The 56,599-nt window shown below is 69.1% G+C and carries 57 protein-coding genes, 1 tRNA gene, 1 pseudogene and 1 riboswitch (1 of these 60 cut by a window edge); of the genes and pseudogenes, 56 read left to right on the top strand and 3 right to left on the bottom strand.

The genetic code is table 11. The features are described 5' to 3' along the window. The 51 genes and pseudogenes from AC2CHE_RS13650 to truA form a co-directional block, all read left to right on the top strand. Positions 1-159 carry the 3' portion of a MaoC family dehydratase gene (locus AC2CHE_RS13650; protein ID WP_484505267.1) on the top strand. Its footprint begins 234 nt before the window's first position, so the window shows 159 of its 393 coding nt (coding positions 235-393); its start codon lies off the left edge, out of view; it ends in the stop codon at positions 157-159. 134 nt (positions 160-293) lie between these two features. Then, a tRNA-Trp gene (locus tag AC2CHE_RS13645) sits at positions 294-366 on the top strand. A 210-nt stretch (positions 367-576) separates the two neighbouring features. Further along, entirely contained in the window at positions 577-966 is a 390-nt protein-coding gene (gene secE, locus AC2CHE_RS13640; RefSeq protein WP_484505266.1) for a preprotein translocase subunit SecE, read from the top strand. Between the two features lie 37 nt (positions 967-1,003). Beyond that, positions 1,004-1,726: a transcription termination/antitermination protein NusG gene (gene nusG, locus AC2CHE_RS13635; protein ID WP_484505265.1), complete on the top strand. Its 723-nt coding sequence runs from the start codon at positions 1,004-1,006 to the stop codon at positions 1,724-1,726. Between the two features lie 202 nt (positions 1,727-1,928). Beyond that, positions 1,929-2,360 (top strand): 50S ribosomal protein L11, encoded by a 432-nt coding sequence (gene rplK / locus AC2CHE_RS13630; RefSeq protein WP_093403591.1) that lies wholly within the window; start codon positions 1,929-1,931, stop codon positions 2,358-2,360. Between the two features lie 82 nt (positions 2,361-2,442). Then, positions 2,443-3,159, top strand: coding sequence for a 50S ribosomal protein L1 (rplA, locus tag AC2CHE_RS13625; RefSeq protein ID WP_484505264.1), 717 nt, complete (start codon positions 2,443-2,445; stop codon positions 3,157-3,159). Between the two features lie 74 nt (positions 3,160-3,233). Beyond that, a complete protein-coding gene (locus AC2CHE_RS13620) occupies positions 3,234-4,022 on the top strand; it encodes an ABC transporter ATP-binding protein (RefSeq protein ID WP_484505263.1) in 789 nt (262 codons plus the stop codon). After that, a complete protein-coding gene (locus AC2CHE_RS13615; RefSeq protein WP_484505262.1) occupies positions 4,019-4,708 on the top strand; it encodes a hypothetical protein in 690 nt (229 codons plus the stop codon). The genes AC2CHE_RS13620 and AC2CHE_RS13615 overlap by 4 nt, the downstream gene beginning before the upstream one ends. Positions 4,709-5,084: 376 nt before the next feature. Next, complete coding sequence (rplJ, locus tag AC2CHE_RS13610) at positions 5,085-5,630, top strand: 50S ribosomal protein L10 (protein ID WP_484505261.1); 546 nt, start codon at positions 5,085-5,087, stop codon at positions 5,628-5,630. Between the two features lie 56 nt (positions 5,631-5,686). Next, positions 5,687-6,076 carry a 50S ribosomal protein L7/L12 gene (rplL, locus tag AC2CHE_RS13605; RefSeq protein ID WP_091570033.1) on the top strand — a complete coding sequence of 130 codons (390 nt, stop codon included), beginning with the start codon at positions 5,687-5,689 and terminating at the stop codon, positions 6,074-6,076. A 570-nt stretch (positions 6,077-6,646) separates the two neighbouring features. Continuing rightward, positions 6,647-10,078, top strand: coding sequence for a DNA-directed RNA polymerase subunit beta (rpoB, locus tag AC2CHE_RS13600; RefSeq protein WP_484505260.1), 3,432 nt, complete (start codon positions 6,647-6,649; stop codon positions 10,076-10,078). Between the two features lie 128 nt (positions 10,079-10,206). After that, entirely contained in the window at positions 10,207-14,121 is a 3,915-nt protein-coding gene (locus tag AC2CHE_RS13595; RefSeq protein WP_484505285.1) for a DNA-directed RNA polymerase subunit beta', read from the top strand. 162 nt (positions 14,122-14,283) lie between these two features. After that, the gene (locus AC2CHE_RS13590; RefSeq protein WP_484505259.1) at positions 14,284-14,649 is read left to right on the top strand and encodes a hypothetical protein; all 366 of its coding nucleotides are present in this window, start codon (positions 14,284-14,286) and stop codon (positions 14,647-14,649) included. Positions 14,650-15,072: 423 nt separating this feature from the next. Further along, complete coding sequence (locus tag AC2CHE_RS13585; protein WP_484505258.1) at positions 15,073-15,444, top strand: hypothetical protein; 372 nt, start codon at positions 15,073-15,075, stop codon at positions 15,442-15,444. A gap of 576 nt (positions 15,445-16,020) precedes the next feature. Further along, a complete protein-coding gene (gene rpsL / locus AC2CHE_RS13580; RefSeq protein ID WP_013735958.1) occupies positions 16,021-16,395 on the top strand; it encodes a 30S ribosomal protein S12 in 375 nt (124 codons plus the stop codon). 1 nt (position 16,396) lies between these two features. Then, the gene (rpsG, locus tag AC2CHE_RS13575; RefSeq protein WP_093403604.1) at positions 16,397-16,867 is read left to right on the top strand and encodes a 30S ribosomal protein S7; all 471 of its coding nucleotides are present in this window, start codon (positions 16,397-16,399) and stop codon (positions 16,865-16,867) included. 74 nt (positions 16,868-16,941) lie between these two features. Then, the gene (fusA, locus tag AC2CHE_RS13570) at positions 16,942-19,038 is read left to right on the top strand and encodes an elongation factor G (RefSeq protein WP_484505257.1); all 2,097 of its coding nucleotides are present in this window, start codon (positions 16,942-16,944) and stop codon (positions 19,036-19,038) included. A 223-nt stretch (positions 19,039-19,261) separates the two neighbouring features. After that, a complete protein-coding gene (tuf, locus tag AC2CHE_RS13565; RefSeq protein WP_484505256.1) occupies positions 19,262-20,455 on the top strand; it encodes an elongation factor Tu in 1,194 nt (397 codons plus the stop codon). Positions 20,456-20,805: 350 nt separating this feature from the next. Further along, complete coding sequence (gene rpsJ / locus AC2CHE_RS13560; protein WP_007073037.1) at positions 20,806-21,114, top strand: 30S ribosomal protein S10; 309 nt, start codon at positions 20,806-20,808, stop codon at positions 21,112-21,114. Between the two features lie 11 nt (positions 21,115-21,125). Then, a complete protein-coding gene (rplC, locus tag AC2CHE_RS13555; protein WP_484505255.1) occupies positions 21,126-21,791 on the top strand; it encodes a 50S ribosomal protein L3 in 666 nt (221 codons plus the stop codon). After that, the gene (gene rplD, locus AC2CHE_RS13550) at positions 21,788-22,438 is read left to right on the top strand and encodes a 50S ribosomal protein L4 (protein ID WP_484505254.1); all 651 of its coding nucleotides are present in this window, start codon (positions 21,788-21,790) and stop codon (positions 22,436-22,438) included. Before rplC ends, rplD begins: the two co-directional genes overlap by 4 nt. Next, complete coding sequence (gene rplW / locus AC2CHE_RS13545) at positions 22,435-22,737, top strand: 50S ribosomal protein L23 (protein ID WP_093403611.1); 303 nt, start codon at positions 22,435-22,437, stop codon at positions 22,735-22,737. Before rplD ends, rplW begins: the two co-directional genes overlap by 4 nt. A 12-nt stretch (positions 22,738-22,749) precedes the next feature. Next, a complete protein-coding gene (rplB, locus tag AC2CHE_RS13540; protein WP_484505253.1) occupies positions 22,750-23,589 on the top strand; it encodes a 50S ribosomal protein L2 in 840 nt (279 codons plus the stop codon). Positions 23,590-23,601: 12 nt separating this feature from the next. Then, complete coding sequence (gene rpsS / locus AC2CHE_RS13535; protein WP_013735950.1) at positions 23,602-23,883, top strand: 30S ribosomal protein S19; 282 nt, start codon at positions 23,602-23,604, stop codon at positions 23,881-23,883. 40 nt (positions 23,884-23,923) lie between these two features. Further along, positions 23,924-24,379 carry a 50S ribosomal protein L22 gene (rplV, locus tag AC2CHE_RS13530; protein WP_093403614.1) on the top strand — a complete coding sequence of 152 codons (456 nt, stop codon included), beginning with the start codon at positions 23,924-23,926 and terminating at the stop codon, positions 24,377-24,379. Next, positions 24,379-25,245 carry a 30S ribosomal protein S3 gene (rpsC, locus tag AC2CHE_RS13525; protein WP_484505252.1) on the top strand — a complete coding sequence of 289 codons (867 nt, stop codon included), beginning with the start codon at positions 24,379-24,381 and terminating at the stop codon, positions 25,243-25,245. Before rplV ends, rpsC begins: the two co-directional genes overlap by 1 nt. A gap of 3 nt (positions 25,246-25,248) precedes the next feature. After that, positions 25,249-25,674 carry a 50S ribosomal protein L16 gene (gene rplP, locus AC2CHE_RS13520; RefSeq protein WP_007465292.1) on the top strand — a complete coding sequence of 142 codons (426 nt, stop codon included), beginning with the start codon at positions 25,249-25,251 and terminating at the stop codon, positions 25,672-25,674. Further along, a complete protein-coding gene (rpmC, locus tag AC2CHE_RS13515; protein WP_123240581.1) occupies positions 25,674-25,907 on the top strand; it encodes a 50S ribosomal protein L29 in 234 nt (77 codons plus the stop codon). Before rplP ends, rpmC begins: the two co-directional genes overlap by 1 nt. Positions 25,908-25,938: 31 nt before the next feature. Beyond that, the gene (gene rpsQ / locus AC2CHE_RS13510; protein WP_484505251.1) at positions 25,939-26,223 is read left to right on the top strand and encodes a 30S ribosomal protein S17; all 285 of its coding nucleotides are present in this window, start codon (positions 25,939-25,941) and stop codon (positions 26,221-26,223) included. 95 nt (positions 26,224-26,318) lie between these two features. Then, positions 26,319-26,687: a 50S ribosomal protein L14 gene (gene rplN / locus AC2CHE_RS13505; protein ID WP_007073026.1), complete on the top strand. Its 369-nt coding sequence runs from the start codon at positions 26,319-26,321 to the stop codon at positions 26,685-26,687. An 82-nt stretch (positions 26,688-26,769) separates the two neighbouring features. After that, positions 26,770-27,084 carry a 50S ribosomal protein L24 gene (gene rplX / locus AC2CHE_RS13500; protein WP_033662111.1) on the top strand — a complete coding sequence of 105 codons (315 nt, stop codon included), beginning with the start codon at positions 26,770-26,772 and terminating at the stop codon, positions 27,082-27,084. Further along, a complete protein-coding gene (gene rplE / locus AC2CHE_RS13495) occupies positions 27,084-27,653 on the top strand; it encodes a 50S ribosomal protein L5 (protein WP_484505250.1) in 570 nt (189 codons plus the stop codon). The genes rplX and rplE overlap by 1 nt, the downstream gene beginning before the upstream one ends. A 1-nt stretch (position 27,654) precedes the next feature. After that, positions 27,655-27,840: a type Z 30S ribosomal protein S14 gene (locus tag AC2CHE_RS13490; protein WP_007073023.1), complete on the top strand. Its 186-nt coding sequence runs from the start codon at positions 27,655-27,657 to the stop codon at positions 27,838-27,840. A gap of 97 nt (positions 27,841-27,937) precedes the next feature. Continuing rightward, positions 27,938-28,345 (top strand): 30S ribosomal protein S8, encoded by a 408-nt coding sequence (gene rpsH, locus AC2CHE_RS13485; protein ID WP_484505249.1) that lies wholly within the window; start codon positions 27,938-27,940, stop codon positions 28,343-28,345. A 16-nt stretch (positions 28,346-28,361) separates the two neighbouring features. Further along, entirely contained in the window at positions 28,362-28,904 is a 543-nt protein-coding gene (gene rplF, locus AC2CHE_RS13480) for a 50S ribosomal protein L6 (RefSeq protein ID WP_484505248.1), read from the top strand. Further along, a complete protein-coding gene (gene rplR / locus AC2CHE_RS13475; protein WP_093403621.1) occupies positions 28,901-29,290 on the top strand; it encodes a 50S ribosomal protein L18 in 390 nt (129 codons plus the stop codon). The genes rplF and rplR overlap by 4 nt, the downstream gene beginning before the upstream one ends. A 34-nt stretch (positions 29,291-29,324) precedes the next feature. Next, positions 29,325-29,939, top strand: coding sequence for a 30S ribosomal protein S5 (gene rpsE / locus AC2CHE_RS13470; RefSeq protein ID WP_093403623.1), 615 nt, complete (start codon positions 29,325-29,327; stop codon positions 29,937-29,939). Further along, a complete protein-coding gene (gene rpmD / locus AC2CHE_RS13465; RefSeq protein WP_018784560.1) occupies positions 29,939-30,121 on the top strand; it encodes a 50S ribosomal protein L30 in 183 nt (60 codons plus the stop codon). Before rpsE ends, rpmD begins: the two co-directional genes overlap by 1 nt. Beyond that, on the top strand, positions 30,121-30,564 hold the full coding sequence (gene rplO / locus AC2CHE_RS13460) for a 50S ribosomal protein L15 (protein ID WP_164447881.1): 444 nt from the start codon (positions 30,121-30,123) through the stop codon (positions 30,562-30,564). Before rpmD ends, rplO begins: the two co-directional genes overlap by 1 nt. Positions 30,565-30,797: 233 nt before the next feature. After that, positions 30,798-32,120 (top strand): preprotein translocase subunit SecY, encoded by a 1,323-nt coding sequence (gene secY, locus AC2CHE_RS13455; protein WP_484505247.1) that lies wholly within the window; start codon positions 30,798-30,800, stop codon positions 32,118-32,120. Then, positions 32,121-32,774 carry an adenylate kinase gene (locus AC2CHE_RS13450; protein ID WP_484505246.1) on the top strand — a complete coding sequence of 218 codons (654 nt, stop codon included), beginning with the start codon at positions 32,121-32,123 and terminating at the stop codon, positions 32,772-32,774. Between the two features lie 88 nt (positions 32,775-32,862). Beyond that, the gene (map, locus tag AC2CHE_RS13445) at positions 32,863-33,714 is read left to right on the top strand and encodes a type I methionyl aminopeptidase (protein WP_484505245.1); all 852 of its coding nucleotides are present in this window, start codon (positions 32,863-32,865) and stop codon (positions 33,712-33,714) included. Positions 33,715-33,818: 104 nt separating this feature from the next. Next, a pseudogene (locus tag AC2CHE_RS13440) lies at positions 33,819-34,290 on the top strand (DUF1707 SHOCT-like domain-containing protein); the annotation flags it as partial. A gap of 453 nt (positions 34,291-34,743) precedes the next feature. Further along, entirely contained in the window at positions 34,744-34,965 is a 222-nt protein-coding gene (gene infA / locus AC2CHE_RS13435) for a translation initiation factor IF-1 (protein ID WP_007073013.1), read from the top strand. Between the two features lie 91 nt (positions 34,966-35,056). After that, positions 35,057-35,170: a 50S ribosomal protein L36 gene (gene rpmJ, locus AC2CHE_RS13430; protein ID WP_012184307.1), complete on the top strand. Its 114-nt coding sequence runs from the start codon at positions 35,057-35,059 to the stop codon at positions 35,168-35,170. A 212-nt stretch (positions 35,171-35,382) separates the two neighbouring features. Continuing rightward, positions 35,383-35,763: a 30S ribosomal protein S13 gene (gene rpsM, locus AC2CHE_RS13425; RefSeq protein ID WP_484505244.1), complete on the top strand. Its 381-nt coding sequence runs from the start codon at positions 35,383-35,385 to the stop codon at positions 35,761-35,763. Positions 35,764-35,881: 118 nt separating this feature from the next. Beyond that, a complete protein-coding gene (rpsK, locus tag AC2CHE_RS13420) occupies positions 35,882-36,289 on the top strand; it encodes a 30S ribosomal protein S11 (RefSeq protein ID WP_013288613.1) in 408 nt (135 codons plus the stop codon). A 13-nt stretch (positions 36,290-36,302) separates the two neighbouring features. After that, entirely contained in the window at positions 36,303-36,929 is a 627-nt protein-coding gene (gene rpsD / locus AC2CHE_RS13415; RefSeq protein ID WP_484505243.1) for a 30S ribosomal protein S4, read from the top strand. Positions 36,930-37,025: 96 nt separating this feature from the next. Further along, positions 37,026-38,048, top strand: coding sequence for a DNA-directed RNA polymerase subunit alpha (locus AC2CHE_RS13410; protein ID WP_484505242.1), 1,023 nt, complete (start codon positions 37,026-37,028; stop codon positions 38,046-38,048). Between the two features lie 34 nt (positions 38,049-38,082). Further along, on the top strand, positions 38,083-38,643 hold the full coding sequence (gene rplQ / locus AC2CHE_RS13405; protein ID WP_484505241.1) for a 50S ribosomal protein L17: 561 nt from the start codon (positions 38,083-38,085) through the stop codon (positions 38,641-38,643). Between the two features lie 91 nt (positions 38,644-38,734). After that, a complete protein-coding gene (gene truA / locus AC2CHE_RS13400) occupies positions 38,735-39,565 on the top strand; it encodes a tRNA pseudouridine(38-40) synthase TruA (protein WP_484505240.1) in 831 nt (276 codons plus the stop codon). A gap of 34 nt (positions 39,566-39,599) precedes the next feature. Here truA and AC2CHE_RS13395 read toward each other — a convergent pair whose 3' ends face one another. After that, entirely contained in the window at positions 39,600-40,703 is a 1,104-nt protein-coding gene (locus tag AC2CHE_RS13395) for a hypothetical protein (protein WP_484505239.1), read from the bottom strand. Between the two features lie 124 nt (positions 40,704-40,827). Between AC2CHE_RS13395 and AC2CHE_RS13390 the strand changes: the two genes are divergently transcribed. From AC2CHE_RS13390 to AC2CHE_RS13380, 3 genes are all read left to right on the top strand, one after another. Further along, on the top strand, positions 40,828-41,436 hold the full coding sequence (locus AC2CHE_RS13390; RefSeq protein ID WP_484505238.1) for a class I SAM-dependent methyltransferase: 609 nt from the start codon (positions 40,828-40,830) through the stop codon (positions 41,434-41,436). Between the two features lie 47 nt (positions 41,437-41,483). Next, positions 41,484-43,163 (top strand): ABC-F family ATP-binding cassette domain-containing protein, encoded by a 1,680-nt coding sequence (locus AC2CHE_RS13385; protein WP_484505237.1) that lies wholly within the window; start codon positions 41,484-41,486, stop codon positions 43,161-43,163. Between the two features lie 68 nt (positions 43,164-43,231). Continuing rightward, positions 43,232-44,182 (top strand): aldo/keto reductase, encoded by a 951-nt coding sequence (locus AC2CHE_RS13380; protein ID WP_484505284.1) that lies wholly within the window; start codon positions 43,232-43,234, stop codon positions 44,180-44,182. Between the two features lie 125 nt (positions 44,183-44,307). Here AC2CHE_RS13380 and AC2CHE_RS13375 read toward each other — a convergent pair whose 3' ends face one another. Continuing rightward, positions 44,308-50,109, bottom strand: coding sequence for a ThuA domain-containing protein (locus AC2CHE_RS13375; protein WP_484505236.1), 5,802 nt, complete (start codon positions 50,107-50,109; stop codon positions 44,308-44,310). A 289-nt stretch (positions 50,110-50,398) separates the two neighbouring features. Further along, on the bottom strand, positions 50,399-55,075 hold the full coding sequence (locus AC2CHE_RS13370; protein WP_484505235.1) for a ThuA domain-containing protein: 4,677 nt from the start codon (positions 55,073-55,075) through the stop codon (positions 50,399-50,401). 328 nt (positions 55,076-55,403) lie between these two features. Further along, positions 55,404-55,513, top strand: a riboswitch (TPP riboswitch). On the opposite strand from AC2CHE_RS13370, the gene AC2CHE_RS13365 reads away from it, so the two are divergent. After that, positions 55,508-56,134, top strand: coding sequence for a thiamine phosphate synthase (locus tag AC2CHE_RS13365; RefSeq protein WP_484505234.1), 627 nt, complete (start codon positions 55,508-55,510; stop codon positions 56,132-56,134). Its footprint overlaps the riboswitch before it by 6 nt. Beyond that, on the top strand, positions 56,128-56,599 hold a 472-nt coding region (locus AC2CHE_RS13360; RefSeq protein WP_484505233.1), incomplete at its 3' end, for an FAD-dependent oxidoreductase. The genes AC2CHE_RS13365 and AC2CHE_RS13360, both read left to right, overlap by 7 nt.

Here is a 56,599-nt window from a genome sequence, read left to right as displayed (position 1 = left end):
GTGGTGGTCCCCGACGACGACTCCGGCACCGAGATCGTGGTGACCGCAGTGGTTCGTGAGGTGACCGACGCGGGTCTGACCAGGCTGGACGTCACCGCCACCTGTCTCGGTGAGAAGGTGCTCTCGCAGGCGCGGGCCACCGTGCGTACGGCGGGCTGACCGGCACCGCACGGCGCGTCGGGTAGACCGGTTGGGAAAGTCGGGTCGGTACCCGTACACTGGTCCGCCGTGGGGTAAGTGACCCCTGCCTGGTCGTGTGACGTTGTGACCGGGCGGGGCGAGCGTTGCCACACAGGGGTGTAGCTCAATTGGCAGAGCAGCGGTCTCCAAAACCGCAGGCTGCAGGTTCAAGTCCTGTCACCCCTGCGCCTCAGGCCTGACCGTTCCGTGGGTCCCGCCGCCGTCTGGTGGCGTCCGGCCCGTGGTGGTGGCATCGGCGGGGAGGTTCCGAGGCATCGGGCCTTCCGGTTGATCCGCCGGCCGCGGCCCGTCCCGGGACGGTTGGTCCGGCTGGCGTGACCAAGCGCCGCGCACGTGCACCGCGTGCGACACCGACATCCCGCGACGGAGGGCGAAGTGGCCGACAACAAGCGGCGCGGCGAGGACGCCGACGACGAGCGCCTGAACGACGAGGTCGTCAACGACAGCGCCGAGGACGACGCCACCGACGCGGACGAGCCGGTTTCGCGGGGTGGCACCGCCACCCGTTCGCGGGCCAGGGCGGATTCCGCCGACGGTCGCAGGACGCGTACCGACGCCGACAAGGTGGGCCTGTTTGGCCGCATCGCGCGTTTCATCCGCGAGGTCGTGGCCGAACTGCGTAAGGTCATCTGGCCGACCCGCAAGGAACTGCTGACCTACACGACGGTGGTGATCGCGTTCGTCACGGTGATGCTGACGATCGTGGCTGTCCTGGACTACGGCTTCGCCAAGGGCGTGTTGTGGGTCTTCGGCAACCCCAGCTGACCGGCTGAACGTGCGATAGTGACGGAAGTGAGCAAGCGTGCCTGAGTACGACGAGACCGCCGCGACCCCGGACGAGCAGTCCACGGTGGCGACGGCGGCTGGTGACGAGTCGGTCGAGGCCGCCAACGAGTCGGAGTTCGCCATGACCGAGCCCGCTCCCGAGGAGGACTTCGACCCGGTCGCGGAGCTGCGGCAGAAGCTGCGCTACGCACCGGGCGACTGGTACGTGGTGCACTCGTACGCCGGTTACGAGAACAAGGTCAAGACCAACCTCGAGACCCGGATCACGTCCCTCGATATGGAGGACTACATCTACCAGGTCGAGGTGCCGACCCGGGAAGAGGTCGAGGTCAAGAACGGCAAGCGTGCCCAGGTACAGGCCAAGGTTTTTCCCGGCTACATCCTCGTCCGGATGGAGCTGACCGCGGAGTCCTACTCCTGCGTACGCAACACCCCCGGGGTCACCGGTTTCGTCGGTGCCACGGACCGGGCCGACCGGCCGGCGCCGCTGAGCCTCGACGAGGTGCTCAAGTGGCTGGCACCTGCCGTCGAGACCGAGCAGAAGAAGGCCAAGCCGGAGATCAAGGTCCTCGACTTCGAGGTCGGTGACTCGGTGACGGTGACCGACGGTGCCTTCGCCTCCCTGCCGGCGACGATCAGCGAGATCAACGCCGACCAGCAGAAGCTCAAGGTGCTGGTGTCGATCTTCGGCCGGGAGACGCCGGTGGAGCTGAACTTCAACCAGGTCGCCAAGATCTGAGCTGGCGGCCTCCGGCGGCGGGCGACCGCCGCCGGTTGTCGTCGTTCGTCTGGTTCACTTGACCGGCCCACCTCTGTGGTCGCCGGGATCCAGGTCTGCGCTACCCTAGAACGTCGCCGCCGTCGCATGCGCGCTGACCGTGCGCGCCCCGACGGCGGTGTCGTGTGAACCTTTTTCCCAGTTCCAAGCCCCAGGAAGAGACATGCCTCCGAAGAAGAAGCTCGTCAAGACGTTCACGCTTCAGCTGCCGGCGGGCCAGGCGACTCCGGCGCCGCCGGTCGGTCCCGCGCTCGGTCAGCACGGCGTGAATATCATGGAGTTCTGCAAGTCGTACAACGCGCAGACCGAGTCGCAGCGGGGCGACATCGTTCCCGCCGAGATCAGCGTGTACGAGGACCGGTCCTTCACCTTCGTGCTGAAGACCCCGCCCGCCGCCCGGCTGCTGATCAAGGCTGCCGGTGTGCAGAAGGGCTCGGGTGTCCCGCACACGCAGAAGGTCGGTTCGGTAACCCGCGCCCAGCTGCGCGAGATCGCCGAGAAGAAGATGGCCGACCTCAACGCCAACGACCTCGACCAGGCTGAGAAGATCATCGCCGGCACCGCCCGGTCGATGGGTCTGAACGTCACCGACTGACGTCGGCCACCACCGACCCGTACGGATCGTGGGAGGGCGCGCGAGTACCGCGGCCCGCCAGAGACCACAGGAGCAGACAGAAATGCAGCGCAGCAAGAGCTACCGCAAGGCCGCCGAGGTCATTGACCGGTCCAAGCTCTACACCCCCGTCGAAGCCGTCAAGCTGGCCAAGGAGACCACCGCCGCCAAGTTCGACGCCACGGTCGAGGTCGCGATGCGCCTCGGCGTCGACCCCCGCAAGGCGGACCAGATGGTCCGCGGCACGGTCAACCTGCCGCACGGCACCGGTAAGACCGCCCGCGTGATCGTCTTCGCTGCCGGCGCGAAGGCCGAGGAGGCCGTCGCCGCCGGTGCCGACGAGGTGGGCACCGACGAGCTGGTCGCCCGGATCCAGGGCGGTTGGCTGGACTTCGACGCGGCGATCGCCACGCCCGACCAGATGGCCAAGATCGGCCGGATCGCGCGGATCCTGGGCCCGCGCGGTCTGATGCCGAACCCGAAGACCGGCACGGTGACCATGGACGTCACCAAGGCGGTGGCGGACATCAAGGGCGGGAAGATCACCTTCCGGGTGGACAAGCACTCGAACCTGCACCTGATCATCGGTAAGGCCTCGTTCTCCGAGGCCCAGCTGGTCGACAACTACGCGGCCGTCCTCGACGAGGTGCTGCGGGCCAAGCCGTCGGCCGCGAAGGGCAAGTACCTCAAGAAGGTCACCCTCACCACCACGATGGGACCGGGCGTACCGATCGACCCGAACGTGGTGAAGAACCTGCAGGAGGGCTCGGCCGACAGCTGAGCACGACGCACCGACGCGGCCCCCCCACCAGTGGCGGGGCCGCGCTCGTCTGTCCGGTGTGGCAGGCTCGCGGCATGTGGCTGGAGGACGTCGGGCTGCGGTACCACCGGCGCGGTCCGTGGGTGCTGCGACAGGTGACCGTGCGCGTGGCGGCGGGCGAGGCGGTGGTTCTACGGGGCCGCAACGGGGCCGGCAAGTCGACGCTGCTCCAGCTCGCCGCCGGAGTCCTGCGGCCGTCCCGGGGGCGGGTGCTCGACCGGCCGGCGGTCGTGGGCTGGGTACCGGAGCGCTTCCCGGCCGAGCAGCCGTTCACGGTCGACGGCTATCTCGCCGCGATGGCCCGGATCGCCGGCCTGTCCCCGGCCACGACGGAGCGGACGGTGCGACGCTGGGTCGACCGACTCGGCCTCGGCCCGTTCCGCACGGTCCGGCTGGCGCAGCTGTCGAAGGGCACCGCCCAGAAGGTCGGCCTGGCCCAGGCCGTGCTGCGTCCGCCCGGCCTGCTCGTCCTCGACGAGCCCTGGGAGGGCCTGGACGCCGCAGCGCGTGACCTGGTGCCACAGGTGGTCGACGAGGTGCTTGCCGACGGCGGGTCGGTGCTGGTCAGCGACCATCGCGGGGAGACTGTCCGGCTGCCCGGCGCGCGGGAGTGGTTGGTGGCCGACGGGGCAGTCGTCGAGCGGGCCCCGTCGGATGCGGCGGCGGTCGCGGTGGTCGAGCTGGAGGTTCCGGTCGGGCAGTTGCCGGCGACCGTCGCCCGTCTACGTACCGAGGGCCATCACGTGCTCCGGGTACGCGGCCAGGGCGCACCGCCCGACGCCACGCGGCCGGGGCCGGGCGCGTCGTCCGAGGTGGCCCGGTGACCGCGCTGGTGCGATTCCGGCTCGCCGGCTTCCTGCGCACCGGGCGGGCGCTGGCCCCGGTCCTGGCCGGCCTGCTCACCCTCGGCATCCTCTACGGCGGAGGTCGGGCCCAGCCCGCGGAGGCCTACGGTGTGTCGGCCGTGGTGCTCTTTCCGGTGCTGGCCTGGCAGACGAAGATCCTGCTGGACGTGGAGCCGGACGTGCAGCGCCGGCTGGCCCTGATCGCGGTCGGCTCGGCGCGGGAGCGGGCAGCCGGCCTGATCGCCGCGGTGGTGGCCGGCCTCGCCATGGTCGTGATCGCCCTGGTCATCCCCTGGTTGGTCGGCGGGGTGACCGGTCCGACCGCACCTGGTCACCGGTCGATCGCCGCAGGGGTGGCGCTCGGTCTGTGGGCGCATCTGCTCGCCCTGCCGGCGGCCGTGGCGCTGGGCGCGCTGGCCAGCCGGGTGATCACCCGCAGTGCCGGCTACGGTGTGGCGGTGCTCACTCTCGGTGCGGTCGGCGCACTGGTGCTCGGCTTGTCGGGGTCGGTCGCGCCGTGGCTGGCGCCTCCGCTGCTATCGACCGCCAGGGCGCTGGTCGGCCCGCTGCCCGGGTCGACCGCGCTGCTGCTGACGGGGTGGGCACTGGCCTGGGCGGCGGTGGCGCTGACCGGCTACGCCCGGCTCCGCGGCCGGCGCGCCTAGGGCCTGTGGGCGTGGCCGAGCGGGGCTCGACCGCTGGCCGGGTGACGCTCGCCGCTCCCACCCGCCCGCACCGTGGGGACGCACCGGGGACGATTTGGTGGTCACCGCGGGTGTCGCGTAGCCTTGTCGGTGAAGTTCCACCCAGAGACCGCTGGTCACCGTGCCTCGGCACGGTCGAAGGTCCCGCGAAGACGGGCGACCCGCGTAGGGCGGCAAGCGATACCGGCAGCATCCGTTGGTCCGCCGACCAGATGATTCCGCCGTCCTCGCCCCGTGCGCCCTGCGCCGGGGCTTTTCTGTTGCCGCGACACCTCCGCCCCGTCACAGGTGCTCGCCTGCGACGGTGACCAGCCTCGAGCAACGAGAGAGGAGGGACATGGCGGACAAGCCGATCCGGGCCGACAAGTCCACGGCCGTCGCAGAGCTGACCGAGAGCTTCCGGAGCGCGGGTGCCACCGTGCTGACCGAGTACCGCGGTCTGACGGTCTCCCAGCTCACCCAGCTGCGGCGCTCGCTCGGCAAGGAGACCAGCTACACGGTTGCCAAGAACACGCTGGCCAAGCGTGCCGCGGCGGACGCGGGCATCTCCGGCCTCGACGAGCTGTTCACCGGTCCTACCGCGCTGACTTTCGTTTCGGGGGACGTCGTCGAGGCGGCGAAGGGCCTTCGCGACTTCGCGAAGGCCAACCCGAAGCTCGTCATCAAGGGCGGCGTCTTCGAGGGCAAGGCCATTTCCGCGGCCGAGGTCACGAAGCTCGCCGACCTGGAGTCCCGCGAGGTGCTGCTGGCCAAGCTGGCCGGCGCGATGAAGGGCAACCTGAGCAAGGCCGCGGCCCTGTTCCAGGCCCCGCTGTCGAAGACCGCCCGTCTGGCGGCCGCCCTGCAGGACAAGCGCGAGAAGGAAGGCGCCGAGGCGGCCTGAGGCCGCGCCGGCACACCACGTTCTTCAGTTCGAATCATGAGGAAAGGACGCCAGACATGGCGAAGCTCAGCACCGACGAGCTGCTCGACGCGTTCAAGGAGATGACGCTGATCGAGCTCTCCGAGTTCGTGAAGCAGTTCGAAGAGACCTTCGAGGTCACCGCCGCCGCCCCGGCCGCGATGATGATGGCGGGTCCGGCCGCCGGTGGCGCTGCCGCCGAGGCCGAGCCGGAGAAGGACGAGTTCGACGTCATCCTCGACGCCGACGGTGGCAAGAAGATCCAGGTCATCAAGGTCGTGCGTGAGCTGACCGGCCTGGGCCTCAAGGAGGCCAAGGACCTGGTCGAGGCCGCTCCGAAGGCCGTTCTGGAGAAGGCCAACAAGGAGACCGCTGAGAAGGCCAAGGCCAAGCTGGAGGGCGAGGGCGCCAAGGTCACCCTCAAGTGACCTGAGTCCCACCTGGCCGTCCCGGCTCGCATCAACCGGGCACAGCACGTCGCGGCGGGCGGCGATCCGACAGTGGATCGCCGCCCGCCGTGTTCGTGTACCGGCCCGCAACCGGCATGAGCAGGGTGTCAAAGCCGCTCTGCGGCGGGTGGACCGGGCCGGCGGGCTCGCTCGTGAGTGGGAAAGAGCGCCCGATGCCGACACCGGCCCTTGACGCGGCCCTGGACTGCCAGGCACGCTGACATCAGCAAGACCTTCCGCGCTTGCGACGGCCACCGCGCGGGTAATGCAGCGGCAGCACCACTCGCCACGCAGACCCGGGGCGGCCCGGCAGGGACGTTGCGTTCCGAGCGGCCCGGTGCGACCCGTTCGAGGGGTCCCGAGGCACGTTCCGCAACAACCTGCGGGGTGGGCTGGACAGCGGTTAGCCTCTCGGCTACACTGCTAGTTTGCGCTGCCTTCCGACTTGACCCCTGCTCGGAAATGTCCGATTGTGGATATTTCTGGTGGGGTCATTGGAGTGCACGCGTACCAGCCGTTCTGCAGCACCGGTCCTCGGAAGGACGCATCTTGGCAGCTTCCCGCCCTGCGAAGACCAGTCGTACGTCGAGCGCATTCGCTCCCCGCCGAGTTTCCTTCGGTCGGATCACCGAACACCTCGAGGTCCCCAACCTCCTCGCCATTCAGAACGAGTCCTTCGACTGGCTCGTCGGCAACGAGGCTTGGCAGGGCCGGTCGGCGGACGACCCGCACGCACGCTCGGGTCTCGCGGAAATTCTCGACGAGATCAGTCCCATTGAGGACTTTTCCGGCACTATGTCGCTTTCCTTCTCGGTGCCACGCTTCGACGAGGTCAAGGCCTCGATCGAGGAGTGCAAGGAGAAGGATCTCACCTACTGCGCGCCACTGTTCGTGACCGCGGAGTTCACCAACAACACCACCGGCGAGATCAAGAGCCAGACGGTGTTCATGGGTGACTTCCCGATGATGACGCCGAAGGGCACCTTCATCATCAACGGCACCGAGCGGGTGGTGGTCAGCCAGCTCGTCCGCTCGCCGGGCGTGTACTTCGACAAGCAGCCGGACAAGACCTCCGACCGCGACCTCTCCAGCGTCAAGGTGATCCCGAGTCGGGGTGCCTGGCTGGAGTTCGACATCGACAAGCGCGACACGGTCGGCGTTCGCATCGACCGTAAGCGTCGGCAGGCCGTCACGGTGCTGCTCAAGGCCATCGGATGGTCGGCCGAGCAGATCCGTGAGAAGTTCGGCTGGTCCGAGCTGATGATGACCACGCTCGAGAAGGACCACATCGCCGGCCAGGACGAGGCGCTCCTCGACATCTACCGCAAGCTGCGCCCTGGCGAGCCGCCGACCCGTGAGAACGCCCAGACCTTGCTCGACAACCTCTTCTTCAACCCGAAGCGGTACGACGTAGCCAAGGTCGGTCGGTACAAGTTCAACAAGAAGCTCGAGCTGGACGTGCCGATCACCACCGGCACGTTGACCGAGGACGACATCGTCGCCACCGTGGAGTACCTCTGCCGGCTGCACGCCGGTGAGGAGGGCTACGAGGCCGACGACATCGACCACTTCGGCAACCGGCGGTTGCGTACCGTGGGCGAGCTGATCCAGAACCAGGTTCGGGTCGGCCTGTCCCGGATGGAGCGGGTCGTCCGTGAGCGGATGACCACCCAGGACGTCGAGGCGATCACGCCGCAGACCCTGATCAACATCCGTCCGGTCGTCGCCGCGATCCGCGAGTTCTTCGGCACCTCGCAGCTGTCCCAGTTCATGGACCAGACCAACCCGCTGGCGGGCCTGACCCACCGGCGACGGCTGAGCGCGCTCGGCCCCGGTGGTCTGTCCCGGGAGCGGGCCGGCTTCGAGGTCCGCGACGTGCACCCGTCCCACTACGGCCGGATGTGCCCGATCGAGACGCCGGAGGGCCCGAACATCGGCCTGATCGGCGCGCTGTCCACCTTCGCCCGGGTCAACCCGTTCGGCTTCATCGAGACGCCGTACCGGAAGGTCATCGACGGTCGGGTCACCGACCAGATCGACTACCTGACCGCGGACGAGGAGGACCGGTTCGTCAAGGCACAGGCCAACGCCCCGCTGCGGGCCGACGGCTCGTTCGCCGAGGACCGCGTCCTGGTTCGGCGTAAGGGCGGCGAGACCGAGGACGTCACGCCGGCCGCCGTGGACTACATGGACGTGTCGCCGCGGCAGATGACCTCGGTCGCCACCGCGATGATCCCGTTCCTGGAGCACGACGACGCGAACCGGGCCCTGATGGGCGCGAACATGCAGCGTCAGGCGGTGCCGCTGGTCAAGGCCGAGTCTCCACTGGTCGGCACCGGCATGGAGTACCGTGCCGCCGTCGACGCCGGTGACGTGGTCGTGGCCGAGGTCGGTGGCGTGGTCGAGGACCTCTGCGCCGACTACATCACCGTGCACCAGGACGACGGTCACCGCCGGACGTACCTGCTGCACAAGTTCCGTCGCTCCAACGCCGGCTCCTGCGTCAACCAGAAGCCGGTCGTCTTCGAGGGTGACCGGGTCGAAGCCGGCCAGGTCATCTCCGACGGTCCGTGCACCGACGAGGGCGAGATGGCGCTCGGGCGAAACCTGCTCGTGGCGTTCATGACCTGGGAGGGGCACAACTACGAGGACGCGATCATCCTGTCGCAGCGCCTCGTGCAGCAGGACGTCCTCACCTCGATCCACATCGAGGAGCACGAGGTCGACGCCCGGGACACCAAGCTCGGCCCGGAGGAGATCACTCGCGACATCCCGAACGTCAGCGAGGAGATGCTCGCCGACCTGGACGAGCGCGGGATCATCCGGATCGGCGCCGAGGTCGTCCCCGGCGACATCCTGGTCGGCAAGGTCACGCCCAAGGGCGAGACCGAGCTGACCCCGGAGGAGCGGCTGCTTCGCGCGATCTTCGGCGAGAAGGCGCGCGAGGTCCGGGACACCTCTCTGAAGGTGCCGCACGGCGAGACCGGCACGGTCATCGGCGTGCGTACCTTCTCCCGGGAGGACGGCGACGAGTTGCCGCCGGGCGTCAACGAGCTGGTCCGGGTCTACGTCGCGCAGAAGCGGAAGATCCAGGACGGTGACAAGCTCGCCGGCCGACACGGCAACAAGGGCGTCATCTCCAAGATCCTGCCGGTCGAGGACATGCCGTTCCTGGAGGACGGCACCCCGGTCGACATCGTGCTCAACCCGCTGGGTGTGCCGAGCCGGATGAACATCGGCCAGGTGCTGGAGACGCACCTCGGCTGGGTGGCCAAGACGGGCTGGCAGGTCGAGGGCGACGACGCCGAGTGGAAGCGGCAGCTCCGGGGCATCGGCGCCGACTCCTCCGAGCCGGACACCAACGTGGCCACCCCGGTCTTCGACGGTGCCCGCGAGGAGGAGATCTCCGGTCTGCTCGCCTCGACCCTGCCCAACCGGGATGGTCGGCAGCTGATCGGTTCCTCCGGAAAGGCGCAGCTGTTCGACGGCCGTTCGGGTGAACCGCTGCCCGACCCGATCGCGGTCGGCTACATCTACATCCTGAAGCTCAACCACCTGGTCGACGACAAGATCCACGCTCGTTCGACCGGTCCGTACTCGATGATCACGCAGCAGCCGCTGGGTGGTAAGGCGCAGTTCGGTGGCCAGCGCTTCGGCGAGATGGAGTGCTGGGCGATGCAGGCCTACGGTGCCGCGTACGCCCTGCAGGAGCTGCTGACGATCAAGTCCGACGATGTTCTCGGCCGGGTGAAGGTCTACGAGGCCATCGTCAAGGGCGAGAACATCCCGGAGCCGGGCATCCCGGAGTCGTTCAAGGTGCTGCTCAAGGAGCTGCAGTCGCTGTGCCTCAATGTCGAGGTGCTCTCCAGCGACGGCGTGGCCCTGGAGATGCGCGAGACCGACGACGAGGTGTTCCGGGCTGCGGAGGAACTGGGTATCGACCTGTCCCGGCGCGAGCCGAGCTCGGTCGAGGAAGTGTGACGTTGGGGTTTCGGGGCGGGGCGACCCACTCCGGGCGGTCAGGCTTGATCCCTTCATGGGTCACCCCGCCCCGAAACCAAAACCCGGTGAGCTGCTGACGCACCAAGCGACGTGTGAGGGATCTGAACGTGCTCGACGTCAACTTTTTCGACGAGTTGCGAATTGGGCTGGCGACCGCGGACGACATTCGTCAGTGGTCGCACGGCGAGGTCAAGAAGCCCGAGACGATCAACTACCGCACCCTCAAGCCGGAGAAGGACGGGCTCTTCTGCGAGAAGATCTTCGGTCCGCAGCGGGACTGGGAGTGCTACTGCGGTAAATACAAGCGGGTCCGGTTCAAGGGCATCATCTGTGAGCGCTGCGGCGTCGAGGTGACCCGCTCGAAGGTCCGCCGTGAGCGGATGGGCCACATCGAGCTGGCTGCCTCGGTGACCCACATCTGGTACTTCAAGGGCGTGCCGAGCCGGCTGGGCTACCTGCTGGACCTCGCCCCGAAGGACCTCGAGAAGATCATTTACTTCGCCTCGTACGTCGTGACGAGCGTTGACGCCGAAGCGCGTCACCGTGACCTCTCGACCATCGAGAACGAGATCCTGGCCGAGAAGCGGCAGTCGGAGAACAGCCGCGACTCGGAGATCGAGAAGCGGGCGGCCAAGCTCGAGGCCGACCTGGCCGAGCTGGAGGCCGAGGGCGCGAAGGCGGACGTCCGGCGCAAGGTCAAGGAGGGCGGAGAGCGCGAGATGCGCCAGATCCGCGACCGGGCCCAGCGCGAGATCGACCGTCTGGACGAGGTGCTGGACACCTTCCGCAAGCTGGAGCCGAAGCAGCTGGTCACCGACGAGCTGCTCTACCGTGAGCTGCGCGACCGGTTCGGTGAGTACTTCACCGGTGGCATGGGTGCCGAGGCGATCAAGGCCCTGGTGCAGAACATGGACCTCGAGGCCGAGGCCGAGAACCTGCGGGAGACCATCCGCACCGGTAAGGGCCAGCGGAAGATCCGGGCGCTCAAGCGGCTCAAGGTCGTCGCGGCGTTCCAGAACACCCGCAACTCGCCGCTCGGCATGGTGCTGGACTGCGTGCCGGTGATCCCGCCGGACCTGCGCCCGATGGTGCAGCTCGACGGTGGCCGTTTCGCCACCAGCGACCTGAACGACCTCTACCGTCGGGTCATCAACCGGAACAACCGGCTCAAGCGGCTGATCGACCTCGGCGCGCCCGAGATCATCGTCAACAACGAGAAGCGGATGCTGCAGGAGGCCGTCGACGCGCTGTTCGACAACGGCCGCCGTGGCCGGCCGGTCACCGGCCCGGGTAACCGTCCGCTCAAGTCGCTGTCCGACATGCTCAAGGGCAAGCAGGGCCGGTTCCGCCAGAACCTGCTGGGCAAGCGCGTCGACTACTCCGGCCGTTCGGTCATCGTGGTCGGCCCGAAGCTCAAGCTGCACCAGTGCGGCCTGCCCAAGCAGATGGCGCTGGAGCTGTTCAAGCCGTTCGTGATGAAGCGGCTGGTCGACCTCAACCACGCACAGAACATCAAGTCCGCCAAGCGGATGGTCGAGCGGCAGCGGCCGGTCGTGTGGGACGTGCTGGAAGAGGTCATCGGCGAGCACCCGGTGCTGCTCAACCGGGCACCGACCCTGCACCGACTCGGCATCCAGGCCTTCGAGCCGCAGCTGGTCGAGGGCAAGGCCATCCAGATCCACCCGCTGGTCTGCACCGCGTTCAACGCCGACTTCGACGGTGACCAGATGGCGGTGCACGTGCCGCTGTCCGCCGAGGCCCAGGCCGAGGCTCGGATCCTGATGCTGTCGTCGAACAACATCCTCAAGCCGGCCGACGGCAAGCCGGTCACCATGCCCACCCAGGACATGGTCATCGGGCTCTACCACCTGACCCACCTCACCGCCGGTGAGCGCGGGGAGGGCCGGGCGTTCAGCTCGGACGCCGAGGCGCGGATGGCGTACGACAACGGCGAGCTGCACCTGCAGGCGCCGGTGAAGATCCGGCTGCGGGACGTGGTCGAGGTCGACAACGGCGCTGGCGGGCAGCCGTGGACCGCGCCCGAGGGATGGGTTGCGGGCGAGCCGCTCACGGTCGAGACCACTCTCGGTCGGGTGCTGTTCAACGAGACCCTGCCGCAGGGCTACCGGTTCGTGAACTACGAGATCCGCAAGGGTCAGCTCTCCGCGATCGTCAACGACCTCGCCGAGCGGTTCCCGAAGGTGGCCCTGGCGGCAACCTTGGACGGGCTCAAGGAGGCCGGCTTCCACTGGGCCACCTGGTCCGGCGTGACGATCGGCATGGAGGACGTCATCGCTCCGCCGCGCAAGCGGGAGATCCTGGAGCGGTACGAGAAGGAAGCCGACCGGATCGACAAGCAGTACCAGCGTGGTCTGATGACCGCCGAGGAGCGTCGCGGCGAGCTCATCGAGATCTGGACCAAGGCGACCAACGAGGTCGCCAAGGAGATGGACACCGCGCTGCCGCAGGAGAACCCACTGTGGAAGATGATCAACTCGGGTGCTCGCGGTAACCTGCTCCAGCTCCGGCAGATCGCGGCGATCCGTGGTCTGGTGGCCAACCCGAAGGGCGAGATCATCCCGCGGCCGATCAAGGCCAGCTACCGGGAGGGTCTGTCCGTGCTGGAGTACTTCATCTCCACGCACGGTGCCCGTAAGGGTCTCGCGGACACCGCTCTGCGTACCGCCGACTCGGGTTACCTGACCCGGCGTCTGGTGGACGTTTCGCAGGACGTCATCATCCGCGAGGAGGACTGCGGCACCGACCGGGCCATCCCGATGCAAGTGGGTCAGACGATCGACGTCAGCAGTCCGGTGGCCGCCGAAGGCGGCACTCTGGTCGTGCACGAGCACGCGGAGACCAGCGTGCACGCCCGTACCTTGGCCGACGACATCAAGGGGCCGGACGGCACCGTCGTCGCCGAGCGGGGCGCGGACATCAACTCGATCCTGGTCGACCGGATCGTCGCCGCCGGGGTCGAGACCGTCCGGGTACGCAGCGTGCTCACCTGCGAGTCGAAGCTGGGTGTCTGCGGTGCGTGCTACGGCCGCTCGCTGCCGACCGGCAAGATCGTCGATGTCGGTGAGGCGGTCGGCATCATCGCCGCCCAGTCCATCGGTGAGCCGGGCACGCAGCTGACGATGCGTACCTTCCACACCGGTGGTGTCGCGGGTGAGGACATCACCCAGGGTCTGCCGCGGGTCCAGGAGATCTTCGAAGCCCGGATCCCGAAGGGCAAGGCGCCCATCGCCGACACCCCCGGCCGGATCCGGATCGAGGACGGCGAGCGGTCGCGCAAGATCGTGGTGATCCCGGACGACGGCAGCGACGAGATCGTCTACGACAAGATCTCGAAGCGGGTCCGGCTGCGGGCCCACGACGGCGACCACGTCGAGGTCGGCGAGAAGCTCACCGAGGGCACCATCGACCCGCACGAGCTGCTGCGCATCCTCGGCCCTCGGGCGGTCCAGGTCCACCTGACCCAGGAGGTCCAGGAGGTCTACCGCTCTCAGGGTGTGCTCATCCACGACAAGCACATCGAGATCATCATCCGCCAGATGCTCAAGCGGGTGACGGTCATCGACTCCGGCTCGACCGAGTTCCTGCCGGGTGTGTTGGTCGACCGGGCGCTGTTCGAGTCGGAGAACCGCCGGCTCGTCGGCGAGGGTGGCGAGCCCGCCGCCGGTCGTCCGGTGCTGATGGGTATCACCAAGGCCTCGCTGGCCACCGACTCCTGGCTCTCGGCGGCCTCCTTCCAGGAGACCACCCGGGTGCTGACCGACGCGGCGATCCACGCCCGCAGCGACTCGCTGATCGGTCTCAAGGAGAACGTGATCATCGGTAAGCTCATCCCGGCCGGTACCGGCATCAGCAAGTACCGCAACGTCCGGGTCGAGCCGACCGAGGAGGCGAAGGCCAAGGTCTACTCGATGACCGGCTACCCGGAGACCGACTACGGTTTCGGGCCGGCCAGTGGCCAGGCGGTCCCGCTGGACGACTTCGACTTCGGGTCGTACCGCTAGACCGTACGGTGACATGGGAGGCCCCGGCGCGCGACTGCGCCGGGGCCTCCTCGTGTTCCCTTGGCGGCCGTGGGCGCGGTGGGGGACCTCTCCCGCGCTGCGGGATCCAGTTCGTGCTGCGGGTACGGCGCGAACCGTCGTCGGCGGAGGCATCATGTGGTCATGACGATCGCACCCGGACCGGTGCCCGCCGCATCGGCACCGCGTCACCCGCTCGACCCGGATCCGGCCCGGGCGACCAAGGCTCGGGCGGTCTTCGCCCTCGGCCTGATGGCCACACTGACGGGACTGCTGATCGGTGGCGTGGTACCGGCCACGGTGGCCCTGCACCTGGCTCGGCAGGCGCGTCGGGAGGCGTACGCCTCGGCGGGTTTCCTGACCGGCGCGGCCTGGCTGCGTCGCGGCGAGCGGCTGGCCTGGACGGGCCTGGTGCTGGTCGCGGTCAGCCTGGTGGTGGCGCTGGTGATCGGGGTGGTCCGGCTCGCCGAGTCGCCCTACGGGCAGGACTTCGCGCCCGAGGTCGACTGACCGGCGCGACAGGTGCGTCCTCGCGCCCGGCACCGAGGGGCTGACTTCCGACGGTAGCCTGACCGGTGTCCGTCGCGCGGTGCGTGGACGCTGCCCGACAAGGAGGATCCCGTGACGGAACCGGCGCGCCCCGAGGGCGGCGAAGCCGCTCAGCCCACCGTCGGGCGCCCCGATGCCGACCAGACGGGATGGGCTCGGCCTGGGCCGACCACAGGCTCTCCCTCAGAGCCGCCCGGCCCGCCGGCTGGCTCGGCACCGCCCGCTCCGGCTGTTCTCGGGCCACCGGCGGGAGGTCCACCCGCCTTCGGGGCGGTGCCGGGGTCGCCGCCGGCGCCGGGTTGGCCCACCGGCGGCCCGGGCTGGGGACAGCCGCCGCCGCCACGGCCGCAGGCTCCTCACCGACCCCCGAAGCGGGTCGAGCCGGTGCCCGGCACGCCGTTCGCGGTGGTGCACCTCGACGTTCCCCCGGTTGCTTCGGGCCTGGCGGTCGGCTCGCTGGTGGCCGGTATCACCTCGATCCTGGTCTCGATTCTGGTCATCTGCGTAGGCGCCATCGGGGGAGGGGCGAACGGAGCCTGGGCGGCGGGTGCCTTCGCCGCACTCGGTGGTCTCACCGGGGCGGGCGCCGTCGTGGCCGGTCTGCTCGGCCTGCGGCAGATCCGCCGTCCGGCGCCTCCGCCGGCGGTCCGCTTCACCGGCCGTGGTCTGGCCATCGCGGGAATCAGCTGCGGTGGGACCGGCCTGCTGCTCTGCCTGGTGGGCGTGGGGCTGGCGGTGCTGCTGGCGCTGGCCTAGGTCGCCTGGCCTCCCGTCTCCCGAGGGACTCCACCGGATCGGAGCACCGTTCTGGCCCGGCTGATCCGGGTGAGCCTGCGACGCGGCCGGGCCGATCGCTGGCCGGGCGGCGGTCAGCCTGGGGGCTCGCGGGCCGGTTTCCGGCAGAGCCGGTACACTTGTATCGGTAGGTGCCCATCACGGGCGGGCGGTGCGACAGAGACCAGCCGGCAAGCGGTGTGACGTCGGGCGGGTCTTTCCGTTTTGACCTGCGCGGCTGTGGTAGGTACTCTTTCCCCTTGTGCCCGGGCCCGCCCGGGCAACTCGTGCGTGCGCTGGAGCCGGCTAACGATATCCGGACGGGCACCACGATTGGAGCCAGAAGATCCGGCCTGCGGCGATCCGTGTGCCGGTGACAAACCCCGGGTCTGCGCGCAAGCGCCGGACGGGAAACCGTGAGTTTGGCGACACGCCCGACCGCGGGTGCCGGGACCTCCGCGAGGTGGCCCTGGCCGGGATGTAGGAGAGTCGATCACGAGATCGGCTACGGCAGACGGCGCGGTCGCGAGCGGCGACCGAAGGGAGCGGAGAAACCCGGTGCCCACCATTCAGCAGTTGGTCCGAAAGGGCCGCCAGGCGAAGACGACCAAGACCAAGACCCCGGCGCTCAAGGGATCCCCGCAGCGGCGGGGCGTGTGCACCCGGGTGTACACCACCACCCCGAAGAAGCCGAACTCGGCGCTGCGCAAGGTTGCTCGTGTCAAGCTCAGCAGCCAGGTCGAGGTGACCGCCTACATCCCCGGTGTTGGGCACAACCTGCAGGAGCACTCGATCGTGCTCGTGCGTGGTGGCCGGGTGAAGGACCTCCCCGGTGTGCGTTACAAGATCGTTCGCGGTTCGCTGGACACCCAGGGTGTCCGTAACCGCAAGCAGGCGCGCAGCCGCTACGGCGCGAAGAAGGAGAAGAGCTGACATGCCGCGTAAGGGACCTGCTCCGCGGCGACCGCTGGTCGCTGACCCGGTGTACAACTCGCCGCTGGTCACGCAGCTGGTGAACAAGATCCTGCTGCGCGGCAAGCGGCAGCTCGCCGAGCGTGTCGTCTACGCCGCCCTGGAGGGCTGCCGGGAGAAGTCCGGGACCGACCCGGTCGTCACCCTCAAGCGCGCCATGGACAACGTCAAGCCGACCCTTGAGGTACGCAGCCGCCGTGTCGGTGGCGCGACCTACCAGGTTCCGGTCGAGGTCCGGCCGGCCCGGGCCACCACGCTGGGCCTGCGCTGGTTGGTCACCTACGCCCGCGCGCGGCGTGAGAAGACCATGATCGAGCGGCTGATGAACGAGCTGCTGGACGCGAGCAACGGCCTCGGTGCCGCCGTCAAGCGGCGCGAGGACACGCACAAGATGGCCGAGTCCAACAAGGCCTTCGCGCACTACCGCTGGTAACACCCTGGTCCCGGCGCCAAGCGGCGCCGGGACCGCCACCAGTTGTGTCGAGACGACGATAAGTAGGGATTGAAGTGGCCGCCGCAGACGCGCTCGCCAACGTACGCAATATCGGCATCATGGCGCACATCGATGCCGGTAAGACCACTACCACCGAGCGAATCCTGTTCTACACCGGTATCACGTACAAGATCGGTGAGGTCCACGAGGGCGCTGCCGTCATGGACTGGATGGAGCAGGAGCAGGAGCGCGGTATCACCATCACTTCCGCCGCCACGAAGTGCGAGTGGAAGGGCCACACGATCCAGATCATCGACACGCCCGGCCACGTCGACTTCACGGTCGAGGTGGAGCGGTCGTTGCGGGTCTTGGACGGTGCGGTCGCGGTCTACGACGGCGTCGCCGGCGTGGAGCCGCAGACGGAGAACGTCTGGCGTCAGGCGGACAAGTACAACGTCCCGCGGATGTGCTTCGTCAACAAGCTCGACCGGACCGGTGCCGACTTCTTCCGCTGCGTGCAGATGATGATCGACCGGCTGAACGCCACCCCGCTGGTGCTGCAGATCCCGATCGGGCTTGAGGGCGACCACATCGGTGTCGTCGACCTGGTCAACATGCGCGCCCTCACCTGGCGCGGGGAGACCCAGAAGGGTGAGGACTACGCGATCGAGGAGATCCCGGCCGACCTGGCTGACTCCGCCGCCGAGTGGCGCGAGAAGCTGATGGAGACGCTGGCCGACGTGGACGACTCGGTCATGGAGAAGTACCTGGAGGGCGAGGAGATCTCCGTCGAGGAGATCAAGGCCGCCATTCGGCGGTCCACCATCGCCAGCAAGGCCAACCCGGTGCTCTGCGGCTCCGCGTTCAAGAACAAGGGCGTGCAGCCCATGCTCGACGCCGTCATCGACTACCTGCCCTCGCCACTGGACATCCCGGCGATCGAGGGCACGGCGACCGACGGTGAGACTCCGATGCAGCGGAAGCCGTCCACCTCGGAGCCCTTCTCCGGCCTGGCGTTCAAGATCCAGACCGACAAGCACCTCGGCAAGCTCACCTACGTCCGGGTCTACTCCGGCGTGGTCGAGTCCGGGTCCCAGGTGGTCAACTCCACCAAGGACCGCAAGGAGCGGATCGGCAAGATCTACCAGATGCACGCCAACAAGCGGGAGGAGCGCAGCTCCGCCAAGGCTGGCGACATCATCGCGGTGCAGGGTCTGAAGCAGACCACCACCGGTGACACCCTGTGTGACCCGGCGAACCCGGTGATCCTGGAGTCGATGACCTTCCCGGAGCCGGTCATCGAGGTGGCCATCGAGCCCAAGACCAAGGCTGACCAGGAGAAGCTCAGCACCGCCATCCAGCGGCTGGCCGAGGAGGACCCGACCTTCCGCGTCAAGCTGGACGACCAGACCGGCCAGACGGTCATCTCCGGCATGGGCGAGCTGCACCTGGACATCCTGGTCGACCGGATGCGCCGCGAGTTCAACGTCGAGGCGAACATCGGTAAGCCGCAGGTGGCGTACCGCGAGACCATCCGCCGCACGGTGGAGAAGGCCGAGTACACCCACAAGAAGCAGACCGGTGGTTCCGGCCAGTACGCCCGCGTGATCGTGCGCCTCGAGCCGCTGCCCATGGGCAACGACTCGCCGACCTACGAGTTCGCAAACGCCGTCACCGGTGGCCGTATCCCCCGGGAGTTCATCCCGTCGGTGGACGCGGGCGCCCAGGACGCGATGCAGTACGGCATTCTCGCCGGCTTCCCGCTGGTGGGTGTCAAGCTGACGCTGCTGGACGGCCAGTACCACGAGGTCGACTCGTCCGAGATGGCGTTCAAGATCGCTGGTTCGATGGTGATGAAGGAGGCGGCGCGCAAGGCCGACCCCGCACTGCTCGAGCCGATGATGGCCGTTGAGGTCACCACTCCGGAGGAGAACATGGGTGACGTCATCGGCGACCTCAACTCCCGACGCGGCATCATCCAGGCGATGGAGGAGCGCAGCGGCGCCCGTGTCGTCCGCGCTCTGGTGCCGTTGTCGGAGATGTTCGGCTACGTCGGCGACCTGCGGTCGAAGACCCAGGGCCGGGCTAGCTACAGCATGCAGTTCGACTCCTACGCCGAAGTGCCGCAGAGCGTGGCGAAGGAGATCATCGCCAAGGCGACGGGTGAGTGACGCTCACCTGACGTGATCGGATGATCCGACGGTGGTCGCGGAAGGAATTCCCGACCGCGACCACCTCGGTCGGATTGGGTGAATTCCGGGCCTGTAGGCTTCATCGCCGCAGAACCCACAAAAGCTTCCCGGCCGCCAGGCCGGAAAGGCTGTCGACAGAGTCCTAAGCGCCGTTCCTGGCGTGCCGGGGCGAACGAACCAAGAAGTCCACAGGAGGACACCAGTGGCGAAGGCGAAGTTCGAGCGGACTAAGCCGCACGTCAACATCGGCACCATTGGTCACATCGACCACGGTAAGACGACGCTGACGGCGGCCATCACCAAGGTCCTGCACGACCAGTACCCGGACCTGAACCCGTACACGCCGTTCGACGAGATCGACAAGGCGCCCGAGGAGAAGGCTCGCGGCATCACGATCTCGATCGCGCACGTCGAGTACCAGACCGAGGCGCGGCACTACGCGCACGTCGACTGCCCCGGTCACGCCGACTACATCAAGAACATGATCACCGGTGCCGCCCAGATGGACGGCGCGATCCTGGTGGTCGCGGCGACCGACGGCCCGATGCCGCAGACCCGCGAGCACGTGCTGCTGGCCCGCCAGGTCGGCGTGCCGTACATCGTCGTGGCGCTGAACAAGAGCGACATGGTCGACGACGAGGAGCTGCTGGAGCTCGTCGAGCTCGAGGTCCGTGAGCTGCTCTCGGCGCAGGAGTACCCGGGCGACGACCTGCCGGTAGTGCGGGTCTCGGCGCTCAAGGCCCTGGAGGGCGACCCGGAGTGGACCGGTCGCCTGATGGAGCTGATGAACGCCGTCGACACCGCGATCCCGCAGCCGGAGCGCGAGACCGAGAAGCCGTTCCTGATGCCGATCGAGGACGTCTTCACGATCACCGGTCGTGGCACGGTCGTCACCGGTCGCGCGGAGCGCGGCGTGCTCAAGCCGAACGAGGAGGTGGAGCTCGTCGGTATCCGCGAGAAGTCGCAGAAGACGGTCTGCACCGGCATCGAGATGTTCCGCAAGCTGCTCGACGAGGCCCGCGCGGGTGAGAACGTCGGTCTGCTGCTGCGCGGCATCAAGCGCGAGGACGTCGAGCGCGGCATGGTGGTCGTCAAGCCGGGCACCAGCACCCCGCACACGGAGTTCGAGGCGACCGTCTACATCCTCTCCAAGGAGGAAGGTGGCCGGCACACCCCGTTCTTCCAGAACTACCGTCCGCAGTTCTACTTCCGGACCACGGACGTCACCGGTGTCGTCACCCTCCCCGAGGGCACCGAGATGGTCATGCCGGGCGACAACACCACGATGACCGTGAAGCTGATCCAGCCCATCGCGATGGAGGACAACCTCAAGTTCGCGATCCGGGAGGGTGGCCGTACGGTCGGCGCTGGTCGCGTCACCAAGATCGTCAAGTGAGCTGGGTAACCCCGATTAGACCAGCCGCCGGTCGTGCGGCATACTAGTCAGGTTGCGTAACGACAGTTCGCCGCCCGTGTTCGGCTTTCGCTGAACCTCCGGGTGGGCAGAGCAGTCGGGCGTGGGGTGGTTGGCGGCCCGTCCGTCAACCACCCTCGCGCGGCGTTCAGGTCGCCTCAGCGCGATCGGCGCCTGGACCCACCGCGGGTCAGGATCGCTCCGGTATCCCGGGGCGGAGCTTGGCCCCAGGGCGCGACACGCCCGACCGCGGGGGTGGGCGAAGAGGGTCTGTGCCAGCCGGTACAGGCACCCGCAACACAGCGGCATCGAGAGAAGGAACAGAAGCCACCATGGCGGGACAGAAGATCCGCATCCGGCTCAAGGCCTATGACCACGAGGTCGTCGACTCCTCGGCTCGGAAGATCGTCGAGACGGTGACGCGTACCGGGGCGCAGGTCGCGGGCCCGGTGCCGCTGCCCACGGAGATCAACCGTTTCTGCGTCATCCGCTCGCCGCACAAGTACAAGGACTCGCGCGAGCACTTCGAGATGCGTACGCACAAGCGACTGATCGACATCATCGACCCGACCCCGAAGACGGTCGACTCGCTCATGCGCCTCGACCTGCCGGCTGGCGTCGACATCGAGATCAAGCTGTAGGGACCGGACACATGGACAGGCAAGTTAAGGGGATCCTGGGCGCGAAGCTCGGCATGACCCAGGTCTGGGACAACAACCGCGTTGTCCCGGTGACCGTGGTTCAGGCCGGCCCCTGCGTCATCACCCAGGTTCGTGACGCCGACAAGGACGGTTACTCCGCGGTCCAGCTGGCGTACGGGACGATCGACCCGCGGAAGGCGAAGAAGCCGCTACGTGGGCACTACGCCAAGGCGGACGTGGCGCCGCGCCGGCACATCGTCGAGCTGCGCACCAGCGACGCCGCGGACTACTCGCTCGGCCAGGAGGTCACGGTCGAGGAGTTCCCCGCCGGTGTCTCGATCGACGTGACCGGCAAGACCAAGGGCAAGGGCTACGCCGGCCCGATGAAGCGGCACGGCTTCCACGGTCTGCGCGCCAGCCACGGTGTCGAGCGCAAGCACCGCTCGCCGGGCTCGATCGGCGCCTGCGCCACCCCGGGTCGCGTCTTCAAGGGCACCCGGATGGCCGGCCGCATGGGCGGCGTGCGCTACACCGTGCAGAACCTGACCGTCCAGGCGGTCGACACCGAGAACAGTCTCCTGCTCGTCCGTGGCGCCATTCCCGGCCCCAAGGGCGCGCTGGTCCTGGTCCGTACCGCGGCCAAGGCCAAGGCGAAGAAGGGCGGTGTGGGCAAGTGACCACCGTTGACGTCCTCAACTCCGAGGGCACCAAGACCGGCTCGGTCGAGCTGCCCGCCGACATCTTCGACGCGCAGGCCAACATCGCGCTGATGCACCAGGTCGTCGTGGCGCAGCTGGCTGCGGCCCGGCAGGGCACCCACAAGACCAAGACCCGGGGCGAGGTTGCCGGCGGCGGCAAGAAGCCGTACAAGCAGAAGGGCACCGGTCGGGCCCGGCAAGGCTCGATCCGCGCGCCGCAGTTCGCCGGCGGTGGCGTGGTCCACGGCCCGGTGCCGCGCGACTACAGCCAGCGCACCCCGAAGAAGATGAAGGCCGCCGCGCTGCGTGGCGCCCTGTCGGACCGGGCGCGCGCCGGGCAGGTGCACGTCGTCGAGGCGTTCGTCTCGGGCGAGAAGCCGTCGACCAAGGCGGCCCTGGCCGCGCTCACCAAGCTGACCACCGCCCGGCGGGTGCTGGTCGTGCTGAGCAGCACCGACGAGCTGAACTGGGTGTCGCTGCGTAACGAGCCGCGGGTGCACCTGATCGAGGCTGGCCAGCTCAACACGTACGACGTGCTGGTGGCCGACGATGTGGTCTTCACCAAGGGGGCCCTGGACGAGTTCCTGGGCGTGCCGGCCGAGACCACCGAGGAGGGTGGCAAGTGAGCACGATCGCCGATCCGCGCGACATCATCGTCGCGCCGGTCGTCTCGGAGAAGAGCTACAGCGAGCTGAACCGCAACTGGTACACCTTCCTGGTGCACCCGGACGCGAACAAGACGGCGATCAAGATCGCTATCGAGCAGATCTTCAACGTCCGTGTCCTGACGGTCAACACGCTCAACCGCGAGGGCAAGCGCAAGCGGACCCGTACCGGGTTCGGCAAGCGCAAGGACACCAAGCGGGCGATGGTGAAGCTGGCTGAGGGCGACCGCATCGAGGCCTTCGGCGGCCCGGTCAGCTGAGGGGTGTAGACAATGGCTATCCGTAAGTACAAGCCGACGACGCCGGGCCGGCGTGGCTCCAGCGTCGCCGACTTCGCCGAGATCACTCGGTCGACTCCCGAGAAGTCGCTGCTGGTCCCGCTGCCCAAGAAGGGCGGCCGGAATGTGCATGGCCGGATCACCGCTCGTCACCAGGGCGGCGGCCACAAGCGCCAGTACCGGCTGATCGACTTCAAGCGGGTCGACAAGGACGGCGTGCCGGCCAAGGTCGCGCACATCGAGTACGACCCGAACCGCACCGCGCGGATCGCGCTGCTGCACTACGCCGACGGCGAGAAGCGGTACATCATCGCGCCGAGGGACCTGAAGCAGGGCGACACGGTCGAGTCGGGCCCGAGCGCCGACATCAAGCCGGGTAACAACCTGCCGCTGCGCAACATCCCGGTCGGTACCACGATCCACAACGTGGAGCTGCGTCCGGGTGGTGGCGCCAAGCTGGCCCGCTCGGCCGGCGTCGGCATCCAGCTGCTCGGCCGGGAGGGCGCGTACGCGACCCTGCGTATGCCGTCCGGTGAGATCCGGCGGGTGGACGTGCGCTGCCGGGCCAGTGTCGGTGAGATCGGCAACGCCGACCAGTCGAACATCAACTGGGGCAAGGCCGGCCGGATGCGGTGGAAGGGCAAGCGCCCGACCGTCCGTGGTGTCGCCATGAACCCGGTCGACCACCCGCACGGTGGTGGTGAGGGCAAGACCTCCGGTGGTCGCCACCCGGTCAACCCGCAGGGTAAGCCCGAGGGCCGCACCCGTCGTAAGGGCCAGCCGAGTGACCGGCTGATCGTCCGCCGTCGCTACGCCACGCGTAAGCGCGGCTGAGGGAGATAAGACATGCCTCGCAGCCTGAAGAAGGGCCCGTTCATCGACGACCACCTGCTCAAGAAGGTGGAGACGCAGAACGAAAAGGGCTCGAAGAACGTCATCAAGACCTGGTCGCGCCGCTCGACGATCATCCCGGAGATGCTCGGGCACACGATCGCCGTGCACGACGGACGCAAGCACGTCCCGGTGTTCGTGACCGAGGCGATGGTCGGGCACAAGCTCGGCGAGTTCGCGTTGACCCGCACGTTCAAGGGTCACGAAAAGGACGACCGGAAGAGCCGCCGGCGCTGACGCCGCGGGCATACGGATAGAGGATCAAGGGGTTACAGCGATGCCAGGAAAGGGCGACGCTCCGGTGCTTCCGGGCGCGCGGGCGGTTGCGCGGCACGTGCGCATCTCGCCGATGAAGGCGCGCCGGGTGGTCAACCTCGTCCGCGGCCTGCCCGCGAAGGAGGCGCTCACGGTGCTGCAGTTCGCGCCGCAGGCGGCGAGCGAGCAGGTGTACAAGGTGCTCGCGAGCGCGATCGCCAACGCGGAGAACAACGAGCGGCTGGACCCCGACGCGCTGCTCGTCAGCGAGGCGTTCGTGGACGAGGGCCCGACGATGAAGCGGTTCCAGCCACGGGCGCAGGGCCGGGCGTACCGGATCCGTAAGCGCACCTGCCACATCACCGTGGCGGTCGAGGCGGTCGCGCCGGCCGCGCCGAGGAAGTCGGCGAACAAGGCGGCTCCGGCGAAGCAGACCGCGCCGGCCGAGACGCAGAGCAACACGGAGGGCGCCGAGTAATGGGTCAGAAGGTTCACCCGCACGGGTTCCGGCTCGGCATCTCGACCGACTGGAAGTCCCGCTGGTTCGCGGACAAGCTCTACAAGGACTACATCGGTGAGGATGTCAAGATCCGCCGGATGATGTCCAAGGGGCTGGAGCGTGCCGGCATCTCCAAGGTCGACATCGAGCGCACCCGTGACCGGGTCCGGGTCGACATCCACACCGCCCGGCCGGGCATCGTCATCGGCCGTAAGGGCGCCGAGGCCGACCGGATCCGCGGCGAGCTGGAGAAGCTCACCGGCAAGCAGGTGCAGCTGAACATCATCGAGGTGAAGAACCCCGAGTCGGACGCGCAGCTGGTTGCCCAGGGCGTGGCCGAGCAGCTCTCCAGCCGGGTCAGCTTCCGTCGCGCGATGCGTAAGGCGATGCAGTCGGCGATGAAGAACCCGATGTGCAAGGGCATCCGGGTGCAGGTCTCGGGTCGCCTCGGCGGCGCCGAGATGAGCCGCACGGAGTTCTACCGCGAGGGTCGGGTTCCGCTGCACACGCTGCGGGCCAACATCGAGTACGGCTTCTTCGAGGCCCGTACCACCTTCGGCCGGATCGGCGTGAAGGTCTGGATCTACAAGGGTGACGCGGTGCCGGGTCGGGAGACTCCGGCCGAGGCACCGTCGCGCCCGCGCCGGGAGCGCGGTGACCGGCCCGACCGTCCGCGCCGTGGTCGGTCGGGTTCGTCCGGCACGACCTCCGGTGGCACCGAGGCCGGCCGGGCTGCCGCGACGACCGTCGCGCAGCAGGCCGAGACGCCGAGTGGCGAGCCGGTCGACAGCGCTGCTGTCGCGGCTGCGGCTTCGGCTCCGGCAGAAACGCAGCAGGAGGGCTGACAGATGCTGATGCCGCGCAAGCCCCCGAAGGGCTTCCGCAAGCCGCACCACCCGGACCGCAGCGGCGCGTCCAAGGGCGGCAACCGGGTGGTGTTCGGCGAGTTCGGGATCCAGGCTCTGGAACCGGCGTACGTGACCAACCGGCAGATCGAGTCGGCGCGTATCGCGATGACCCGCCACATCAAGCGTGGCGGCAAGGTCTGGATCACCATCTTCCCGGACCAGGCCCTCACCAAGAAGCCGGCGGAAACCCGGATGGGTTCCGGTAAGGGCTCGCCCGAGTGGTGGGTCGCGAACGTCAAGCCCGGGCGGGTTCTCTTCGAGATGTCCTTCCCGAACGAGCAGATCGCGCGAGAGGCGATGCGTCGCGCGATCCACAAGCTCCCGATGAAGTGCCGCATTGTGACGCGCGAAGTGGGTGAATCCTGATGGCAGCGGGCGTTAAGGCCTCCGAGCTGCGTGAGCTCTCCGAGGAGGAGCTGGTCACGAAGCTGCGCGAGGCCAAGGCGGAGCTGTTCAACCTCCGCGTGCAGGCCGCAACCGGGCAGCTGGACAACAACCGGCGGCTGCAGGTCATCCGTCGGGAGATCGCCCGGATCTACACGATCATGCGTGAGCGTGAGCTGGGGCTCTCGGCCGCGCCGACTGAGGTGACTTCGTGAGCGAGCGAAGCGAGCGTAAGGGAGCTCGAGCATGAGCGAGAACACGACCGCGAGCGCGCAGCGCGTGCGGGGCCGGCGCAAGGTCCGTGAGGGCCTTGTGGTCAGCGACAAGATGGAAAAGACCGTCGTGGTCGAGGTTGAGGACCGGGTCAAGCACGCGCTGTACGGCAAGATCATGCGGCGGACCAGCAAGCTCAAGGTCCACGACGAGCAGAACTCCGCCGGCATCGGCGACCGCGTCCTGATCATGGAGACCCGGCCGCTCTCCGCCACCAAGCGGTGGCGGCTCGTGGAGATCCTCGAGAAGGCCAAGTAGCGAAGGCTCGAGCTCGGCCCACACGGTCGGGCGCAGGTTCCGCCAGGCTCCGGCCGCCCCGGCGGCCGGAGAACCGGCAGACATAGGAGATAGACGTGATTCAGCAGGAGTCGCGACTGCGCGTCGCCGACAACACGGGTGCCCGGGAGATCCTGTGCATCCGGGTTCTCGGTGGCTCCGGTCGGCGCTACGCGAGCATCGGCGACGTCATCGTGGCCACCGTCAAGGACGCGATCCCGGGTGCCGGTGTGAAGAAGGGCGACGTGGTCAAGGCTGTCGTCGTCCGCACCGCCAAGGAGAAGCGGCGGCCGGACGGTTCGTACATCCGCTTCGACGAGAACGCCGCCGTCATCATCAAGGACGGCGGGGACCCGCGCGGTACCCGTATCTTCGGCCCCGTCGGCCGTGAGCTGCGGGACAAGCGGTTCATGAAGATCATTTCTCTCGCGCCGGAGGTGTTGTGACCGTGAGCGAGCGGAGCGAGCGAACCAGCAGGCTGAGTAGGTGCAAGCTTCAGGCGCGCGCCGACCGCAGGGAGGCGCGGGCATGAAGGTGAAGAAGGGCGACACGGTCGTCGTCATCGCCGGCAAGGACAAGGGCGCCAAGGGTAAGGTCATCGCGGCCTACCCGCGGCAGGACAAGGTCCTGGTCGAGGGCGTGAACCGGGTCAAGAAGCACACTCGCATCAGCACCACCCAGCGTGGCGCCAAGACCGGTGGCATCGTCACCCAGGAGGCCCCGATCCACGTCTCGAACGTGATGGTCGTGGACTCCGACGGCAAGCCGACCCGCGTCGGTTACCGGATCGACGACAACGGCCAGAAGGTCCGCATCGCGCGTAGCACCGGTAAGGACCTGTGATGACCACGGCTACCGAAACCAAGACGATGCCGCGCCTCAAGGAGCGGTACCGCAACGAGATCATCGCCCAACTGCGCGAGCAGTACGAGTACGGCAACCCGATGCGGGTGCCGCGGCTGGTCAAGATCGTCGTGAACATGGGTGTGGGCGAGGCCGCCCGGGACGCCAAGCTCATCGACGGTGCGGTCCGCGACCTGGCCACCATCACCGGCCAGAAGCCGCAGGTCCGGCGGGCGACGAAGTCCATCGCGCAGTTCAAGCTGCGGGAAGGCATGCCGATCGGCGCGAAGGTGACCCTGCGCGGCGACCGGATGTGGGAGTTCCTGGACCGGCTGCTGTCCATCGCGCTGCCGCGTATCCGTGACTTCCGCGGCCTGGACGGGCGCAAGCTCGACGGGCACGGCAACTACACGTTCGGTCTGACCGAGCAGTCGGTGTTCCACGAGATCGACCAGGACAAGATCGATCGCCAGCGGGGCATGGACATCACGGTGGTCACGACCGCCACGACCGACGACGAGGGCCGGGCGCTGCTGAAGCTCCTGGGCTTCCCGTTCAAGGAGAACTGAGATGGCCAAGAAGGCGCTGATCCTCAAGGCGGCCGCGAAGCCGAAGTTCTCGGTTCGCGCGTACACCCGCTGCCAGCGGTGCGGGCGTCCCAAGGCGGTCTACCGCAAGTTCGGGCTCTGCCGGGTGTGTATCCGAGAGATGGCCCACCGCGGTGAGCTGCCCGGCGTGTCCAAGGCTTCCTGGTAATAGCCCAGCGCGCTGCGGCGCGTCAGCTGGACTGTCTCTTCGCCGTAGGCCTGCGAGCTGTCGCGGGAACCCCGGCGAGAAAGGTTGACGAGTTTTCATGACGATGACCGACCCGATCGCAGACATGCTCACGCGTCTGCGTAACGCCAACCAGGCGTACCACGACCGGGTGACGATGCCCTACTCGAAGATCAAGGCGAACATCGCCGAGGTCCTCAAGTCCGAGGGTTACATCGCCACCTGGGTAGTCGAGGACCCCGAGGAGGGTGCCGTCGGCAAGCGACTGGTCGTCGAGCTGAAGTACGGCCAGAACCGGGAGCGGAGCCTGGCCGGCATCAAGCGCGTCTCCAAGCCCGGTCTGCGGGTGTACGCCAAGTCGGACGGGCTCCCCCGGGTGCTCGGTGGGCTGGGCGTGGCGATCATTTCGACGTCCCAGGGGCTGCTCACTGACCGGCAGGCCCGCAAGCGGAGCGTTGGCGGGGAAGTCCTCGCCTTCGTCTGGTAACGGGAGACAGGTAGAAATGTCGCGTATTGGACGTAAGTCGATCCCGGTGCCATCCGGAGTCGACGTGACGATCGACGGCCAGACCGTCAAGGTCAAGGGCCCCAAGGGCGAGCTGTCGCACACCCTGGCCGAGCCGATCACCATCGAGCGGGCCGAGGACGGGCAGCTGAGCGTCAACCGCCCGAACGACGAACGCAAGGCCAAGGAGCTGCACGGCCTGAGCCGTACCCTGGTCGCCAACATGATCGTCGGGGTCACCGACGGCTACCGTAAGAGCCTGGAGATCGCCGGCACCGGTTACCGGGTCACCGCCAAGGGCAAGGACCTGGAGTTCGCGCTCGGGTTCTCGCACCCGGTGCAGGTGCAGGCGCCCGAGGGCATCACCTTCACGGTGGAGCGCCCGACGTTGTTCCACGTGGCCGGCATCGACAAGCAACTCGTCGGTGAGGTCGCCGCCAACATCCGGAAGATTCGCCCGCCGGAGCCCTACAAGGGCAAGGGCGTGAAGTACCAGGGCGAAGTCATCCGACGCAAGGCCGGAAAGGCAGGTAAGAAGTGAGCGCCACGCTGCTCAAGCGCCGCCGCGGCGTCGCCGCCAAGCGTGCCGTCGGGCGGGCGCGGCGGCACTTCCGAGTGCGCAAGAACGTCAGCGGCACCGCCGCGCGTCCCCGCCTGGTGGTCACCCGTTCGCTGCGGCACATCGTCGCCCAGATCGTGGACGACACCAAGGGTCACACCCTGGCGTCGGCCTCGACCCTGGACGCCTCGGTGCGCGGCACGGAGGGCGACAAGAGCGCCCTGGCTGGCAAGGTCGGCACCCTGCTGGCCGAGCGGGCCAAGGCCGCGGGCATCTCCAAGGTCGTCTTCGACCGCGGTGGCAACCGGTACGCGGGGCGGGTCGCCGCGCTCGCCGACGCCGCCCGCGAAGCCGGGCTCGAGTTCTGACAATCCCCGTCACGAGAGAGAAGGAAGGCTGCTGATGCCAGGTCAACAGCGCCGTGGCGGCGGGTCCGGTGGCAACGAGGGTGGTCGCCGCGACAACCGCCGTGAGGGCGGCCGCGGAAACGCGCCCGCCGAGAAGACCCCGCACCTCGAGCGGGTCGTCGCGATCAACCGCGTCGCCAAGGTCGTGAAGGGTGGTCGTCGCTTCAGCTTCACCGCCCTGGTGATCGTGGGCGACGGCGACGGCACCGTGGGCGTGGGCTACGGAAAGGCCAAGGAGGTGCCCGCGGCGATCGCCAAGGGCGTCGAGGAGGCCAAGAAGCACTTCTTCAAGGTGCCGCGGATCGGTTCCTCGATCCCGCACCCGGTCACGGGCGAGGACGCCGCCGGGGTGGTGCTGCTCAAGCCGGCCTCCGCCGGTACGGGTGTCATCGCCGGTGGTCCGGTCCGTGCCGTGCTGGAGTGCGCGGGCATCCACGACGTGCTCTCCAAGAGCCTCGGCTCGTCGAACCCGATCAACATCGTGCACGCCACCGTGGCCGCGCTCAAGGGGCTGGAGTCCCCGGAGGCCGTTGCCGCGCGGCGGGGCCTGCCGGTGGAGGACGTCGCGCCGGCGGCCATGCTGGCCTCGCGGGCGGAGGTGGCTTCCTGATGGCACGGCTCAAGGTCACCCAGGTCCGTTCCGAGATCGGGACCAAGCGCAACCAGCGGGAGTCGCTGCGTTCGCTCGGTCTCAAGCGGATCAATGACGTGGTGGTCAAGGAGGACCGGCCCGAAATTCGCGGCATGATCTTCACGGTCAACCACCTCGTGAAGGTCGAGGAGGTCGAGTAATGACGATCAAGGTCCATCACCTGCGTCCAGCACCGGGTGCCAAGACCGCGAAGACCCGCGTGGGCCGCGGTGAGGGCTCCAAGGGCAAGACCGCCGGTCGCGGTACCAAGGGTTCGAAGGCCCGGAAGAACATCTCGGCGGCGTTCGAGGGTGGGCAGATGCCCATCCACATGCGCCTGCCGAAGCTGAAGGGCTTCAAGAACAAGTTCAAGGTGGTCTTCCAGGTCGTGAACCTGGACCGCCTGGCCGAGCTGTTCCCCAACGGTGGCCAGGTCGGCCCGACCGAACTGGTCGAGGCCGGCGCGGTCCGCAAGGGGCAGCCGGTGAAGGTCCTCGGCACCGGGGACCTCGGCGGGGTGGCGCTTCAGGTGTCGGCGCACGCGTTCAGCGCGTCGGCCAAGGAGAAGATCACAGCCGCCGGCGGCTCGGTGACCGAGCTGTAGAGCAGTTCTACCCATGGCGCCCGCCAGTTGATCCCAGCTGGCGGGCGCCATGGTCTACAACGGGCCTGTGAGCCCGGTAACATAGGATTCGGTTTATGTGACCGGGCACATCTGCCCGGACCGGGATCGGGCTGTTAGAGTCCCTTCCCAGCCATGGATATCGGGCACTTGCCCGGAACCCACCCCGACCCGCCAGGGACGACCGGCGGCCCGCCGCGCGCAGGAGGAAGAAGTTGCTGTCCGCCTTTCTCAGTGCGTTCCGTACGCCTGACCTGCGCAAGAAGCTGCTGTTCACAGTCGGCATCATCGCGATCTACCGGCTCGGCGCCACGGTGCCCAGCCCGGGCGTCTCGTACGGCAACGTGCAGAAGTGCCTGGAATCCGTCGAGGGATCCACCGGCGTCCTGAACCTGCTCGACCTCTTCTCCGGCGGCGCGCTGCTGCAGCTGTCGATCTTCGCGCTGGGCATCATGCCCTACATCACCGCGTCGATCATCCTGCAGCTGCTGACGGTGGTCATCCCCCGGCTGGAGCAGCTCCGTAAGGAGGGCCAGGCCGGCCAGGCGAAGATCACCCAGTACACCCGCTACCTGACGCTGGGGCTGGGTGTCCTGCAGGCCTCGGCGTTCGTGGCGCTGGCCCGCTCCGGGCAGCTGTTCAACAACCAGTGCAACGAGGAGATCATCCCGACCGGCACCGGCATCCCGGACTGGCTGACCCTGTCCATCCTGGTGATGACGATGACCGCCGGCACCGGCATGGTCATGTGGCTCGGTGAGCTGATCACCGACCGCGGCGTCGGCAACGGCATGTCCGTCCTGATCTTCACCTCGATCGCGGCCCGGCTCCCCAGCGAGGGCTGGCGGATCAAGGAGAGCCAGGGCTGGTGGAAGTTCCTGCTCGTCATCGCCCTGGTGCTGGTGGTCATCACCGCGGTCACCTTCATCGAGCAGGCGCAGCGCCGCATCCCGGTGCAGTACGCCAAGCGCATGATCGGCCGGCGGATGTACGGCGGCACCTCGACCTACATCCCGTTGAAGGTCAACCAGGCGGGTGTGATCCCGGTCATCTTCGGTTCGTCGCTGCTCTACCTGCCGCAGCTGGCGTTGCAGTTCTTCGACCAGAACGACCCGGGCAAGACCCAGGCGTGGATCCAGAACAACCTGGTCGACCCGACCAGCCCGATCTACATCGTGGTCTACTTCCTGCTGATCATCTTCTTCACGTACTTCTACGTCTCGATCACGTTCAACCCGACCGAGGTCGCGGACAACATGAAGAAGTACGGCGGCTTCGTGCCGGGCATCCGCCCCGGCAAGCCGACCGCCGACTACCTGGACTTCATCCTCAGCCGCATCACCCTGCCGGGTGCGCTGTATCTCGCGATCATCTCGATCCTGCCGAACTTCTTCTTCATCTGGCTCGACCGGCAGCAGTACCTCAACTTCCCGTTCGGTGGTACCGCTGTGCTGATCATGGTCGGCGTCGCTCTGGAGACGAGCAAGCAGATCGAGAGTCAACTGATGCAGCGGAACTACGAAGGGTTCCTGCGGTAGATGAGACTGGTTCTGGTTGGCCCGCCGGGTGCGGGCAAGGGCACACAGGCGGAGTTCATCGCCGCGCACCTGTCCGTGCCGAAGATCTCGACCGGCGACATCTTCCGGGCCAACGTGTCGCAGGGCACCCCGCTCGGCGTCGAGGCCAAGCGATACATGGACGCCGGCAAGCTCGTTCCGGACGAGGTCACCATCGACATGGTGCGGGACCGGCTCGCCGAGCCGGACGCCGCAGAGGGCTTCCTGCTCGACGGTTTTCCGCGTACCACCCCGCAGGCAGCCGCGCTGGACAAGCTCCTCGCCGATCTCGGGACCGCGCTGGACATCGTGCTCGAACTGGTCGTCGACGACGACGAGGTGATCCGGCGGCTCTCCGGCCGGCGCACCTGCCGGGGCTGCGGCAAGATCTGGCACGTCGAGTTCGATTCGACCAGCCGGGAAGGCATCTGCGACAGGTGCGGCGCGGAGCTGTTCCAGCGGGACGACGACAAGCCGGAGACGATCGCCGCCCGACTGCGGGAGTACGCCGAGAAGACCGCGCCGCTGGTGGACTACTACGGTGCGCAGGGCAAGCTGGTCGGCATCGACGCCACCGGCCCGGTGGAGGACGTCACGGTCCGCGCCATCGACGCTCTTCGCTCGTACGGGGGCTGAGGTCGCCCGGCTGCCAGCCGGATAGAGTGCTGACAGCGGGGTACGCCGGTCGTACCCCGCTGTCTGGGTAACGAAAGGTAGCGCCTCCATGCGTCGTCCCCAGCTGGACATCCAGCTGAAGACCCCTGAGCAGATCGAGAAGATGCGTGCCGCCGGCCTCGTGGTCGCGGAGGCGCTTCGCCGGATGCGGGAGGCGGTGGCTCCCGGCGTGAGCACCGCCGACCTGGATGCGATCGCGGAGACGACGATTCGTGCCGCGGGCGCGGTTCCGTCGTTCAAGGGCTACCACGGCTTCCCGGCGTCGATCTGTTCCTCGGTGAACGAGCAGATCGTGCACGCCATCCCGTCGCCGAAACAGGTGCTCGTCGAGGGTGACCTGATCTCGATCGACTGTGGTGCGGTGCTCGACGGGTGGCACGGCGACGCGGCGATCACGGTCGGCGTGGGCGAGGTCGATCCGGCGCTGCTGCGGATGGCCGAGGTCGCCGAGGACGCGATGTGGGCCGGGATCGCCGCGGCCGCTCGCGGCGCCGCCAGCGGCAAGGGCCGGCTGACCGACATCTCGTACGCGGTGGAACGTGCGGTGCGCAAGGCGGGGCGCTACGGCATCGTCGACGGTTACGGCGGCCACGGCATCGGTACCGAGATGCATCAGGACCCGCACGTGCTCAACCACGGACGGCCGGGCAAGGGGCCCCGGCTGGTCCCGGGGCTGGCGCTGGCCATCGAGCCGATGATCACCATGGGTTCCCCGCGTACGGCGGAACTCGCCGACGGCTGGACCGTCGTCACCCGCGACGGCTCGCGTGCCGCGCATGTCGAGCACAGCATGGCCCTGCTGCCTGACGGCGTGTGGGTGTTGACCGCGCACGACGGCGGCCGGGCCCGCCTGGGCGACCTGGTCACCGCTCGCCAGCCGAGCGCCACGCCGGCCGGCTGACGGTCGGCGAGCCCGGCGCAGCTGCCGGACCGGCCCGGTAAGGCCGCCAGGGGCCGCGCTGGCATCGCGGTGGCATGCTTGCCGGCATGGACGAGCGGGACGCTATGCGGGCAGCGGACGCCGACCGGCAGGCCGTCGCCGAACGCCTCCGGGTCGCTCTCGACGAGGGCCGGCTCGACCTGTACGAGTACGACGAGCGGTTGCAGCGGGCCTATGCCGCCCGTACGTACGCCGAACTCGATGCTCTCGTCAGCGACCTGCCGACGCCCAATGGCGGGGTGCCGCCGACGTTTCGGCAGCCGAGCGTCCCGGTGCCGGCCGAGGCCGGCCGCCGGCTCACCGCACGCTGGCTGAGCGAGGTATGGGAACCATGGCTGAAGGTGGTCGGGATCGTGGTGGCGGTCTGGGCCTTCAGCTCGCTGGCGGCCGGTGAGGCGCTCTACTTCTGGCCGGGCTGGGTCGCGGGCCCGTGGGGTGCGGTGCTGCTGGTGCGTACCGTCACCGGGCTGACCAGCGGTGAGCCGGCGCGCCAGGCAGCCGAGCGGGAGCGCCGCCGGCAGCTAAGAGCCGAGAAGCGGGCGCTCAAGCGTGAGCGTAAGGCCGTCGGCCAGCAGCAGCCCAGCATCGCTGGCGCTCCCGGTGCCGGCGCGGCGGCTGACGGTGTCACCAAAGCCCCACCGGTGGCCGAGAGCGACCGCACGGAAGGCGGGCGGCCGACCGGTGACCACGGCACCCGCGACGCCGCCAGGGCCCCGGTGAGTGAGCCGAGGCGGTGGCCCGACCGGGACGATGTGGGCTGAACGTCCCGTTTCCTGGATATGATCGAACTCAGGTGGCAGGTCGGTTTGGCGACGGCGTGCAGGCGGGCGTACACTTTCTGATCGGCGCACAGCGTCCACTCCGTCATGCCCACCAGCGCTTCGGTGGGACGCGGAGCCGCGGCTGGCGCGGGAAGCCTGATCTTGGTCAAGCACCCGTGTAAGACGTTGTGGGCCGTCCGGAGCAACCGACGTCAGGACAGCGGAGGACATGCCGAAAAAAGACGGAGCCATCGAGATCGAAGGTCGGGTCATCGAGCCCCTGCCGAACGCTATGTTCCGGGTGGAGCTCGCCAACGGCCACAAGGTGCTGGCTCACATCAGCGGCAAGATGCGGCAGCACTACATCCGCATCCTGCCGGAGGACCGGGTCGTCGTCGAGCTTTCGCCGTACGACCTGACCCGCGGGCGCATCGTCTACCGCTACAAGTAAGCCTGACGGCGGCCGGGAAACGTCCCGTGTCCGTCTTCGACGTCCGGTGTCGCGCCTCGTGGTGCCGGGCCAGATGGGAAGTAAGGCAACCGTGAAGGTCAAGCCGAGCGTCAAGAGGATCTGCAACAAGTGCCGGGTGATCCGCCGGCACGGTCGGGTCATGGTCATCTGCACCGACCCGCGCCACAAGCAGCGCCAGGGCTGAACCAGCCCACACATCACATGCTCGTTCCAGCCGCGAGCGGTGCGCAGTGCGTACGCAATCGTGGTTGACCCCCGGTCGAAGGCCGGGGCCCGCTCGGGCAGCGACCGATCCCGGTCGCCGGCGCCATCGGTGTCGGAAGGACAGGGACGGCCGGTAGCGGGGTGGGACGGGCCCACACCTTCGCCAGCACACCACGAGGAGTACGCCCGCACATGGCACGTCTAGTCGGCGTCGACCTTCCCCGCGAGAAGCGGATGGAGATCGCGCTCACCTACATCTTCGGCGTGGGCCGCACCCGCGCCCTGGAGACGCTCAGCGCCACCGGCATCTCGCCGGACAAGCGCGTCCGGGACCTCACGGACGAGGAGCTGGTCCAGCTCCGCAACCACCTCGAGGCCAACTACAAGGTTGAAGGCGACCTGCGCCGCGAGGTCGCCGCTGACATCCGCCGCAAGGTCGAGATCGGCTGCTACGCCGGCATCCGGCACCGCCGGGGCCTGCCCGTGCGTGGCCAGCGGACCAAGACCAACGCGCGGACCCGCAAGGGCCCGAAGCGGACTGTCGCCGGCAAGAAGAAGCCCGGCAAGAAGTAGTTTCTTTAACCGGAATTCTGGTCGTTCTCCGTCGAGGTAGGCCGGACTCCTACCGGAACCGGTGTCTACGAAATCAACGGGGCGAGAAGCCAGAACCCATTCAGGAGCGCACAGACTTATGCCACCGAAGGCTCGTGCCGGAGCCGCTGTCAAGAAGGTCCGGCGCAAGGAACGTAAAAACGTCGCCCACGGGCAGGCGCACATCAAGAGCACCTTCAACAACACCATCGTCTCGATCACCGATCCGACTGGTGCCGTCATCTCCTGGGCCTCGTCCGGCCAGGTGGGCTTCAAGGGCTCCCGCAAGTCGACTCCGTTCGCCGCGCAGCTGGCCGCCGAGGCCGCCGCGCGTCGGGCCATGGAGCACGGCATGCGCAAGGTCGACGTGTTCGTCAAGGGCCCCGGCTCCGGCCGGGAGACCGCCATCCGTTCGCTACAGGCCGTGGGCCTTGAGGTCGGGCAGATCTCCGACGTCACCCCGCAGCCGCACAACGGGTGCCGTCCGCCGAAGCGTCGTCGGGTCTGAGAGGTAGAGAGAGATGGCTCGTTACACCGGTGCCGACTGCCGCCGTTGCCGGCGGGAGAAGATGAAGCTGTTCCTCAAGGGCAGCAAGTGCGATGGTCCGAAGTGCCCGTTCGAGTCCCGGCCGTTCCCGCCCGGGCAGCACGGCCGCGGCCGCACGAAGGAGACGGAGTACCTGCTCCAGCTCCGTGAGAAGCAGAAGGCCCGCCGCGTCTACGGCGTGCTGGAGAAGCAGTTCCGCGGCTACTACGAGGAAGCCGTGAGCAAGAAGGCCAAGACGGGCGAGGTGCTGCTGCAGATCCTCGAGTCGCGGCTGGACAACGTGGTCTACCGGGCCGGCTACGCCAAGTCCCGGGACATGTCCCGTCAGCTGGTCAAGCACGGTCACTTCACGGTGAACGGCAAGAAGGTCGACATCCCGTCGTACCGCATCAAGGAGCACGACATCATCGAGGTCCGGGGCAAGAGCAAGGAGCTCACCCCGTTCATCGTGGCCCAGGCCGAGGCCGGCTCCAAGACCGTTCCGGCGTGGCTGGAGGCGATCCCCAGCCAGATGAAGATCCTGGTGCACTCGCTCCCGGCCCGACAGGTGATCGACACCCAGGTCCAGGAGCAGCTGATCGTCGAGCTCTACTCCAAGTAAGAGCTCGTTGCGGTGGCCCGCCCGGCAGGGCGGGCCACCGGAACAGTTTGTGTCGTGGGCGTCATATGGCGGGCGCCCCGGAAGAGAAGAGAAGACATGCTCATCAGTCAGCGACCGAGCCTCTCCGAGGAGTCGATCAACGAGACCCGGTCCCGGTTCACCATCGAGCCGCTGGAGCCGGGCTTCGGCTACACCCTGGGTAACTCGCTGCGGCGTACGCTGCTGTCGTCCATCCCGGGCGCGGCCGTCACCTCGATCAAGATCGACGGTGTGCTGCACGAGTTCACCACGATCCCCGGGGTCAAGGAGGACGTGGTCGAGCTCGTCATGAACATCAAGGAGCTCTGCGTCAGCTCCGAGCACGACGAGCCGGTCAGCATGTACCTGCGTAAGCAGGGCCCGGGCGACGTGACCGCCGGCGACATCCAGCCGCCGGCCGGTGTCTCGGTGCACAACCCGGACCTGAAGCTGGCCACCCTCAACGGCAAGGGCCGGCTCGACATGGAGCTGACTGTCGAGCGGGGGCGTGGCTACGTCACGGCGGCGCAGAACAAGCAGGCGGGCGCGGAGATCGGCCGGATCCCGGTCGACTCGATCTACTCCCCGGTGCTCAAGGTGACCTACCGCGTCGAGGCGACCCGCGTCGAGCAGCGGACGGACTTCGACCGGTTGATCATCGATGTCGAGTCCAAGCCGTCCATGGGGCCCCGTACCGCACTGGCCTCGGCCGGTTCGACGCTGGTGGAGCTGTTCGGGCTGGCCCGTGAGCTGGACGAGACCGCCGAGGGCATCGACATCGGCCCGTCCCCGCAGGACGCACAGCTGGCGGCGGACCTGGCCCTGCCGATCGAGGAGCTGGACCTGACCGTCCGCTCCTACAACTGCCTCAAGCGCGAGGGCATCAACGCCGTTGGTGAGCTCATCGGGCGTACCGAGGCCGACCTCCTCGACATAAGGAACTTCGGTCAGAAGTCGATCGACGAGGTCAAGATGAAGCTCGCCGGGATGGGTCTCGGGCTGAAGGACTCGGCTCCGAACTTCGACCCGGCGCACGTCGTGGACGCCTTCGGCGAGGCCGATTACGACACCGACGACTACCGCGAGACCGAGCAGCTCTAGTCCGCGCTGCCGCCACACCTGAGGAGCACCAAGCATGCCCACGCCCACCAAGGGCCCCCGCCTCGGCGGCAGCCCCGCGCACGAGCGGCTGATGCTGGCCAACCTGGCCACCGCGCTGTTCCAGCACGGCAAGATCCAGACCACCGAGACCAAGGCCCGGCGGCTGCGTCCGCTCGCCGAGCAGCTGATCACCAAGGCCAAGCGGGGCGACCTCGCGTCGCGCCGCCGGGTGCTGACCGTGGTCAAGGACAAGGACGTGGTCTACGCCCTGTTCGACCAGATCGCGCCGCGGTACGCCAACCGCAGCGGCGGCTACACCCGGATCGTGAAGACCGGTCCGCGTAAGGGTGACGCAGCGCCGATGGCGATCATCGAGCTGGTCGAGGAGCTTCAGGTCGCCGAGCCGAAGGCGAACCGGAAGACCGCCGGGCGCAAGGCCGCCCAGCAGGACAAGGTCGAGGCGCTGGCACCGGCCGACGAGGCTCCCGTGTCGCAGCCGGCCGACCAGGACGCCGAGCCGCCGCAGTCGGCCTCCGGTGACACCGCCGCTGCCCGCGAGGACAGCGACCTGGCCACCGAGGAAGGCAAGGTCTGACCAAGGCCGGTGAGACAGGCCCTGAGGCCGTTGTCGGGCCCGGCATCCCCACCACGGGGGTGCCGGGCCCGATTCGTCGAGGAGGTACCACGTGGACGAGCGCATCCGGCTGCGGCTGGACGTCGCGTACGACGGCACCGCCTTCTCCGGCTGGGCCGCCCAGCCGCAGCGGCGCACGGTCGCGGGGGTGCTGGTCGATGCGCTGGACCTGGTGCTCGGCACCGGCGTCGCGACCGGTTTGACCGTCGCCGGTCGCACCGACGCGGGAGTGCATGCCAGCGGGCAGGTCTGCCACCTGGACCTGCCCGGCGACGTCTGGCGGGCGCACGAGGGGCGGCTGCTGCGCCGGCTGGCCCGGCTGCTCCCGACCGATGTGCGGGTGCGGGCGATGGGTGCGGTGCCGGCGAGCTTCGACGCCCGCTTCTCGGCGACCTTCCGCCGCTACGAGTACCGGGTGACCGACGCGCCGTGGGGGTGCGAGCCGCTGCGCCGACACGAGATCCTGGCCTGGCCCCGGGCACTCGACCTGGACCTGCTCAGCACCGCGGCGGCCGGGCTGGTCGGGGAGCACGACTTCGCCGCGTACTGCCGGCGCAAGGAGAACGCCACCACGCTGCGGGAGGTGACCAGACTGGACTGGCGGCGCGACGTCGACGGGATCCTGGTCGCCACCGTGCAGGCCGACGCGTTCTGTCAGGCGATGGTGCGCAGCCTGGTCGGCGCCATGCTGGTCGCCGGAGATGGCCGCCGACCGGTGCGCTGGCCGGCCGACCTGCTGGCCCGTCGGGAACGGGCCAGCGAGGTGACCGTGGCACCGGCGCACGGGCTGACCCTGGTGGCGGTCGGCTACCCGGACGATCCCGCCGAGTACGCGCGCCGGTCCGAGGCGACCCGACGGCTACGGGTACCCGCCGTGAGCTGAGCCGCCGGCCGCGCCTCCCGTCGTCGACGGTAGGTCAGTCCTCGGTGGACTCGTCCTGGCTGCCGGTGTCGTCGGTGGGTTCCTCGGTCGGCTGACTCGCCGTTCCGCCTTTGGCGCGCCGCTCCAGCACGCTCTGGTTGAGGTGCTGTTCGAGCATGTCGAAGAGGATCTCGCGGACTCCGGTGTCACCGGAGCGGATGGTGGCGCCGTCGGTGCGGGCGACCACCGCATAGGCGATGTAGTGGCCGCGTACCTGCCAGCCGACCCGCGCCGGTGCGGTGGCGACGACCTCCGTGTCATCTCCCGCTGACATGCCGCGGAAGCGGCCCTGCCGCTCGTCGAGCAGCTGGCGGATCCGGTCCCGGGCCCGCTCGGCGCTGGACCGGTCGGTGAGGTTGAACAGTCCCGTGGTGACCAGGTGGTCGCCGTCCGGTGCGCGGAGGGTGGCCCGGACGACCTGGTTGCAGCCGAGCCGGACCAGCAGCTCCGAGACCTCCCCGGTGACGGCCACCGTGCAACTGGCGCTGGACTGGGTGCGGAGCACCTCGTAGCCGTCTTCGCCGTCGCCGACGGTCAGCGTGCTGGCGGGGAATACCTCGCGGGCGGTGAGCGGCGCCTGGTCGGTGTCCCGGGAGTCGAGGTCGTTGGCCTCGGCGGGCGCCGTGCCACGGGTGGTGTCCGGTGCGGCGCTTGGTCCGGCCTGCTGACCGATCAGGGTCCGACCGTCCAGCAGCGTGGCGGCGGTGAGCCCGCAGAGGGCGAGCAGCACCAGTGCGGCGGCACCGCCGACCAGCACCCGCCACACGCGACCGCTTCCTCGGCGGGGCGGCGGCGCGACGGTCGTCGTGCCCGGCTCCGGCGGTGCCGCCGCCACGCCGTCGGGCGTCGGTTCCTCGGGCGTGGGCGGCACCAGGTCGTACCGTGGTGCCAGTTCCTGCTGCGTGGCGGCAAGCGCCCCCGCTGGCGGTGCCGATGACGGCAGCATGATCTGGTTCGGGCGGGCCAGCGACGGGGTGGGGAAGCGCGACGGGGACGGCCCGGCCGGGGGCGGCGGGCCGGGCTGGGGCGAACTGCCCTCGGTCTCGTCGTCCCGGTACGGGACGTATGCGTCCTCATCGGAGTCGTACCGATACACCATGTCGTCGAGAGTAGGGATTTTTATCCCTTTAGTGGGCATTTTGCCGAAACGTGGTTGATGAACGTGTCGGGGTCACCGGGGCCGTACCTTCGGCCCGACCCACGCTCGGTGCGAGAATGCCGGCGTGACCGGGGACCACTACTTCACCGCCGAGCCGAACGCGCCCGCCCAGGCGCGCGAGGTGCAGTTCACCCTCGCCGGCCGCGACTTCACCCTGGCCTCGGCGTCCGGGGTCTTCTCCGCCAGCCGCCTCGATCCGGGCACGGCAGTGTTGCTGCGCAAGGCCGAGCTGCCCGACGCCGCGACCGCCGGTGCGGCGCTGCTCGATCTCGGCTGCGGGTTCGGCCCGATCGCCTGCGTGCTCGCCACCGTCGCGCCGACGGCGACGACCTGGGCGGTCGATGTCAACGAGCGGGCCCGGGGTCTGGCGGCCGAGAACGCCGCCCGGCTCGGGCTGTCCGACCGGGTACGGGTGAGCGCACCCGAGGAGGTGCCCGTCGACCTGCGCTTCGCCCAGATCTGGTCCAACCCGCCGATCCGGATCGGCAAGGACGAGCTGCACCAGATGCTGTTGCGCTGGCTGCCCCGGCTCGCTCCGGACGGGATCGCCTGGCTCGTGGTGGCCCGCCATCTCGGCGGTGACTCGTTGCAGCGCTGGCTGGTCGAGCAGGGTTGGCAGGTGACTCGGCACGCCAGTCAGAAGGGGTTCCGGGTGTTGCGCGTCACCCACTGACCGGGTAATCGGTTGGCCCGCCGGGCCGGCTCAGGCAGGATGCCCGCGTGGGATACGTGGACGTGGCGGCGGTCGGGCATGTCCTGCCCGACGGGCGGGAACTCTTCGCCGAGGTGTCGTTCCGGGTCGGCGAGGGCGCCAAGGTGGCGCTCGTCGGGCCGAACGGTGCGGGCAAGACGACGTTGCTGCGGATGGTCGCCGGTGACCTGCCGGTACGGACCGGTGCGATCGCGCGCACCGGTGGGCTGGGCGTCATGCGCCAGTTCATCGGCATGATCGGTGACGAGTCGACGCTGGCCGACCTGGCCCTGTCACTCGCGCCACCGCCGCTGCGCGACGCCGGAAGCCGGCTGGCCGAGACCGAGGCGGCCATGCGCGAGACCGAGCTGCGCGGCAAGTACAGCACCGCCGCCGGCAAGGCCCAGCTGGCGTACGCCGACGCGTTGGCGGCCTGGGGCGAGACCGGCGGGTACGACGCCGAGGTGCTCTTCGACACCGTCGCCATCATCGTCCTCGACCTGCCCTGGGAAGCCGCCCGGCAGCGGCCGGTCCGGACTCTCTCCGGCGGGCAGCAGAAACGCTTCGCGCTGGAGTTGCTGCTGCGCGGCCCCGACGAGGTGCTGCTGCTCGACGAACCGGACAACTTCCTCGACGTGCCGGGCAAACGCTGGCTGGAGGCGCGGCTGCGGGAGTCGGCCAAGTCGGTGCTCTACGTGTCGCACGACCGGGAGCTGCTGGCGCACACCGCCGACCGGGTGGTAACGGTGGAGGGCGGCAGCGCCTGGGTGCATCCCGGCGGGTTCGCCAGCTGGCACGCGGCGCGGGTGGCCCGCCACGCCCGCCTCGACGAGCAGCGCAAACGGTGGGACGAGGAGCGCCAGAAGCTGCGCGAGCTGGTGCTGATGTACAAGCAGAAGGCCGCGTACAACGACGGGATGGCCTCGCGTTACCAGGCGGCGCAGACCCGGTTGCGCAAGTTCGAGGAGGCCGGGCCACCGCCCGTACCACCGAAGGAGCAGGACATCCGGATGCGGCTGGCCGGCGGGCGGACCGGCAAGCGGGCGCTGATCTGCGAGCAGCTGGAGCTGGACGGCCTGACCTACCCCTTCGACCTGGAGTTGTGGTACGGCGACCGCCTCGCGGTGCTGGGCGCCAACGGCACCGGCAAGTCCCACTTCCTGCGCCTGCTGGCCCGGGGCGGCACGGACCCCGACCCGGCGAACGGACCGGTCGCCGACATGGCGGCGCTCGCGCCGGTGGCGCACGACGGGGTGGCGCGGCTCGGTGCACGGGTGCGTCCCGGTCATTTCTCGCAGACCCATGACCGGCCCGAGCTGATGACGCGGACGCTCGTGGAGATCCTCTGGCGGGGCGACGAACACCGGGCCGGCATGGACCGGCACACGGCGATGGCGGCGCTGTCCCGGTACGAGCTGGCGGGACAGGGTGACCAGCGCTTCGGCACCCTGTCCGGCGGGCAGCAGGCACGTTTCCTGGTGCTGCTGCTGGAGCTGTCCGGCGCGACCATGCTGCTGCTCGACGAGCCCACCGACAACCTGGACCTGGCCTCGGCCGAGGCGTTGGAGGCCGGACTGACCGCGTTCTCCGGCACGGTGGTGGCGGTCACCCACGATCGCTGGTTCACCCGCACCTTCGACCGGTTCCTGCTGTTCCGGGGCGACGGCGAGGTGGTCGAGACCGACGAGCCGGTCTGGGACGTGGCCTGAGCGGTCTGGTCTCGCGGCCGACCCTGCGACCACCCGACGGGGCGACATATGGTGATCTCGTGAGTGAGATGAATTATCGCCGGTTGGGCGACTCCGGGCTCGTGGTGTCCGTCGTGGGGATCGGCTGCAACAACTTCGGCCGCAAACTCGATCCGGACGGCACGCGGGCGGTGGTCGACGCGGCCCTCGACGCCGGGATCAACTTCTTCGACACCGCCGACATCTACGGTGAGCCGCACGGCGCGTCGGAGGCGCAGCTCGGCGCGGCGCTCAAGGGCCGCCGGGACGACGTGGTGCTGGCGACCAAGTTCGGCATGTCGATGGCCGGCAGCAACGGGCGGGACTTCGGGGTACGCGGCTCGCGGCGGTACGTGATCCGGGCGGTCGAGGCGTCGCTGCGTCGGCTGGACACCGACCACATCGACCTGTACCAGTTCCACGAGCCGGACCCGGGCACCCCTATCGACGAGACGCTGTCCGCGCTGGACGACCTGGTCCGCGCCGGCAAGGTGCGGTATCTCGGCAACTCCAACTTCGCCGGCTGGCAGATCGCCGACGCCGACTGGACGGCGCAGACCCGGGGCTTCACCCGGTTCGTCAGCGCGCAAAACCACTACAGCCTGCTCGACCGGGACGCCGAGATCGAGGTGCTGCCGGCCTGTGACCGGTTCGGGTTGGGCATGCTGCCTTTCTTCCCGTTGGCCAACGGGCTGCTCACCGGCAAGTACAAGCGGGGTGAGGCACCGCCTGCCGGCAGTCGGCTGGCCGGTGGCGGCCGGTACGCCCAGCGGCTCGCCGCCGCCGACTGGGACACCATCGAGGGCATCGAGGCGTACGCCGCGGAACGGGACGTGTCGATGCTGCACGTGGCCATCGGTGGGTTGGCCGCTCAGCCGGCGGTCACCTCGGTGATCGCTGGCGCCACCACGCCGGAGCAGGTGCGCGCCAACGCCGAGGCCGGCGCCTGGCAGCCCACCGAGGACGACCTCAAGGCGCTCCGCGCGGTCCTCGACCGCTGACCCGTGCCGTGCCCCTTGCGTCGACATGAAGTTGGCGGCGTCCTCTTCAGAACGCCGCCAACTTGATGATCAACAGGGTCGGGTGAAGGGGCCCCGCCCGGACGGTGCCGGACGGGGCCCTGGACTCACAGTTTGCGGCCGGGAGCCAGCCGCGTGGGGTCACCGCCGAGGCGGCCGGCACCCTTGACGGACTCGCCGTCGTTGGCCCGTACGCCCGTCTTGCTGGCCGTGCCGCCGAGCCGGACGATCATGGCATCGGCGTCCCGGATCAGCACGTCCCGGATCTCCGCCTCGCCAACCAGCTCAGCGTCGCCGGCCAACGTCCGGAACGCGGTGAGCTGGTTGATCGCCCGTCGGTCGTTGCCTTCCGCCTCCGCCGTACGGGCGTTGGAGAGCCGCTTCGACAACTGGTTGTACGCCTTGTTGGAGAGCCGCCCCGTCGCCTTGAACCGGTCCAGCAGGTTCTGCATGTCCCGGAACGAGGTGGTGACGAAGAAGCGGACCGTCGTGGTGGTGGCGTTATCCGCCTTGTCGGTCGCCGTGACGGTCAGCTCGTGCAGCCCCAGTGGCAGCTCGTACATCGCCTGGAGCGTGCCGCTGACGTAGGGACGGTCGTCGAGTTTGCCGACCACTGTCGCGATGCCCGAGGTCGGGTCGACCGCCTGCCAGGACACCCGGACGTCCTGGCTGTCCCCGTAGAGCTGGCCGTCGGCGATGCCGGAGACCAGCAGGGTGGGCTTGGTGCCGTCGATGCGTACCACCGCCGCCTTCAGCGTCTCGGCGTTGCCGGCGGTGTCGGTGGCCCGGTAGAGCAACTCGTGGTCCCCGTCGCCACTGATCTCGACCGGCTCGGTGTACGGCGTCCAGTCGCCGCCGTCCAGCGACCACTCCAGCAGCGCCACCCCGGAACCGGCATCGGTCGAGGTGAGCACCACCGGGACGGCGCCGTCGTGCCAGCCCGCGTCGTTCGCCGGGGCGAACGTCGCGGTGCTGACCGGCGCGGTGGCGTCGATCCGGACGGTGACCGCCTTCGTCTCCTCCACGTTGCCGGCCTCGTCGGCGGAGCGGAACCGCAGCTCGTGCTCGCCGTCGCCGGCCACCGGCACCGGTCCGGTGTAGGCGGTCCAGTCGGTGGCGTCGTCGAGCTGGTACTCGGTGCGCGCCACCCCGCTGCCACCGTCCTCGTCGGCGGCGGTCAGGGTGACCGTCGCCGGGCCGGTGAGCCACCCCTCGACCGGGGTGCCGGACACCTCTGCCGTGGTGACCGGCGCGGTCTCGTCGTCAGATCCGGCGTCGGTGGAGAGCCGGAAGTAGTCGAACGACGCCGCCTTCGAGGCGGTCTGGTTGGCGCCGAGGGTGAACAGGCCCACCTTCGGTGTCGCACCGACCGCGGCGTTGGTCAGCTCGGTCAGCGCGGTCCAGGTGGTGCCGTCCGCCGAGTACGACGCGGTGAAGGTGTCACCGCTGCGGGCCAACCGCAGATGCCACACCGACTCGGTGAGGCTCTCCGCGCCGGGCTGCGGATTCTGCACCACGCCGTCGATCTCGCTGCGGAACTCGATCCGCCGCGTGACCGTCTGTCCGGCCTGGTTGTCCACGACGTAGTCGAACTTCAGGTAGTTGTCGTCGTCGGCGTGCACGATCAGGCCGGCCTGCTGGTACTGCTCGTCCAGCAGACTGCCGTCCACCTTGGTCTCCAACGTCCAGTCGCCGCTCGGCGCGTTCTGCAGGATGAAGTTCGTCGGCCCGGTGTTGTCCGTGCCGTAGATGTCACCGTTGGGCACGTCGATCCGCAGCGACCCGTCGCTGATCTGGTAGGCGGTCGGGTCCTCCCGGACGATCGCGTTCCATCGGCACTTGTCCAGCGCGTCACCGGTGAACTCGTCCGACGGGTCGACCGGGCCGGGCGGCTCGTCCGGCGTCACCTGGAACCAGTCGAAGGCCGCCTCGACCACGGGTGCGTCGGTGCCCCCGTTGAGCGCGAACAGACCGATCCGCGGGTTCCCGATGCCCTCCAGCGCGGCGGAGCGACCGACCGGGGTGAACGTCTGACCGTCGGCCGAGAGCGCGGCGGTCAGGCTGGTGCCGTCGCTGCGAACCCGCAGGTAGACGGTGTCACCCGCCGGTGCGTCGGTGCTGTCGTCACCCTCGTTGCGCGGGGTGCCGGCGGTCTCGCGGATGAACTCCACCCGCCGGCTGTCGTTGTAGAGCAGGTCCAGCTTGGCGTAGTTGTCGTCGTCGCCGTAGACCAGCAGACCGGCCTGCTGGTAGTTGGCGGTCACCGGCAGGGTGACCTTGGTGGTGACCTGCCAGGCGCCCGACGGTGCCGGCTGGAGCACCAGGTTGGTGGCGTCGTTACGGCTGCCGTACAGGTCACCGGCGCCGGTGGGTAGCCGCAGGGCGTCGTCGGAGACGGCCAGGAGTTGGTTCTCCCGCACCACCTCCCACCGGTCCCGGTCCAGGCTGTCGCCGCTGAAGTCGTCGGACCGGGTGCCGAAGCAGGATGTGTTCGGCGCGTCGATCCGCACCGGCACGGTCGCGTACGACCGGGCGCCACGGCTGTCGGTCACCGTCAGGGTGGCGGTGAAGTTGCCGGGTGCGGTGTACGTGTGCTCGGCCTGGAGCGTGTCCGCCGTGCCGCCGTCACCGAATTCCCACTCGTACGTCAGCGGGGTGTCGCCCTCGGGATCGGTGGCGGTGCCGCCGAACGCGATGGTGACCGGCGCGGTGCCGGTGGCCGGCGTGGCGGTCGCGGTGACCGCCGGCGGCGCGTTGTCGGTGACGCCCTTACCGACGAAGTCCGCCCAGTTGACGTTGAACAGCGACCCCTCGCCGCCCGCCGGGTCCTGGGCGACGAAGTACAGCGAACCGCTCGCCGCACCGGTCACCGGTGCGGTCACGTCGGTGTAGGTCTGCCAGTCGCCGGTGCCCGGCACGGTCGCCGAGGCGACCACCGGTCCGTCGACCGCGCCGGCGCGGACCTCGATCACGCCGCCGCTGGTCGCCGACGAGACCCGGAACCGAATCTCGTCGATCTCGGTCAGGTCGGCCGGTACCACCGACCACCAGTCACCGTCCTCGATGGCGCCGATGTTCTGGCCGCCGCCGGCGGAGTCGCCGGTGGTCTCGCGCATCACGCCGGGGTCACCGCCACCGGTGCCGTCCTCGGTCCGGCCGGTCGCGGTGAAGTACTCGGCCTGCTTGCGCTTGGGCTGGAGAATCTCGATCGCCCGGCCGGTCAGCGGGCCGGCCCCACCGGAGCCGCCCTGGTCGGTGTAGGTCGCCTCGAAGACGGTGAAGACGTTCGCCTCCTCGCCGTGACCGGCGGCGAGCTGGGTCTGCACCGTGCCGGTGCAGCCGGTGTGCTGCTCCAGCGGGTGGGCGTGCTCGTCGTGGCCGAGCAGGACCTGGAGTTGGACGTCGTCACAGTCGATCGTCCCGTCCTCCGGGTCGGTGACGGTGATCGTGTACTTGACCTGGTCACCCCAGTCGAAGAAGCCACCGTCCGGCGGGAACTCGATGGTCACGGTCGGCGCGGTGTTGCCCACCGTGATCGGCACGTTCGCCACCGCCGTACGACCCTTGGGGTTGGTGACGGTGAGCTGGGCGGTGTAGTTCCCCGGCTCGGCGTACGTGTGGGTGGGGTTGGCCTCGGTGGAGGTGCCGCCGTCGCCGAACGTCCAGGCGTAGGTGAGCGTGCCCCCGTCGGGGTCGCGGGAGCCGGCGCTGGAGAAGACCACCTCCAGCGGGGCCTGCCCGGAGGTGGGCTCGGCGTTGGCCACCGCGATCGGTGCCCGGTCACCGGCGATGTAGTCGATCCGGTAGACGCCGGAGTTGTCGTTGTTGCCGCCGAAGCCGCTGCCCCACTCGATCAGGTACATCGCGCCGTCCGGACCGAACTCGAAGTCCATCGGGCGGATGAAGGACATCCCGGTGAGCAACTGGTTGATGTCGATCAGCTCGGTGCCGTCGGCGGAGACCTGCATCGTGTACATCTTCGACTGGTTCCACTCGCCGAGCAGCGCCTTGCCGTCGTAGTAAGCCGGCCACTTGCGGACCGAGTCGAGGTCGGCGTCGTACCGGTAGACCGGGCCGCCCATCGGCGCGCCGCCGCCACCGATCTCCGGGTAGCGCGGGTCACCGCCGTAGCCGTAGTCGACGGTGGCCGGAATGGCCGGCGGGAGGTTGGTCAGGCCGGTGTTGTTCGGCGAGTTGTTCACCACGGCGGCGCAGTCGAACTTTGGCCCGCTCGGGCCGGAGGGGAACTGGTAGTCGTTGTACGCCTCGTTGGTGCCCGTGCAGTACGGCCAGCCGTAGTTGCCCGGCTCGGCGACGATGTTCCACTCCACCAGCCCCTCGGGGCCCCGGTCGGGGTTGTCCGACGCGGCGTCCGGGCCGTAGTCGGCGACGTAGAGGGTGTCGGTGGCCGGGTCGATGCCGATCCGGAACGGGTTACGGAAGCCCATCGCGTAGATCTCGGGCCGGGTCTTCGCCGTGCCCGGCGGGAAGAGGTTGCCCTCCGGGATGGTGTACGTCCCGTCGTCCTCCGGGTGGATCCGGATCACCTTGCCGCGCAGGTCGTTGGTGTTGCCGGCGGTACGCTGCGCGTCGTAGTCGGCGCGTCCGGGCCGCTCGTCGATCGGCGTGTACGCGTCCGAGGAGAACGGGTTGGTGTTGTCCCCGGTGGCCAGGTAGAGGTTGCCGGCGGAGTCGAACGTCATGGTGCCGCCGGCGTGGCAGCAGGTGTTGCGTTGGGTGTCGACCTGGAGCACGACCTCCTCGGTGGCCGCGTCGATCGAGTCACCGCTGACGGTGAACCGGGAGAGCACGTTGCGCGTCACCCCGTCGTTCGGCGCATAGTAGAGGTAGACCCAGTTGTTGGTGGCGAAGTCCGGGTCGAGCCGGATGCCGATCAGGCCGTCCTCGTTGCCGGTGAAGACGTCGAGGTCGATCGCGGTGACCGTGTTGCCGGTGTCCGGCTTGACGATCTGCACCCGACCGTCGCGTTCGATGTAGAAGACCCGCCCGTCGGGGGCGATGTCCAGCTCCATCGGGTTGCTGGTGTTGCTGTCCAGCGTCACCTTCTCGAAGCTGGCGGTCAGCGACGCACCGCAGTCGGCATCCTGGATCCCGGCCGCGGTGCGGATGCCGCCGAGCAGGTGGGTGCGGAACTCCGGTTCGGCGTACGACTCGTGGGTGTGGCCGCCGCCGGTGTACCAGGCCCGGCCGCCGTCGTAGTCCTGGCACCAGGCGATGGGGTGGTCGTGTCCCATCGCGCCGGAGCCGGGGTTGTAGCTGGTCTCGTCGAGGGTGGCCAGCACGTGCACCGAACCGCGCGGGTTGGTGCGGTAGTTGTACCACTCGTCGAAGCGGGACCAGCGTCCCGGCAGGTGGGCGGTGGAGGGGTGAGCCGGGTCCTCCACCTTGACCGTGGCCTGCTGGTTGGCCGGGTGGCTGTTGAAGTACGCGCCCACCAGCTCCCCGTACCAGGCCCAGCTGTACTCGGTGTCGGAGGCGGCGTGGATGCCGGCGTAGCCGCCACCGGCCTGGATGTAGCGCTCGAACGCCGCCTGCTGGTCGGCGGTCAGCACGTCTCCGGTGGTGGAGAGCCAGATGACGGCTCGGTACTGTGCCAGGTTGGCATCGGTGAACGCGCCGCCGTCCTCAGTGGTGTCGACGGTGAAACCGTGCTCCACGCCGAGTTCCTGGATGGCGGCGATGCCGGTCGGGATGGAGTCGTGGCGGAAGCCGGCGGTCTTGGAGAAGACCAGCACCGAGAATGTCTCGGCGGCGGCCTCCGGAACGGCCTGGGCGACGGGGGCCGGCGCGGCCTGGGCGGCAGGGGCCGCCAGGAGCATGGTCGCGGCGAGGCCGAGGGAGAGGATCGCGGCGGTCAGGGGTGCACGGGCAAGGGGTGTTCGGGGCACTCCGGTCTCCTTTGTCCTTGCTGGACAGGGGGCACGGGGTCGGCCCGCCGAAGACCGTCCCGGGTGGTGCCGGTCCGACCCCGTTGCCGAAGGGGGCCGTCCCAGCATTTATGTCGAGTCGCTGAACAAATTAATTCCGTTGAAACGATTAATGGCAAGACTTCGATGGATAACGTTTCGATAAACGCAAGTGACATTCCCGTACAGCCCGCCCAAACCACCACGGCTGCCGGCCCGCACCTCGGGCAGAGGTACGGGCCGGCAGTCGTGGGTCGGCGAGCCAGTCCAGCTACCCGGGCGTGAGTCGGAAGTAGTCGAACGCGGCCGTCTTCGAGGCGGTCTGGTTGGCGCCGAGAGTGAACAGGCCCACCCTCGGGGTCGCACCGACCGCAGTGCTCGTCAACGTCTGCAGGGTCGTCCAACTCGTGCCGTCGGCCGAGTACGCGGCGGAGAAGGTGTTTCCGCTGCGTGCCAGCCGCAGGTGCCAGATGCCCTGGGTCAGGCCGGTCGCCTGGGGCTGCGTACTCTGCACCGCCCCGGCGACCTCGCTGCGGAACTCGATCCGTCGCGAGACCGCCTGACCGGCCGCGTTGTCCGTCAGGTAGTCGAACTTCAGGTAGTTGTCGTCGTCGGCGTACACCAGCAGGCCCGCCTGCTGGTACTGCTCGTCGAACAGGCTGCCGTCGACCCGGGTCTGCATCGTCCAGTTCCCGGCCGGGCTGTTCTGGAGGATGAAGTTCGTCGGCCCGGTGTTGCCGGTGCCGTAGATGTCACCGTTCGGCACGTCGATGCGCAGCGCGCCGTCGGTCACCCGGTAGTGGGTCGAGTCCTCCCGTACGACGGCGTTCCACCGGCACTTCTCCAGGCTGTCGCCGGTGAACTCGTCGGACGGCGTGACGGTGCCCGTGGTGGCGTCCGGGGTGATCCGGATCCAGTCGAACTGGGCGTTCACCACCTCCGCCGTGGTGCCACCGTTGAGGGCGAAGAGGCCGATCCGGGGGTTGCTGATCCCGGCCAGCGTGGCGGACCGGCCGACCGCGGTGAAGGTCTGCCCGTCGGTCGAGTAGGCGGCGGTCAGGTTCGTCCCGTCGCTCGTCAGTCGCAGGTGGATGGTGTCACCGGTGGGAGCCGCGGTGGAGTCCGTGCTCTCGTTGCGCGGCGTCCCGGCGCTTTCCCTGACGAACTCCACCCGGCGGCCGCCACCGTAGAGCAGGTCCAGCTTGGCGTAGTTGTCGTCGTCGCCGTAGACGACCAGACCGGCCTGCTGGTAGTCGGCCCGGACCGGCACGGTGACCCGGGTGGTCGCCTGCCAGGCCCCGCTGGGTGCGGGCTGGAGCACCAGGTTGGTGGCGTCGTTGCGGGTGCCGTACAGGTCACCCGCCGAGGTGGGCAACCGCAGCGAACCGTCGGAGAGGGAGTACGACTCGTTCCCGCGCACCACGCTGGTCCATCGCTGGCGGTCCAACGAGGTGCCGGTGAACTCGTCGGACCGTTGCGGTCCGGGCTCCGCCTGGCAGGGGTTGCCCGCCCCGTCGACCCGGATCGGCACGCTTGCCTGCCCCCGCGCGCCCCGGCTGTCGGTGACCGTCAGGGTGGCGGTGTAGCTGCCCGGCGTGGTGTACGTGTGGGTGGCGTTGAGCGTGTTCGCGGTCGCATCGTCGCCGAAGTCCCAGGCGTACGTCAGGGGGGTGTCCCCGTCCGGGTCGGTCGCCGTACCGGTGAAGGTCACGGCCAGCGGCGCGGTCCCGCTGGTCGGGGTGGCCGAGGCGGTGACCGCAGGCGGGGCGTTGCCGCTCACTCCGGGGCCGACGAAGTCCAACCAGTTGACATTGAACAGGGTGCCGGAGCCGCCGCTCGGATCCCGGGCGACGAAGTACAACGCACCCTCCGCGGCGGCGCCGTTGGGTATCTGCGCCGTGACGTCGGTGTACGTCTGCCACCCTCCGGTGCCGGTCACGGTGGCGGTGGTGATCAGCGGCCCGTCCGCGGCCCCGGCGCGTACCTCGATGCGGCCACCGGAGGTTGCCGAGGCGACCCGGAACCGAATCGAGGTGAGGCCGGTCAGACTGGCCGGACTCACCGACCACCAGTCGCCGTCCTCGATGAATCCGATGTTCTGCCCACCGCCGGCCGTGTCACCGGTGGTCTCCCGCTCCACTCCGGCGGTGCCGCCCCCGGTGGCGCCTGCCACCCGCCCGGTGGCGGAGTAGTACTCGGCCTGCGTGTGTTTCGGCTGAAGGACCACAAGCGCCCGGCCGGTCTGCGGCTCGGCCCCGTCGGACCCGCCCTTGTCGGTGTAGGTCGCCTCCAGCACGGTGAAGACGTTCGCCTCCTCGCCGTGACCGTCGGCGAGCTGGGTCTGCACCGTGCCGGTGCAGCCCGTGTGCCGCTCCAGCGGGTGGGCGTGCTCGTCGTGGCCGAGCAGGACCTGGAGTTCGACGTCGTCGCAGTCGATCGTCCCGTCCTCCGGGTCGGTGACCTTGATGGTGTAGGCGACCTGGTCACCCCAGTCGAAGAAGCCACCGTCCGGCGGGAACTCGATGGTGACGGTCGGTGCGGTGTTGCCGACGGTGATCGGCACGTTCGCCACCGCGCTCCGTCCCGCCGGGTTGGTCACCCGGAGCTGCGCCGTGTAGCTGCCGGACTCGGTGTACGTGTGGGTCGGGTTGGCCTGGGTGGAGGTGCCGCCGTCGCCGAACGTCCAGGCGTAGGTGAGTGCTCCGCCGTCGGGGTCGCGTGAGCCGGCGCTGGAGAAGGTGACGGCGAGCGGTGGCGCTCCGGTGGTGGGGTTCGCCGAGGCGACCGCGATCGGGGCGCGGGCACCGGCGGTGTAGTCGATCCGGTAGACGCCGGAGTTGTCGTTGTCGCCGCCGAAGCCGCTGCCCCACTCGATCAGGTACAGCGCGCCGTCGGGGCCGAACTCGAAGTCCATCGGCCGGACGAAGGTCATCTGGTCGAGGATCCGGTTGATGTCGACGAGGGACTTGCCGTCCCGGCTGACCTGCATGGTGTACATCCGCGACTGGTTCCACTCGCCGAACATGGCCTTGCCGTCGAAGTACGCCGGCCACTGGCGGCGGGACGAGATCGACGGGTCGTACCGGTAGACCGGTCCGGCCATGGGCGCGCCGCCGCCGCCGATCTCCGGGTACCGGGAGTCACCGTTGTAGCCGTAGTCGACGGTGGCCGGGATGGCCGCTGGCAGGTTGGTCAGGCCGGTGTTGTTCGGCGAGTTGTTCACCGGCGCGGCGCAGTTGAACTTCGATCCGCTCGGGCCGGACGGGAACTGGTAGTCGTTGTACGCCTGGTTCGACCCGTGGCAGTACGGCCAGCCGAAGTTGCCGGGCCGGTCGACGATGTTCCACTCCACCAGGCCCGCCGGGCCCCGGTTCGGGTTGGTGGTGGTGGCATCCGGGCCGTAGTCGGCGACGTAGAGCACGTCGGTGACCGGGTCGATGCCCACCCGGAACGGGTTGCGCAGGCCCATCGCGTAGATCTCCGGCCGGGTCCGCGCGGTGCCCGGGGCGAAGAGGTTGCCGGCCGGGATGGTGTACGTGCCGTCGGCCTGCGGCCGGATCCGGAGCACCTTTCCGCGCAGGTCGTTGGTGTTCGCGGCGGTGCGCTGGGAATCGTAGTCCGACCGGCCGGAGCGCTCGTCCAGCGGGCTGTAGCCACCGGACTCGAAGGGGTTGGTGTTGTCCCCGGTGGCCAGGTACAGGTTGCCGGCCGAGTCGAAGACCATCGTCCCGCCCATGTGGCAGCAGGTGTTGCGCTGCGTGGGCACCTCCAGGACGACCCGCTCGCTCGACGGGGCGATCGTGTCCCCGGTGACGGTGAACCGGGACAGGTGGTTGCGGGAGCCGCCCGCGCTCGGGGCGTAGTAGAGCCAGACCCACCCGTTGCTGGCGAAGTCGGGGTCGAGTCGGATGCCCAGCAGGCCGTCCTCGTTGCCGGCGAAGACGCTCAGCCGCAGCGCGGTGACCGTCTGGCCGGTGTCCGGCTTGATGATCTGCACCCGACCGTCGCGTTCGATGTAGAAGACCCGGCCGTCGGGGGCGATGTCCAGCTCCATCGGGTTGCTGGTGTTGCTGTCCAGCGTCACCTTCTCGAAGTTGGCGGCCCGGCCGGCGCCGCAGTCGGCGTGCACCGCCCCGGCCGCGGTCTGGATACCACCGAGCAGGTGTTGCCGGAACTCGGCGTTGGTGAAGGACTCCTGGGTGTGCCCGCCACCGGTGTACCAGGACCGGCCGCCGTCGAAGTTCTGGCACCAGGCGATCGGGTGGTCGTGCCCCATCGCCCCGCTGCCCGGGCTGTAGCTGCGCTCGTCGAGCGAGGCCAGCACCTGCACCTGACGGGCGCGGGGGTTGGTACGGAAGTTGTACCACTCGTCGTATCGGGACCACCGGTCCGGCAGGTGCCGGGTCGACTCGTGGGTGGTGTCCTCGACCTTCACCGTGGCCGTCTGGTTGGCCGGGTGGTTGTTGAAGTAGGCGCCGACCAGTTGGCCGTACCAGGCCCAGTCGTACTCGGTGTCGGATGCGGCGTGCACGCCGACGTATCCGCCACCCGCGCGGATGTAGCGCTCGAAGGCCGCCTGCTGGCTGGCGTTGAGGACGTCACCGGTGGTCGACAACCAGATGACCGCCTGAAACCTGGCGAGGTTGGTGTCGGTGAAGGCGGCGCCGTCCTCGGTGGTGGTGACGGTGAACCCGTTCGCCGTGCCGAGTTGCTGGATCGCGCTGATGCCGGCCGGGATGGAGTCGTGGCGGAATCCGGCGGTCTTGGAGAAGACCAGGACGGAGTACGGCTCCGCCTCCGCCGCGGCGACCGGATCGGTGGGGCGGGCGGCCTGGGCGGCGGCGGTGCCGGCGATCGGGGCCGGTGCGGCGGCCAGGATGAGTACAAGGGCGAGTAGCGCCACGGTCAATGCGGCGAGCGGGGCTCGCCGCCGACTGGGTCGGGGCACGAAGATCTCCTCTGTCCGTGGGACGGTTCGGAGTGGCGGCGGTGGTCACTCCGCGTCGGTCCGAGCGCCCATACCTGACGAGCGAGGTCTGGGTGGCGACAAGCCGATCCGATCACTTAATTTGCGTTAGTGAATCTAGGTTCGAGCAAGGTGAAACCTTGTAACGTTTTGGTAACGAGCAATCTTGTATTGGTGTGAGTCGCTACATATCGGTGTCTTCTTCTGGTCGCCGTGCTGCTGCGAGTCGGCATGACCGGGCAGCCCGCGCCCCCTGCCGGCGGCGCAGGACGGGCTTGGCGGAGCCGGCGAAACGACGTACGGTGACACCCAACGAACCCACGGGAGCCCGGTGTACCGGGCTGAGAGGGGGGCTGTGAGCCCCCGACCGTCGAACCTGATCCGGGTAATGCCGGCGCAGGGAGGAGTGTTGCCGTGCCGTCCCTGGGGCGACTGCATCTGATCACCGACACCCGACCCGGGCGGGATCCGCTCGCCGTGCTCCGGGCCGTGCTCCCGGCGGCCCACAAGCAACTGGTGGTGCAGGTCCGCGTCGAGGACAGCGCCACCGACCGGCAGGCGTACGAGCTGACCCGGCAGGTGTTGGCCCTGGTCACGCCGTACGGGGTGCCCTGCCTGGTCAACGACCGACTGCACGTGGCCTTGGCCACCGGCGCCGCCGGTGGTCACGTAGGTACCGACGACCTGCCCGTGGCGGCGGCCCGGGAGGTGCTCGGCCCGACGGCGGTGCTGGGCGCCACCGCGCGGGAACCGGCAACCGCGCTCGCCGCGGTCACCGCCGGAGCTAGCTACCTGGGCGTGGGACCGTGCCGCGCCACCGCCACCAAGGACGGGCTGCCACCGCCGATCGGCGCGGCCGGTGTTCGGGCGGTGGCCGAGTCGGTCGAGGTACCGGTGATCGCCATCGGTGGGGTGACGGCGGCGGACGTGCCCGAGTTGCGGGCCGCTGGCGCGTACGGGGTGGCGGTGGTCGGTGCGCTCTCCGGCGCCACCGATCCCGCCCGCGTCGCCGCCGAGCTGGTTCGGACGCTGACATGTTGACCGGGTGCCCCGCCACCGGCGATGTGGCGCCGCAGCACCGGCCCGACGTGGCAGTCGTGGGGGGCGGGCCGATCGGGTGGGCGGTCGCCTGGCGGTGCGCGGCGCGCGGATTGCGGGTGGTCGTGCACGATCCGGCGCCCGGGTCGGGTGCCTCGCATGTGGCCGCCGGCATGCTGGCACCGGTCGCCGAGGCGTACTTCGGCGAGCGGGAGCTGACCGCCCTGCTTACCGAGTCGGCCGGCCGCTGGCCCGGGTTCGCCGCCGAACTGACCGAGGTGACCGGCACCGACATCGGCTACCGGACCGAGGGCACCCTGATGGTCGGGCTGACCGCCGACGACCTCGCCGAGGCGCGTCGGCTCTGGGCGTACCAGCAGGAATTGGGGTTGCCGGTGACGCCGCTGCGCCCGTCGCCGCTGCGCGAGCGCGAGCCGGCGCTGGCGCCCCGGGTGCGCGGCGGCGCGC

The sequence above is a fragment of the Micromonospora sp. ATLC16 genome (genome assembly GCF_057196645.1).
This window is presented reverse-complemented; position numbering and strand designations above follow the sequence as displayed.

What these genes read in the sequence shown, in the direction of transcription:
- rplK (WP_093403591.1), top strand. Translation starts at nt 1,929, where the DNA reads ATGCCTCCGAAGAAGAAGCTCGTCAAGACGTTCACGCTTCAGCTGCCG.
- rplA (WP_484505264.1), top strand. Translation starts at nt 2,443, where the DNA reads ATGCAGCGCAGCAAGAGCTACCGCAAGGCCGCCGAGGTCATTGACCGG.
- AC2CHE_RS13620 (WP_484505263.1), top strand. Translation starts at nt 3,234, where the DNA reads ATGTGGCTGGAGGACGTCGGGCTGCGGTACCACCGGCGCGGTCCGTGG.
- rplJ (WP_484505261.1), top strand. Translation starts at nt 5,085, where the DNA reads ATGGCGGACAAGCCGATCCGGGCCGACAAGTCCACGGCCGTCGCAGAG.
- rplL (WP_091570033.1), top strand. Translation starts at nt 5,687, where the DNA reads ATGGCGAAGCTCAGCACCGACGAGCTGCTCGACGCGTTCAAGGAGATG.
- AC2CHE_RS13590 (WP_484505259.1), top strand. Translation starts at nt 14,284, where the DNA reads ATGACGATCGCACCCGGACCGGTGCCCGCCGCATCGGCACCGCGTCAC.
- rpsG (WP_093403604.1), top strand. Translation starts at nt 16,397, where the DNA reads ATGCCGCGTAAGGGACCTGCTCCGCGGCGACCGCTGGTCGCTGACCCG.
- rpsJ (WP_007073037.1), top strand. Translation starts at nt 20,806, where the DNA reads ATGGCGGGACAGAAGATCCGCATCCGGCTCAAGGCCTATGACCACGAG.
- rplC (WP_484505255.1), top strand. Translation starts at nt 21,126, where the DNA reads ATGGACAGGCAAGTTAAGGGGATCCTGGGCGCGAAGCTCGGCATGACC.
- rplB (WP_484505253.1), top strand. Translation starts at nt 22,750, where the DNA reads ATGGCTATCCGTAAGTACAAGCCGACGACGCCGGGCCGGCGTGGCTCC.
- rpsS (WP_013735950.1), top strand. Translation starts at nt 23,602, where the DNA reads ATGCCTCGCAGCCTGAAGAAGGGCCCGTTCATCGACGACCACCTGCTC.
- rplV (WP_093403614.1), top strand. Translation starts at nt 23,924, where the DNA reads ATGCCAGGAAAGGGCGACGCTCCGGTGCTTCCGGGCGCGCGGGCGGTT.
- rpsC (WP_484505252.1), top strand. Translation starts at nt 24,379, where the DNA reads ATGGGTCAGAAGGTTCACCCGCACGGGTTCCGGCTCGGCATCTCGACC.
- rplP (WP_007465292.1), top strand. Translation starts at nt 25,249, where the DNA reads ATGCTGATGCCGCGCAAGCCCCCGAAGGGCTTCCGCAAGCCGCACCAC.
- rpmC (WP_123240581.1), top strand. Translation starts at nt 25,674, where the DNA reads ATGGCAGCGGGCGTTAAGGCCTCCGAGCTGCGTGAGCTCTCCGAGGAG.
- rpsQ (WP_484505251.1), top strand. Translation starts at nt 25,939, where the DNA reads ATGAGCGAGAACACGACCGCGAGCGCGCAGCGCGTGCGGGGCCGGCGC.
- rplX (WP_033662111.1), top strand. Translation starts at nt 26,770, where the DNA reads ATGAAGGTGAAGAAGGGCGACACGGTCGTCGTCATCGCCGGCAAGGAC.
- rplE (WP_484505250.1), top strand. Translation starts at nt 27,084, where the DNA reads ATGACCACGGCTACCGAAACCAAGACGATGCCGCGCCTCAAGGAGCGG.
- AC2CHE_RS13490 (WP_007073023.1), top strand. Translation starts at nt 27,655, where the DNA reads ATGGCCAAGAAGGCGCTGATCCTCAAGGCGGCCGCGAAGCCGAAGTTC.
- rpsH (WP_484505249.1), top strand. Translation starts at nt 27,938, where the DNA reads ATGACGATGACCGACCCGATCGCAGACATGCTCACGCGTCTGCGTAAC.
- rplF (WP_484505248.1), top strand. Translation starts at nt 28,362, where the DNA reads ATGTCGCGTATTGGACGTAAGTCGATCCCGGTGCCATCCGGAGTCGAC.
- rpsE (WP_093403623.1), top strand. Translation starts at nt 29,325, where the DNA reads ATGCCAGGTCAACAGCGCCGTGGCGGCGGGTCCGGTGGCAACGAGGGT.
- rpmD (WP_018784560.1), top strand. Translation starts at nt 29,939, where the DNA reads ATGGCACGGCTCAAGGTCACCCAGGTCCGTTCCGAGATCGGGACCAAG.
- rplO (WP_164447881.1), top strand. Translation starts at nt 30,121, where the DNA reads ATGACGATCAAGGTCCATCACCTGCGTCCAGCACCGGGTGCCAAGACC.
- AC2CHE_RS13450 (WP_484505246.1), top strand. Translation starts at nt 32,121, where the DNA reads ATGAGACTGGTTCTGGTTGGCCCGCCGGGTGCGGGCAAGGGCACACAG.
- map (WP_484505245.1), top strand. Translation starts at nt 32,863, where the DNA reads ATGCGTCGTCCCCAGCTGGACATCCAGCTGAAGACCCCTGAGCAGATC.
- infA (WP_007073013.1), top strand. Translation starts at nt 34,744, where the DNA reads ATGCCGAAAAAAGACGGAGCCATCGAGATCGAAGGTCGGGTCATCGAG.
- rpsM (WP_484505244.1), top strand. Translation starts at nt 35,383, where the DNA reads ATGGCACGTCTAGTCGGCGTCGACCTTCCCCGCGAGAAGCGGATGGAG.
- rpsK (WP_013288613.1), top strand. Translation starts at nt 35,882, where the DNA reads ATGCCACCGAAGGCTCGTGCCGGAGCCGCTGTCAAGAAGGTCCGGCGC.
- rpsD (WP_484505243.1), top strand. Translation starts at nt 36,303, where the DNA reads ATGGCTCGTTACACCGGTGCCGACTGCCGCCGTTGCCGGCGGGAGAAG.
- AC2CHE_RS13410 (WP_484505242.1), top strand. Translation starts at nt 37,026, where the DNA reads ATGCTCATCAGTCAGCGACCGAGCCTCTCCGAGGAGTCGATCAACGAG.
- rplQ (WP_484505241.1), top strand. Translation starts at nt 38,083, where the DNA reads ATGCCCACGCCCACCAAGGGCCCCCGCCTCGGCGGCAGCCCCGCGCAC.
- AC2CHE_RS13395 (WP_484505239.1), bottom strand. Translation starts at nt 40,703, where the DNA reads ATGGTGTATCGGTACGACTCCGATGAGGACGCATACGTCCCGTACCGG.
- AC2CHE_RS13380 (WP_484505284.1), top strand. Translation starts at nt 43,232, where the DNA reads ATGAATTATCGCCGGTTGGGCGACTCCGGGCTCGTGGTGTCCGTCGTG.